Consider the following 54,553-nt stretch of genomic DNA (forward strand, 5'->3'; position numbering starts at 1 on the left):
CCTATCAGAAGATAAAATAAAAAGGTCTCCGTCAATTTATTTGACAGAGACTTTTCTACTTTTAGATTTTTATGAAAGACTTGCCCACGGTATTTCTTATTGATTTTGTCCTTCATCGGCTTTATGAAGGTCACTTCTACCTTATTTCTTATCGGTTTTGTCTTTCATCGGCTTTATGAAGGACACTTTCCACGTATTTCTTATCGGTTTTGTCTTTCATCGGCTTTATGAGAGGCACTTCCCCCCGTATTTCTTATCGATTTTGTCTTTCATCAGTTATATGAATTGTATGTAGCTTATTTAACGCTTCTCGTCTCTAGCTCTAGTACATCCTTCACTAAGCCCTTTAATATAAAGGACTTTACTGCTAGCAAATAACAATTTCGGAACGAATCCTCAGTTAGTTGTATATTGGTGGCATGTGTTGTTGTTCATTTTTTAGGGAAACGTGAAGTTCTTGGTCATCATTAATGGAAGCGAAGAAGACTCGATTTACTTGTGCAACCTGTCTTTTATGCAATTCAGCAATTAACCATTGTCGGTTTAAGCCTAAATAGGTTAAGATATCTTCGTAAATTTTTCCTTCTACAATTAAGGGATAAGACAAACTTTTACTTTTCTTTTCTACATTTATATCCTCAATGGTGACTCCCAATTTATTTTCTTTTTTTAATACACTTATTTGCCCATTTGCTTCGATAATAGCAATTTTCACCTCACTTATATCAAAAATATTTTTTTGTCGTAACATTTGTAACACGTTATCGATGGTATATCTAATCCTTTTTAAATTTTCCACTAAGAGCTTCCCATCTTGTATGACTAACGTAGGTTCAAACGTTATTTTTTTCCCTATTTTCCGATGCGTAATGGATAAGTGGGCCGTTAATCTTTGTATCAATGGAATAACGATAATAGCTAAATAAGTATAAACATGATTTACATTTGGATCTGCAATGTCAGCTCCCACCACATTGGCTAATGTCATAATAATGAGAAAATCAAAAATAGGCATTTCTCCAATGGAACGTTTGCCCATATACTGTGTTATTAATAAAAATAACGGAAAGATCGTAATAATTCTAGCTAATATAATAGCTGATTCTTTTAAAATCTCCATATGATTCACCTATTCCTTTTTTGGAGTGGATTAGCAGAATAAGATTTGCTGCATGAGTTCATGATAGTTATCTCCATTAGAACTTACAGTTATTACTTTTGCCTTCTTATATTACCAATTGCGTTTAATAAACCAGCTAAATTAGTCATACATTTTATCTGTCAAATAAGAAAAGACGATCACCCAGAAAAGTGATCGTCTATGCAATGTTTATTCATTCCATTTATGTTGTATTGGACACCAAAAAATCATTAAAATGATAACCTTTATTCAAATAAACCCGTTACTCTAACTATACTCCTTCACCTATTAAATCAGCTATTTTATATTTTTTATACGCTAAGGGGGTCATGTTCATTGACTGTCGAAATCGATCAATGAAATAACTTGTACTATTAAAACCAACTTGATAAGCAACCTCAGTAACATTGGATTCTGATTGTTGGAGTAAAAATAGGCTTTTTTGAATTCGATAATCCGTTACGTAATGTAAGGGTGTTTTCTTTAAAATTCGTTTGAAGTATCGACAGCATTCCGAGCGGCTTAACTCGCCAGCTCGTGCAATATCGTCTAACAGAATCTTCTCCGCATAATGTGTGTGTATCCAATTTAACATTTGTTTCATTCGTTGATTCTTTATCATTTCCTTTTGTTCATATTCTAGTTGGACACCATTCATAATTAGGTTCTTCCACATTAATGTTAGATGTACGCTGATGTCGATTTCATAGTATGGTTGATTTTCTTTTGTTAATTGATAAATTTTCATCAGAGAGTCTAAAATATTTTTTGCCCAAAGTTCTTTCGGAACCAAGTGTAAATAAGGTAGATTAGTCGCCTGAATATACGGGGTTACAAAGGTTGTATAAAGTTCTTGAGATAAGATGAAACTTGGAGAAACATTTAAACAAATATAAACACAGCCTGAATCAATCTGATCTTTCGCCATATGAAGACAACCACTATTTATGAATAGCCCTTCCTCTTCCCGAACAGTCAGTTTCTCTTCATTTACTTGGAAAGACGCTTCCCCTTTTCTAACGAGAATAAACTGTAATTCATCATGCCAATGTAGGGGTATATGTTCATTTATATTTTTGTTAATCGTTGTTTCGTAACATGCAAAAGGCAACATAACAGTACGGTGTTCTGTTAATTCCTTTAGATTTTGGTCAATCATAAAATCTTTTATTTGCATATTACCACCTCAATATCCTTATACTTTTTTACTCAATTCCGATATTATTTAAACGGTCATTCACTTATCATATGAAGTATTGTAACACTATTTTTATATTTAAGGTGGATCAAATATGAGTAGACAAAAAGGCATATTTCTTGTTATCACAGGGGCATTATTTTGGGGAATTGGAGGTACTGTTTCAAAAAAGCTTTTTCAAGATTTTGAAGTTAGTGTTGATTGGCTTGTGACAAGCAGGTTACTCATCGCTGGGTTATTACTCTTAACAGTGCAGTTTTTTCGAAAAGACCGATCTCAAATATTGGATGTTTGGAAAAATAGAAGGACAGCTATTCAATTAATAATCTTCGGGTTACTCGGCATGCTGGCAGTTCAATACACATATATGGCTTCCATTCATCATGGCAACGCTGCAGTTGCAACGTTATTACAATACTTAGCACCTGTTATGATTATCATTTATTTGATTTTCCGCAAACAAGCTGTCCTAACACGAAGAGATTTGGTAACCGTTTCTCTCGCATTAGTTGGGTGCTTTTTCTTATTAACAAACGGCTCACTCACGCAATTATCCGTACCAACCCCCGCCATCATTTGGGGTGTGTTATCAGGAGTCGCATTAGCCTTTTATACTTTATATGCCATCCCTTTATTAAAAGAATACGATTCCCTAGTCATTGTTGGTTGGGCCATGATTATCGGTAGTTTCGCGCTAAGCTTTGTTCATCCACCTTGGCAAATGGACTTTGCATCTTTGCCAGTAGAAGCGTATTTATACTTACTTTTCGTTATCATTTTTGGCACAATGATCGCATTTTGGTTTTATATAGAAAGTTTGCAAAGTTTACAAGCTAAAGAATCCAGTCTTCTTGGAAGCACTGAGCCATTAGCGGCTGTTTTCACAACCGTCTTTTGGTTAAAAGACCCCTTTGGCACGTTTCAATGGTTGGGTACCACTTGTATCATTTTAATGATTTTATTAGTAGCTTTGAGTAAAGATTCCTCTTCAAAGACTTGCAAAATATCTAAAAATGAAAAGCCCCTTAAAATTAGCTAGACTTGAGAGGGGCTTTATTATATTAAAACTAACTCCGTATCGTACTTGAAAAATTCCCCAATTGCTTATAAAGATCTTCGTCTCTATTGATCGATAAGTGCGAGATATGATCATTTTCACTAACATAAATATCAAAGTTACGATCGTTTCCAACAAAGTAAATCTTTCCACCTTGACCATTCGTTAAATGAAAGGCTTGCATGCAGTGGGTTGGATTATCATCAGTTGGGAATTTATGTCTGCAAAGTCCACTTTTACTTGTATGATGAAAACCACGCTCTCTGAAAAAACTGAATATTTCATCAATAAATGAATCTTTCACAATAAAGTAATGATCTTCTACAGGATGATTAAAGAAATTAATATCTAACTCCGTTTGAATGTGAATTCTTTGCTCTTTGAACGTAATAGGCGCATAATAAGGCAAAACAAACGAAAACGGAATCAGCTTTTCTTCATTTGGTTGAATCACTACAGGATCTGTGATTTTGATTTCTAAAATAGGTTCTGTAATATGACGGAATTCTGTCATATCCACGTCCTCTTTATTGAATTCTGTATCGATATGAATATATATTTCTGTAATCGTTTGTTCCGCTTTGCCACCAAAAATGTGAACCTCACCTTTTACTTCTTTGCCTCGTTCAACTATATTATCAAATAATATCGTATTTACTTTCGAAGATCCAATTCCGATTGATGAAAATAGTTTTTCAAACATAAACTTAGCTCCCTTCATAAGCAGTGTCTCGTTTTTTATCATCATGTGAAAATATGAAAAATCTATGTTAGTAAATCTATTATATTGAAAGTAATCGATATGGACTACTTATTTTTTTGTGAAATTTGAAACAATGATTTATCATTTTATCAAGTATCCCTTAGCCCTTTAGACGATTAAATGCTTGTAACATAATATGGAATGTCTAGATAAGAGTGTCTGTCCACAATTGTATCTTGGACTAGGTTTATACTATTGTTACATTAATTCTTCACAATAGTCTTCCAAAATGGAAGCCACCACTTGCATCGTAATGGTGATATACGAAGAAGAGACAATCACACGATAAACGTAATTGTCTCCTTATTCTTTCAAGTATTATTTAACCTTTTCTGGTAAATCATGCTACTTTCTCATTATTAAGCAAGATCCTTTTGCGCCCATTTTTTATCATTGGTGAATGAGACAGTGAGCCATTTTTTATATACTAAATCTCTTGTATGCTGAATAATTTGTTCCCGTATCTTATCTTGATCAGCAATTGTTACCATTTTTGATTGAGGACCAAGGATGAAATCTATATCTATAAATAATTTATTTCCGACTTTAGCAATACGTAATATTGACTCACTAATTTGGTACTTCTTTTCAATGGGAGTTATTACTTTCTTAAATTTTGCCTCAATGCTTTGGTCTGGCGACATCTCAAGCACTTCCCTAAATGCCTTGGTCATTTCAACAATTGGAGTTTTGAGGAAGTAACCAATAACAATTAAGACCATTACTGGGTCAACATAAGGAACTAAATATTCATAAGGTGTATAAGAAATGAGAACTGCTGAAATGAACCCGAAAAGAACGGCACCACTTATTAATGAATCCATTTTCCACTGATTCGCCTCAGCCTTAATAAATCCTGATTTATCTTTATTTTTATTTAGTAAAATAAACACCGCAACGCAACCAATTGTATTAACGAAGGCAAAAATAAGAGCCGGCCCTACCCTTGTATCTTGACCTCCAGATAAAAGGGATACGATAGCTGTTATAAGGGTGATGATACAAAGAAGGAAAATGACTCCATATTTAATAATAATGACAACTGGCTCTAACATTTCTTTTCCGTATGGGAACCTCATTCTGTCATTTTTTTTTATAAATTGCGCTACAAGGAGAGATAGGAGTGACAACATAACACTTACTAAGGAATACAATCCATCAAAAAAGATTATCTGAGAAGAAACCAAACTCCCCCAAACGACCCCAAATATTGCAAAGAAAAGCGCAACAAATACGGATATCTTCAACAAATTTTTCTCTCCAGCAAATGATTTAAACATATAGCACCTCAAAAAAATTAATTATGAATGATAGTCAGTCAGTGAACTTTTTATAAACATTACAACTTGGTCCTTGTTTATAGCGGTTGCCTTGTTACCCTGATTAGAAAGATAAAAAGCTTCTGCAGAGGTTTCAATCACATTTATAATCATTCTTGCTAAAGGTCCCAACTCAACTTTGGACGTACATAATCCAGCTTCCTTTGCACTCTTTAATTGACATTCAAGCCAACTATAATAGGGTTGGTAAATTTCCTCCCAAGTTTCAAGTGAGTGATAATACGCCAACCCAGAATAACAGAATAAAATTAACTCTCTGTACTCTCTTGTTATCTTAAAAGTTATATCGACAACCGCATCTATCGTATCAAAAATATTAGTATCCTGATGATGAACTTCCTTTACCTGTGTAAAAAGAGTATTTAGTATTCGTTTTGCAATAGCTGGTACTACAGCACTTTTGGAATCAAAGTATAGATAAAAGGTCCCTTGAGCAACCCCTGCTTCCTTCACGATTTGTGAAACGGATGCTTTTTCAAACCCTTTTTCTTTCATCACTTTTATTGATGCATTTACAATCATTTCATACTTATTATCTATCCCCACTTATCATTCCTCCTTAAAATCAAAATGACTGACTGTCATTCTACTCATTTTATAATAACATGGTGACACTACTACTTCAATTAAACTCTGATTCAACGCTCTTACTTCGCAATCTCAGCGATTTTAACACCAAAAAAATACAATGATCTAAAGTAGGTGTATTCTCTGTTCCTATTACACAGAGAAGCCCTCAAATACCTTCAAGGGCTATCTTATTTTTCTATTTTCTCCAAAAAGTAGTACAGTTCGCCTTGTCCCAAATATTAAACTCAATCATTTTCTCAAGTAGTGAATAATCAACCGAACCGTTCCAAGGAATACGTATCAATTCCTTTGTGTAGTCATATCCGGCCTTCACGATATCATCCTCTACATGAGTGATCGTCACACTTTCAGGGGCGACAGCTAAGTGCTTCTTAGAGACACTAAAGCCAATAATAAATGTACCATGATCGGTATACATCGGTTGCTTCCATTTAATTTCCTTGTTCAAATTTGGATAGCTATTTGTTATCCAAGTAAACACTTCTTCCATTCTATCTCGTTGAAACGGCTCTTCAATCCCCTTTAAATACTCTGAAAAAACTTCCATGTTGTTCCCTCCAATATAATTTATGTTGTATAGAAGAGTTCCTTTAGCCTATTAAAAGCAATGTTGATTGCCAAGATATAGCTTAAGTTCTATATGTAAATAAATAACACAAAACCTTCTAATCGTCTAATTGAAAGGCAATTGGGTATCTCAAGTTTAGTATAACATCTCTAATTTAACATTGTTTTGAAAATAATTTATCGAGACATTAGATTCCATCTCCGCGCATCCTTCTCCTTCGATAGTTGCATCAACGCCTAACTTCCTTTCCATCTTTCACATCATAACTTTCCCTCAAAAGCTAAAAGGTTTGACTGAGTAATATTTTATTATTATAATATTAAGCTGTTTAACATTCGAACTATTAGGGTATTTAATGGGTATTTATAGTTAAATAAATATATAGAATGGTAGGTGAAATTATCTTAGACGACTATTATAGGTGTATACCGTTTAGAAAAAGAGCAAGTGGCCCTTTCGTTCCGTAATCTTTTTCTCCAGACATCACGGATAATCAATAAAAGAGTAGAATAACGTTCTCACTTCGTTATACTTTATAGGAGGAAAAGAATGAATACGATTAAGAATTTGAAAACGGACTGGACTACATTTGCTGTTAGTGGAGGTTTTTTACTCCTCTTTGTTATTTTTTCACTCATTGACATTGATATGGTTGAAGGTTGGGTAACGGAATCCTTCAATTGGTCAGTCACATTTTTTGGTGCTTATTGGCAATTATTATTACTAGGGAATTTTGTAATCGGGATGATTTTAGCTTTTTCTAAATATGGAAATGTGAAGTTAGGAAAAATGGAGAAACCTGAAAATAGTTATTTTCGTTGGATTTCTATGATTCTATGTACGCTTCTAGCTAGTGGGGGTGTTTTTTGGGCTGCATCAGAACCAATCTATCATTTTGTTACAACTCCACCGTTGTTTGCCAATGATGAAATGACACCACTTGAGGCCATCATACCGGCTTTATCCCAAAGCTTTGTCCACTGGGGCTTCCTAGCTTGGGCGTGTTTAGGTACGTTAACCACCATTGTCCTCATGAATGCACATTATCATAAAGGATATCCACTTAAACCACGTGCCATTTTATATCCGATTTTCGGAGAAAAAATATTTAATAAAAGTATTATTGGTTCAACTGCCGATATCGTTTCTATTATTGCAGTTGCTGCAGGTACAATGGGTCCTATCGGATTTTTAGGCCTGCAAATAGGATATGGTCTTCATTTTTTATTTGATATTCCAAATACGTTGACTACGAATATAATCATTGTTGGAGCATTAATCGTAATTGCTGCTATATCTGTAGCAAGTGGCGTTGACAAAGGAATTCAATTCTTAAGTCGTTTAAATGTTATATTTGTTGTTTTATTAACAGCAATCATTCTCATCATTGGCCCAACCATGTTTTTAATAGATTCTTTTATTAGTGCTCAAGCTTTTCAATTACAGCATTTTTTCGCCATGAATTTATATCGCGCGGATCAAGCTTGGCTTGGTTATTGGACGATCTTTTTCTGGGGCTGGTTCCTAGGGTATGCACCCATGATGGCTATTTTCATTAGTAAAATATCGCGTGGTCGCACGATCAGAGAGCTTATTGTAGCAGTATCTATTATTGCTCCACTCGTTAGTAATTTCTGGTTCGCCGTTGTTGGTGGTACTGGATTATCTCAAGAACTGAATAATCCTGGTTCCATTTCAAACCCATTAAATGATGGCGGAATGCCCGCGACCGTAATGGCCATTATGGACCAGCTACCCTTGGGATTATGGTTGGCTATTGGGTTCTTAATCGTTAGTATTGTGTTTGTATCGACTACCGTTGATTCCATATCATATACAGTAGCAGTAACCTTACAAGGTACAGATCATCCACAAAAATGGATGAGAGTCTTTTGGGTGATTTTGTTCGGTATATTATCTGTCGTACTACTAACCATTGGAGAAGGAAGTATACAGGCATTACAAAATTTTATAGTTGTAACAGCCGTACCAGTATCCATATTGCTACTTCCACCACTATGGAGTGCACCAAAGATTGCAAAGCAGATGGCTATCGAACAAAAAATAGGACCTTCTGTTGAATCTACGAAAGAAGCGAAGGCTGGGTAGTAATAAGAACACTATTAAAAGCCTAAACTTCTAGCAAAGATGATCTCTGTTATACGATAAACAGGGATCTTCTTTTTTCGTTCCATTGATAACTTTAGTGGATAGAATAGGACTTGTATTACAAAAATTTTTCCGAAATGTTGTATTTGCATTCCAACTTCTTTTAAATCTTTTTTATCCCAAGTTAAAACAGACGATTTACTATTAGATTTTGCTCGATAGTAGCACATCTAAAGGTCATTTATTAGATTAATAACTGTTCAACGGTCCCGAAAGTTTATTAAAGCAGCTACCTCCAACAAATATAATTCACATTAGAGTTATGAAGGACTTTTGGCCCGTATTTCTCATCAGTTTTGTCCGTCACCGGCTTGATGAAGGACACTTACCCCGCTTTTCTATTCGGGTTTGTCTTTCATCCGCTTTATGAAGGAGTTTCCCCCTGCATTCCTCACTGCTTTTGTCTTTCATTTGCTTTATGAAAGACACTTCCCCTACATTTCTCACTGCTTTTGTCTTTCATTAACTCAGATCAATACATGTTTTTCCCTCAATAGGGAACCTTATTAAAGCAAATAAAGATAAGGAAGGATGAAGCGTGATGGAAGATACAAAACAATTTATCGACAAACTACACGACAAGCAACAAAAGGATGAACAAAATAGACAACGTCAAGGCAAAGGGCATCCAGAGAAGAAATTACCGAATAAACAACATTAAGCAACTAGGTACAGAAAAAATAAAGGATTTGTCCAGGACAAATCCTTTATAAAAGAATAACTCGTGAAAGTACAAGGATTATTGTTCAATCAAAGCAATTTAATGTGATTGTATCATTCTAAAGATACCAACCCAATCCGAAAAACTTACCCTCTGAACTAAACAAATTCTCCGATACTACAAAAGTCTATAAAAAAATTAGTTCCGTCCCTCTATTTTTCACAATATAAAATACTATTTCTAAGCTCGGCGCTCCATCAGGTTGATTCCAATCCCCATGCAAACCACGCCAAATAATAACATAATTGATATGGGCTGTAACAGTTCAGGGAATCCTAGGTTATAGATGGAAGCCCCTTTTAAGGCATCTAGTCCGTAATAAATTGGCATCCCTTTCGCTAAAGCAATCATGATGTTATTTGTCACAATCTCGATTGGCCAGTACGCACCACCTAGCATAGCCATCGCCGTAGCGAGAATGGGTATGACTGCCTGCATTTGCTGAGATCTCTTCACTAGCCCCATGACCAGCATCCCTAGACTCACAATTGCAAACGTGTAGCAAGCGATGACAAGCAAAAGAGTACCATACCGCTGTCCCAAATCAAATCCAAATATAACTTTGAAAAATAGGAAAGCAACGAGAATTTGAACATATCCAATCACAAAGCAGTAAAGCAACTGTCCCAAATAAATCTGCCATTTGTGCAGTGGTGATACGATGAGACGGTCCCAGGTCCCGACTCTTTTTTCCTCCGCCACATTCATTAAACTAAACATAATCGTGTATATGGAGAAGAATAAAGTCATCCCAAACAACACGTGAAGTTGGTCATCATAGATAAATGAGCTCTCTTCCCCACTTAAGGAGTCAGTTACCACCTTTATGCTAGGTTCATTCAGAGACCGTTTTAGTTCAGTACGGAATTCATCTGCGTCTACCTGCGATGCTATTTCCTGTAACCTCAACTCCTCCAAATATACCTGATACACATAGGTTTCCACTGTTACACTTGATGGCTCCTGTACTGCGATGAAAATTCGATAGTCATCGTTCATTAACTTCAGCGCAAGTCCAGCATCCCCACTAGAAACCGCTTCGTGAGCTTCTGATTCTTCTACCCAGCGAAAGGTCATATTCTCCGCTTCATTTAATCGATCTAGCCACTCCACTCTTTTGTCTTCTTCCAAGGAAGGGTCTCCGTAGGTGTAAATCGTAATTTTGCCGTTCGGTCCACCAAATCCTGCTAGAAAAGATACGAACAAAATGGTCAATCCGAGGAATGAGAGAACGAGTATAGGAGAACGGCGTAATCGTTGCCACTGTAATAAAAATACGGATTTCATCTACAACGACCTCCTTTTTGAGAAGATAAGAATACTGCTTATTATTAACATGGCGGCCAACGCTGCGATTCGATATAAATAAGGGAGAATCGTCGTCATATCAAGCTCCTGCATCCACTTTAAAAATGCAGTCAATGCCGCGCCATTTGGTGTCCAATTCCCTATAATTCCGATCATTGTGGGCATTTCAGATGTTGGGAAGAAGCTTCCTCCAGCAAAGGCAAGTAACGTCACAATTCCACCAGAAAAAATATGATTAAGGGCATCATTTTCATATTTCACCGTTAGCGCTGTTAATAATGAAGCAAACCCACCCACACAGATTGCGAGAATGATGGCAATGATAGCCATCCCTCCCCAAAATGCAGGTTCATCAAGGGGAAATGTTCGAAAGGCCAAGGTTGATACAAGAAAAAGAATGATCAGTTGGCAAAACGAAATGACAGTTGCCGAAATTATTTTTCCGCCTAAATAAACAATCGGATGATGGTTCGCAAGTATGATTCTATTAAACACATGCTGCTTTTTTTCCATATAAGCTTTGCTTGCAATCGTCGATCCAACAAATAATACAAACATCACCGCCATACTGATTGTATAGTATTGGAAAGATGTGATCGGCTCACGAGCAGAAATGGATTCTACCCCTCCAAACTCCTGAGCCTCCATCACCTCTCTATTAGTTCGATCTGACAAAACATCCCCATGGCCCAATTCTAGTAACGTTTGAGTTATTGCCCTTTCAAAATTCACTGTATGAACATATCGATTCACAATGGTTAGAAATACATCTGTTCGAATCGAACTATAGTCCTTCACAGTCATTTTCAGTTCACTGCCATCCCCTTCATTTAATAACATTTTTTGAAGGGAACGGTACGTGAAATCTTCAGGGATCAATAAAATTGCGGTAACATCTTCGTAAAGCGGGCTAATCCGTTATCCGAAAACCTCTGTAAAAAGGTTCCTACTCTTCATGAATGAAGGATAGGAACCTTTCTAACAATTGAGCATATACTCAAAAAGGTCTTAAACTTTTTCTATTTACTACAAAACTTCATGTTTACGACTCTTTCCCACTTTCGATCGGCGATCTTTAACAAGGGATAAATAAGTTAGGAATGATGCCAACGCACCAATAAGAGCTAACATACTACCTGAATAATACGCTGCTTGTGGACTATAAAAATCATAAATCCAACCTCCTACTGAACTTCCAATAATACCTGCGACACCCCCAAATATAGCTGCAAACATAGTTTGACCTGTGGCTCTTAGTTCATCTGGGATAATGCGTACTAGATACGTAATCGCTGAAACAAACACTACCGGGAATGTTAAACTATGCATAATTTGAAAGATAATTAATGTAATTGGCTCTGTCGCAAAGCTATATAAAATCCATCTTAGTGAATACATAAATCCAGCAATAACAAATAATGCAAATTCATTAAAGCGCCGAATGAGATAGGCCATTCCAGTTAAAACAGGAACGGTGCATAATGTTGCAACAGTCCAAGCTCTACCAATATGAGACTCTTTCGCCCCTAAATCAGCTAAATATATCGCTAATAAACTATCATTCATTCTGTGAGGAATAGCAATCAGTAACACCAAAAATAGAAACCAGATTACTTTTGTATTTGTAAACAAATGTAATACTTTTTCCTTTGTCACAGGTTCTACTTTATTTTCAACATCTGATACTAGAGATGTTAAGCCAAGTAAAATAAAAACGAGAGTGACATAAATAAATCCTAAATATCTGATCCCTATCGTTTCAATTAATAAACCCACGCAAAGTGCAGAAACAGCAACCCCTATCTCTCCCCAAGAACGAATAGAGCCAAAGTTTTTCCTTTTAATCTGGGCATATCTGTAAGTTAGACTATCGGTTAGTGGGACCGCCGCAGATAAAAAAAACATAAAAATAAACATTAGTATCAATATTAAGAGGAAGTTATTTGCAAGAAAAAGTGGAATGCTGATGATTGCAGCAGAGAAAAAGATAAGCAGAAGGATTCGTTTAACCGTTTTTTTTCGATCACTTATAATTCCCCAAAACGGCTGCGCAAAGATCGATACTAGAGCTCCAGTAGCCATAACGAGTCCGACTTCTACTGTCATTAACCCTTTTGCTCGAAGATAAAGAGGCAGAAAAAAGATAATAATGGAATAGACCGCGTAAAAAAGAAAATTAAAGGATGTTAAAACGAACATCGCATTCCCTTCTTCCTTCATTTCACCTTGATATGCCTTTCATTTACATCTAACTAACTTCATAGTATTTCAATCAAGGTTCGTAAATATAACTCATCATAAAACTAGTTTTGTACATACCCAACCTTCTTTTGTAGAAAGCTGGCTTAAAATAATTGGCCTGCCTAATCGCTTTGCAACAAACAGATTCTTGTGTTTACGAAAGCTAATCAGACAGACCCTATTAAAATCTTATTTTTGAACTAACTAGTTATATTGTCAAAGTTTGACCTGTTCCAGTTTCTGTTTTAAATCAACAATGGTCTTAGTTTCCCTTGATTCTAATGCCGCCAAAATGACCGCTAGCGATTTAAACCCTTCTTCTCCAGAAACAGGTGATGGTGTATCGTTAACTATGCAATCAATAAAGTTGTCAATTACATGAGTCTTTGTTTGTCCTCCCTCTTCATTTGACTGAATCTTTGCTAATTCGTACTTTACTGTTTCTCCATTTTTTTTCTGGAGGATAAGCGAATAGTCTGGGTCATCTTCTAATCGAATAATTCCTTCTTCGCCATAAATAATGGTCGAGTTATCTGACTGAGGGGAATATGCCCAACTTGCTGTCAGTGTTCCGATAATCCCATCCTCTAGCTTCAAAATGCACACAGCATTATCATCCACTGATGAATCTTCTTTTGCATTTGTTTCAACCATTGCGCCCACTTCTACTACTTCTTTGCCAAGAATATAGCGGATTAAATCTGACTTATGAACGCCAAGGTCTCCCATTGCTCCAATAAAAGCTTCCTCTTTTCTGAAGAACCAGCTTTCTTTCCCATCAATGCTCCAACCTTCTGGACCACCATGGCCAAAGGTTGTGCGGAAACTATACACTTTTCCGATTTCGCCTGATTCTATTAGCTTCTTTGCTTTTTCATGTGAAGAAACAAAGCGTTGATTATGAGCAATCATTAACTTCTTTCCATTGTCACGGGCAGCAGCAATCATCGCTTCCGCTCCTTCTTTAGAAGTAGCCATCGGTTTTTCACACAACACATGCTTCCCGCTATTTAATGCGGCAATTGATACTTCAGCATGAAGATAGTTTGGTAAACAAACACTGATAGCTTCTATTTCTTTATTAACTAATAGTTCTTTGTAATCAGTGTAAGCTCTCACACCATACTGTGCAGCAACATCTATTGCGCGCTGCTCATTTATATCACACACCGCTATAATTTCTACCAAATCATTTCCTGCATATTCCAAAAGATGACGTTTTTGAGCAATACTCCCGCAACCAATTACTCCTACTCTAATTTTTTCCAAGTAGATTCCTCCTAATGGATTATATGAATTTACTAACATTTATAGTTCTTCCCAAGGTTAACCCTTCACCGCGCCTCCTGTAAGCCCTTTCACTACTCGTTCTTGTGCGAGTATAAATAAAAGCAATACAGGTAAACTTGCAAGGGTTAATGCTGCCATCAAGCCAGGAACATTAATCGCAAATTCGCCATAGAAGTTCTGTAAACCTAGAGGCAATGTCATATTACCTGGACTCGTAATTAAAATTAAGGCAAAGATAAATTCTGTCCAAAGGAAAACGAAATTGTAGATGACAATTGTAGAAATGGCAGGAACAATGTTCGGGAAGATCACCTTCCAAAAAATTTTCCAGTGATTGGCTCCATCAATTTGTGCCGCTTCTTCTAGTTCCTTTGGAATCTCTTGCATAAATTGCGTTAATATAAAAATCGAAATAGGCAAGCTAAATGCTACATACGGACCTAGTAAAGCAAACAATGTATCGTAAATCCCCATTCCTTGTGTCAACACAAAGATTGGAATTAACGTTGCATGAATAGGAAGCATCATTCCAGCAACGAAAAGTAGAAATAATGGACGATTTAAGCGGAATTTCATCCGACTTAACGGATAACTTGCAAGTGATGCGATCATTACCGTAATAATGACAGCTGATACCGTGATGATAATACTGTTAAGAAAATAATTCGTTAATCCCATCCCGAAAACGGAAAAATAATGTTCAATCGTAAATGTACTAGGGAAAATCGAGAAAGGATTGCTGAAAAATTCATTCATACTTTTAAAGGATGTACCAATCATATACATAAACGGATAAAACGTAAAAATTAAAAGGGAGATCGCTAGCACATATAATAGAACTCTCTTACTTAGCTGTAATGGATTCATGTAAATAACCCCCGCTTCTTTCGTTGGTGCTCAATGATCTGAATAATCACGACACAAACAAATGCAATTAGGAACATGACTGCTGCAATCGTACTGGCATACCCCATACTAAAATGAATGAATCCTTGTTTATACATGTAGGTCCCGAGTATCTCCGTCGCGCCTCCCGGACCACCGCCGGTCATTATGTAGAAAATATCAAATGCTTTTAAAGACCCTACAATAGCTAGAATAGAGGAAGTAACAACCGTAGGAATAAGAGCCGGCAACGTAATATAATAGAATTTTTGCGTCCCATTTGCACCATCTATGCTAGCAGCTTCATATAGCTCATCAGGGATCCCAACCATTGCAGCTTTAAAAAGAATCATATAAAAAGGAGAAAACTGCCAAACAACGACAATTAATATAGCAATCATAGCTGTATTTTTATCAGCTAACCAAGGGACTGAATTAAATCCAAACATTTGTACAAGCTGATTGACTGGACCATTGATTGGATCATACATAAAAATCCAAAGTAAACCAATGGCAACCGTTGACATTAAATACGGTAAAAAGAAAATCACATTTAAAAACTTTTTTCCCATAACCGGACTAAAAAGAACCAATGCCATAACTAGGCCTAAAGGAATTTGAATAAAGACAGAGACTAAAACGAGAAGCATGTTGTTTTTCAATGCTTGCCAAAATGTAGCATCTGCAAAAAGCGAGGCATAATTAGCAAGTCCGATAAACTCTTTATGCGCTTGTACCCCATTCCAGTCATACATACTATAATTAAACGTCGCGATGATCGGATAGAGAATAAAAACGGAGTAAACTAATAGCGCAGGCAATACAAATAATAGAATCGTTTTTGCCTTTTTTCGTTTATCCTTATTTACAACAGGACTGATGACGGTATCTTGGTTAAGAGCTGTTTTCACTGCATTCACTCCTTTTTAAGGGAGAGGGGTAGCCCCCCTCTCTTCTTCCGTTTTATTACTCAAGGACTTCTTTTGCTTTTTGTTCCATTTTTTCAGCAGCTTCTTCTGGTGTCATTGTTTTACCTAATAGCTCTTGTGTTGTGTCTTTATGGAGTTCAGCAAGGGCTGGTGGAAGTGTTTGGTCATAAGGCATATGAATGTCGTTTGCATTTGCAGCTACCTCAGCAAACTTCTGAACAAATACGTCGTCAGTTTCAATGTTTTTAAGTCCTGAAGTAGCTCCTGTACGATTCTCATACTCTGTAGCTGTTTCGACACTACCTAACTCTTTTAGCAATTCAATCACTAATTCTGGATGCTCGGTTTGAGAGTACGCAGACCAAACCGGTGATGTAGCTCCACCAAGGTTTGTAGGATCTCCGTTTCCATCTGGTAAAGTAGGGAATGGGAAGAAGTCGACTTTTTCCTCAAAATCAGGTGCTTCTTGACGAATATTATTGATAAAGGCAGTTGACATAAGCATCATCGCTGATTGACCAGAATACATCAATTGTCTGCCTTGTCCTGCATCATATGGAACTCCATTAAAACCAGGGTTGAACGCGTTTCGATCAACTAACTCTTGAATATATTCTCCAGCTCTTACGTATGCAGCGTCATCGAAACCTTTGCCCTCACGGTTATAAGCACTTAAGAATAATTCTTCTCCACCAAGACGGTCAGCAAAGTACATTAAGTAATATGCACCCGGCCATTTTGTTTGGTTCGCTAATGTAATCGGTATAATGTTATTTTCATTTAATACATCAATCACGTGCAGTAACTCTTCATATGTTTCTGGAGCTTCTAATCCGTGCTCTGCAAATAGTTCTTTGTTATACCAGAAAAGCGTTTGACTTATGCCTAATGGCAATCCGTAGATTTTCTCATCAAAAGTGGCATTGTTAAGTGCCGTCTCTAAATATAAGTCAAAATCGATATCTGTGTCATTTAATTCTAGAACTTGACCAGCATCTGCAAATTCCTGCAACCAACTGCCTCCCCAAGAGACGAAAGCATCAGGGGGATTTCCACCAGACATGGCAACCACCATTCGCTGCTTGTAATCATCGTTTGGAATTCTCAATGAGTTAACCGTTACTCCAGGATTGTTCTCTTCAAATCGTGCAACAGCTTCAAGGTATACCTGTTCTTTTTCACCCGGATCAATATACCAGAAATCCAATTCTACATTTGAACCATTCCCGCTCGAATTAGTGTTGCTATCATCGTTAGTTGGTTCAGAGGACGATTCTTGACCAGATCCACCCCCGCAAGCGGTCAGAAAGATTGAAAGAATAAGCGTAAATAAGATTAATATTGGAAATTTCCTTTTCATATTAGAGTCCCCTTTTTTCTTTGAATTTTTTTCAACGATTCATAGAGTGACGTGAATAAAGAATAGAACCAGTTTTATGTAACCGGTTACAAATTAGGCGCTGAAGGTTGTTTCTTTAAATAATTCAAACTTATTGTTGCACTTTCAAACGGATCTCTTTTCGTTTGATCTTGTTCAACAATAAACCATTCCACGCCAGCCTGAACTCCTGCACGGATTGAACTTTCAAGGTCGACCCCACCTGTTCCTAACTCTGCGAAAAATTGTTCTCCATCAGTGGTCATATCTTTCAAATGCAAAAGCGGCGTTCTACCTTTATACTTTTCGATCCATTCTACAGGGTTTTCTCCAGCCTTTGTAAGCCAGTAAATATCTAACTCCGCGTTTACTACTTCTGGGCTCGACTCATCTAACAAGATATTCAATGGCTGCTTTCCACCAAGATCCTCTAATTCGAATGCGTGGTTATGATAGCTAAATTTCATACCATTCTCAGCACATTTTTCCCCAAATTTAGTTAACAGCTTAGCCAATTGTGAATATTCTTCTATCCCCCCGCGACGATCTTCGGGTAAGTTTGGACAAGTAATGTACTGACAATTAATTTGCTTTTGATACTCAATTACTTCATCAAGGTCATTTTCAAGCATATGAAGCGGTACGTGACTCCCAGCAGCTTGGAGACCCATTTCCTCAAGTAGAGCCTTTAATTCTCTTGCCTCTAAGCCACCCCAATTACCAGCAAACTCAACTCCATCATATCCTAGTTGAGCAACTTTCTTTAACGTCCCAACAAAATCTTCCTTGCACGAATCTCTCAGAGTAAACAATTGAATTGCCACTTTCATCCTCATAACCCCCATTGTTTTCAAAATTAAGCGAAAATATTATTTAGGTTCATCCCCCCTTTCTAAGTACTTCATTCTTCTACATGAATTTCGAATAATTAACTTACTATTTAATTCAACATGCATTTGTTCTAAAAGCTGATGGTCTAGTATTGTTAATAACATGTCTGCAGCTTTTTCACCAATTTGAACAGACGGCTGTTCAATAGTTGTTAACGCAGGTGTAAGATATTCCGATACAGCAATATTGTCAAAACCGACGATTGATATATCCTCTGGAATTCTTACTCCCTGTTCACTTAGAGCACTTATCGCACCAATCGCCAAATTATCTGAAGCTGCAAAAATGGCTGTTGGCAGCTTTTTTTGGAATAGCATTTGATTGGCTAAATGATAACCTGACTCCAATGACCATTCTCCTTCAAAAATGAGTGATTCATCTACTTTTAAACCATGTTGGTGTAATCCATTTTTATAACCTTCCAACCGTTCCCTAGCCCCTATGGAATCGGATCGACTACCTAAAAAAGCAATACATCTGTGTCCAAGATTAGCTAAATAGTGGACCGCTTTTTCAGCTGCTAAAACATTATCAATACTAACTGACGGTGTCGATTGAATCCTTTCTCTGAGATTATCGGTTGCTAATACAACAGGGAGACCTTTAAACTTCTCAGCGAATTCTTCTTCTGACATCATAGCTGATAATAATATCGCTCCCTCAACCGTTCTATCTCTAATTAACTCAGGGACGGAACTGTCTCGCCGATTGAACGTTTCTATTAAAATTACTTGGTATCCTTTTTCATTTACAACATTTTGAATACCGTGATAAATACTTGAGAAAACAGCGTTTGACACTCTTGGTACAACAACTAAGATCTTCTTAGACTGCATGTTACTTAAATTTCTAGCTAACGTGTTCGGTACATAATTTAGTTCTTCAACAGCCTTTAAGACTTTTTCCTTTGTTAGCTGTCTAACATTGTCGTCTCCTTTTAACACACGTGACACAGTAGCAACTGATACTCCTGCATATTTTGCTACATCTCTCATTTTCATATAGTTCACCTTCTGAATGTAACCGGTTACATTTGTTAGTTACTATATTAGTTGTTCTTGGTTAAATTGTCAATATTTTTTAAATTTTACTTTTCTTCTGAATTCGACAGATTTTTCCTGATGAAATCAAACAAAAAAGCAAGAGATCCATCCCCCTTGCTTCTCAAATCTATTTTTGCATTTTTATATAGCTTCCCCACTCAATTAAAACGCTTTTCGATGGTAAATGATAGAGGTAACTCCCCCAGAAACAGCATAAAGTGTCAAGATCACAACTGCTGCTCCAAATATAAAGCCGGGATAGACAAATTCACAATAAAATTTGTAAGTGCTGTTACGTTATCATTCATAAACTTTATAAATAGTAACACTTCCGTAAAGAAACTTCTGCCATTTGACATAAAAAGGCTCCCTTCCAAGTAGCACAGATTTACTTTCAATCTGTCTACCTAGAAGGGAGCCTTCAAACCGTCCTCTTCTCACAGCATTACCTATCCGCAGCCTAATGACCAGTATTCTGCACATATTTCCACCTCTAACGTGGATCCCTTTCCTCCCCGGATTTTATATCAATAACTTTAATTGGATTTTGCGGTGAGTCTACAGTCATACTGTTTGGAGCTTCTTCTTTGTTCTCCACCCAATTAACAAGTAGATCAAAAGCTTGATGGGTATATGGCAATAAGGGTTGAAGCTCTCTGTCCGGATCTGTTACTTGATTCCAGACCAGGCTGTCCACATGAGTGCCTTTTTCGATCATGTATAGACGGTGCAAATGTTCTTTTCCTGCTTTTTTCACAAGTTTGCTGTATCCCTCTGCATGAATCGTAGGAAAAATGAGACAATCCAATGAACCGGTTATGCTGATTAAAGGCACATCAATATCACCGGTATTTGCTACCTCTTTAATGTTTTCTTTTATACTTTTTGGACGTGATGCGTATTTATAATCTTCAAATATATGATCATAGCGGCGGTCCCTAACCCCATTCACAAAATTCATATAATTTTTCCAGTTAATTCTAGCTGGTGCGTCTGGATCAAAGTGATCGCGGTATATATTTAGAGTTACAAACCAATATACCTGGTCATGAAAGGCCCACAATTTTTCGGATCCATGCGGAAGACCTGCTTTGTACATTTCCTTAACTGCTTTGTCCCGTGCTTTCCCGCTGCCAAAAATGGCTTCATCGGCATGATTGACTACAGTTGTTAAAGAACTAATTAAGTTCGGAAACTCATCTGTCCATAACACCCCTTCCCAATCAACTCCGCCGTCAAAAAGTCGTGGCTCTCCTGTTTTTTCCGGTCCATCATTTTCAAGCGCATAACGGACAACATAGCCCCCATTTGATATTCCCAGAGCGTATGTAGGCACTTTATGATCTTCTTTAATTAAACGACTTGCTCGGTTTGCTGGATCATTCGGTCGAATCAGCTTATCAGGGTAACGCTTGCTTAAATAGCTTTGAGCCGCTTTTGTCACTTGGCGATAGCATAGATGCCATTTTGCTACACTATCATCCGCGTTGATTAGTGCATTTTTCACCTTTGCAAGCGGATCAATGGGATCGCTTTCCCCCTGTGTCCCTTTATCAATTGCCGCAAATGCAAACCCTCTTTCTAACACAAAATCACTAAATAGCAGATCTGTCGAAGTTTCATTCCGAGTAGCAGGTATACCAGAGACGACCAGTTTTCCATTCCAGTTCACCGGTACGCGAATAACGAATTGCGCATCGTCAAACAATCCAGTAATCTGTGTCCCCTTAATTTCTGAAGGCTTATACATTTGATACCAACCAGTACCTTCGCTCGAATTCCCCCAATGATAAGGAGCCAAACCGAGGTTATCATAAACAACAGCTTTTTGATATTGCTGCGGATTTTTCGTAGTCAGCCAGTTTCCATTTCCCCCATCAAAATAACTCTCAGACACTTCACGTGCCCTCGGTATTAACTCATCCATTTCTGAAGAATATGTTTCCCCCATCATTTTTCCTCCTAATATAAAATGTAGATAGTAAAGACAAAGATAAAACAAGCACTAAGGTTTCCCTTCCAATAAATCGACGCTGCCATAAGGACTTCAAAAAGATCGTTGAATCTGATTAATTCTTATTCATAAGTTCCATTGTAAAAGACTTTTCCCTTTAAAATAGACTTCACCAATATTTGTTACTCTCAGTTTACCGTCTCGAACTAACATCAAGCTTAAAGGGGGATCGGTCGATCTTAAAAACCTCCGCTATAGTTTAAGAAATAATCTAATTTTGGAACTAGATTAATCATTATATTTTCCGTTTAACAAAACAAAAGAAGCAAGAGCTGTGTCCCTTACTTCTCCAAAAAATCACATATATATTTCTAATTAAGAAAAGAGCTATCACGTAAAAAACAGGATTACTTCTAACTGTCAATTTCTTTAAGAACTTTTGCCGGTACACCGCCAACAATAACGTTAGGCGGTACATGCTTGGTAACAACAGCACCAGCCGCGACAATCGCACCATCACCAATGGTCACACCAGGAACGACTGTCGCGTTTGCTCCAACCCATACATTATCACCTATTATAATGGGCGCAGGATGGATCGAGCTGCGTTTGTTGGGATTCATGTCGTGATTGAGCGTAGCCAAAACAACATTGTGTCCGATGAGCACTCCATCTCCAATGGTAATGCCGCCCTGATCTTGAAAACGACATCCTGAATTGATAAAGACATTCTTTCCCACATTGATATTTTTACCACAGTCCGTATAAAAAGGAGGAAACATGGCAAATGTCTCATCCACGCGACTGCCTATTAAGTCAGAAAACAAGCTTCGAATTTCTTCCGGAGGATGATAACTTCCGTTGATCTGCGCAGTTAGTTTTAGTGCCTCCTGAGCAAGTTCATGCATCATTTGATGTATTTCTGAACCACCCTCAACTGTCTCACCACGGTTCAAGTGTGCTAAAAAGTCACGAATTTCCATCTGCATTCTCCTTATCGATATGAGTTTCCTATCGCTAAAATCTCCAACTTCTATGCATTTCATTCTGAAAGCGAAATTCGATACAGCTTATCGTCCTTCTCCTTTGGTGTAGCTCGACCATCAGACCTACTAAGTCCTTTCAGACCTAAGTAGGTCGATAAATAAAACCAACAGACTCTTTAAAAAAGATGCCCCAATAACAAAGCTATTAGGACACCTTAAATCCGGTAAACCAATCAAATTGTACTAGTGTCAATCACAAAACGATACTTCACATCTGAAGCTAATACGCGTTTGTATGCTTCGTCAATTTGATCAGCCGAGATTACTTCAATTTTTGGTAAAATATTATGTTCCGAACAGAAATGTAACATCTCCTGAGTCTCCCTAATGCCCCCAATCATTGACCCTGCAAATGAACGACGATGAGGGATGAGGGAGAACACATTAACTGACAAGGGTTCTGCAGGCGCACCAACGTTTACTAGCGTTCCATCTAGCGCTAATAGAGAGAAATAAGCATTAATATCGATTTGCGCACTTACCGTGTTAATGATCAGGTCAAAAGTTCCTGCAAGTTTAGTAAATGTCTCAGGATCACTTGTGGCATAGTAGTGATCGGCACCAAACTCTAGACCATCTTCTTTTTTCTTCAATGATTGTGAGAGAACGGTAACGTCTGCCCCCATTGCATGTGCAATTTTTACAGCCATATGACCAAGACCACCCATACCAACAACCGCTACTTTCTTTCCTGAATCAGCACCCCAATGGGCAAGTGGCGAATATGTCGTAATACCGGCACAAAGTAATGGTGCAGCTGCATCAAGCGGGATGTTATCCGGAATCCTAACTACAAACTCTTCGGTTACAACTATATGGGTAGAATAACCTCCTTGTGTAGGTTCACCGTATTTGTCAACACCCGCGTAGGTAGGAATATTTCCTTTTAGACAGTATTGTTCCTCTCCTTTATGGCAGTTCTCACATTCACCGCAAGAGTCAACCATACAACCTACCCCAATTCGGTCACCTATTTTATATTTTGACACGTTAGGTCCTACAGCTGTAACCACCCCTGCAATTTCATGTCCAGGTACGAGTGATAGTTCACTTCCCCCCATTCACCGTGTGCCGTGTGGATATCAGAATGGCATATGCCTGCAAATTTAATTTCAATTAAAACATCAGTCGTATCAAGATCGCGTCGTTTAATTTCAGCTGCTCGAAAAGGTTTGTCTGGACCGTCGACAGCTCGTGCTTTTGCAGTGATCATAGTAAAACCTCCAAATAATTATATTTTTCAAAGAGCAAGAGAATGCGTTTGGACCTAGCAAAAGTGAAGAACTCATGTTACATTCCCCTTCCTTCATTAATCTCTATCCATACTCTTGCAAAACTATGATAATCCTTATAGTTAACTCTAGGTCAAGCGATTCGTTTAAATTCTTATAGATAATATTTGTTTAAAGTCGCTATGAGGTGCTTTGACATTCAGTAAGTACCATAGTAATATACCCTCATAATCTAGAGTTCACTCGAAGTCTATCATTTTAAGAAGCGGAGGAAAATAAGTTGAAGACATATACGATTAGCGAAGTTGCCAAAGAATTGAATCTAACAGCATATACCCTGCGTTACTACGACAAGGAGGGACTGATGCCCTTTGTAGAACGAACAGCAAGTGGAATAAGATCGTTTAAAGAATCCGATATCAGCGCGTTAAAAGTCATAGAATGTCTGAAATCTACCGGGATGCCTATTAAGGAGATTAAAAATTTCATTGATTGGTGTTCGGACGGGGATATCACGTTGCAAAAAAGATATGACATGTTTATGGAGCGAAAAGCCATTGTAGAAGCACAAATGGAAGAATTAAAAAAAACAATGGAACTGATCGAACACAAATGCTCTTATTATAAGACCGCTTTAGCTGCCGGGACGGAAGATATTCATAAAGAAGATAAAATAGAAATTATTACGTGAAGAAAACCACCTGTATTCCAAATGGTACTTGAAATACAGGTGGTTTGTTTCCTACTACCACTTCAACAGATTCATCTATTAATTTACAGAGCAGTTCACTCTCCTTTAGTCCACCATTCCAAAAATAGGATAGGTGCTAGCTAGTCTCTCGCGCATCTGATCCACTTTTACTTGCGCTTGTTTTAGTATTTCCTCTTCGTCTACAAAAGTGCACTTACCGTTTCGAACAACAACACGCCCATTTACTAAAACGTGAGAAACATCATTCCCATTTGCATTGTACACGATAGCGGAGGAGCAGCGATGGACTGGACTTATGTGAGCTTTTAGTAAATCAATGATGACTATATCGGCTTTTTTCCCCACTTCTAGGCTTCCTAAATCTTGTTCACGCCCCACTGCTTTCGCACCGTTTTTTGTTCCCATCTCTATTACTTGCATGGGCGGAAGCAGAGTAGAATCCAATTGATTTACTTTGTGCAAACAAGCTGTAATTTTTAGGACCTCTAAATTATCCTGACAATTGTTGCTCCCAGGTCCATCTGTACCGAGTGCAACATTAATGCCTTTTTCCAACATCTCTGGCACACGTGCCACACCTGAAGCCAAATACATATTTGACACCGGGCAATGTACGACGGTTGCTTGATTTCTAGCAATGGAATCAAGCTCTCCATCGTCTAGCCAAACCCCATGAACCACTTGTGTTGTCGGTCCTAGCATTCCCACTGCTTCAACTAACTCTAAGTTTCTTAACCCATACCGTGCCATCGTGTGGTTAATTTGATCTTTCGTTTCAGCTACATGGACATGAGTAATAAGATTACGTGTATCACTAAACTTTGCTGCTCGTTCTAAAAACTCACGGGAGCACCCATATAAATTTAATGGTCCCATTGCTACACCCACCCGGCCATGCCCTGCTCCACTCCAGCGATCCAAAAGCGTATCGGTTCGGGAAAAGATTTCATCTTGAGTTTCATTCAGTCTGCTTTCTTTTCCCATATCAATTCCACCACGGGCCATTACCCCACGGATCCCCGATTCCTCTATCGCTCGCAACACTTCCTCATCATTCTGAGGAGATGTATGAATGTAATGATGATCCATAATAAAAGTGGCACCAGATTTCAGATTTTCTATGCAACCAATCATGGCTGCTAAATAAAAATCCTCTTCCGTCATGGCGAGTGAACCTGGCCAAATAACTTGCTGTAACCAATCCAATAGCACCAAATCATCAGACACACCCCGTAGATATGTTTGAAAAAGATGTGTATGACAATTGATTAAACCAGGGATGATTGCCTTCCCGTCTGCGTTTATTACCTCATCGACTTCTTTAAGCAAATAATCTTTTGACCCATCTGCTGGCCACTGTCCTATTTCTTCAATCACGTCATTCTTTGTTAGAATATATCCATTTTTAAACGTTTGTTTCTCTTGATTCATCGTTAAGATCGTACCATTTTTGATCAGGATTTTCCCCATTTCATTCTCCTTCTTACTAAAAAAGGGGATTGCTCCCCTTTTTCAAACTAGTTTCATAGAATAAAACCTTTCTATTTTAAATAACTCGTTGTAAAGATAGAGCTAACCTCTTCTTTCTCATCAATTACACCAAGCTCATACATCTGGTCACGTAACGTTTCCCATCGTTCGGCTGTCATATACCCGACTCCATGATCTAATGCATCACCTGTAAAGATTAAATCCACTTCGGATTCAGCTGCAAAATTAAGTTCTTCCATTGTTTTATCTGGGTTATCTTCTAAAATGAATGGATTGATTTCTTCTGCATGATCTTTGTAGTAGGTATAGCCTTCCATCGTTGCTTTCACATGCGCTCTAACTAGTTCTGGATTCTCCTCTAAAAACTTTTCAGTCGTAAACATGACGACTCCGTATGGGTTAAAGCCTGATTCAGATACCATTAAATAATCAACTTCAATGCCTTCTTGAGCTAATGAATAAGTTTCAGATCCAACAAACCCTTGAATAAGGGATGTTTCCTCAGCAATAAAATTAGCAAGCTGACCACTGTACACCATCTCATCGACTTCATCTAATTCATAGGCTGCCTTAATATAATCCCACCAAGGGGCACCAGGAGCCGTCGTTACCGTTCTTCCATCTAAATCCGAAAAACTCGTAATGCCTTGTCCCTCATGGAATAATACAGCTTGAGGGTAATCTTGGAAAACGGCAGCTAAAGCAACAATTGGTATCCCTTCATTTCTAGCTACTAAAATATCTGTTGCATGGGCCATTCCTATTTCTGCTTCCCCTGCCGCTACGATTTGAACCCCGCTAACTCCAGGACCACCATTTTGAATGGTCACATCTAGTCCAGCCTCTTCATACATTCCTTGATATTTTGCAGCATACACCCCACCGAATGACGGTTGAGCAAACCAAGTCGTTACTTGTGTGATAGGAGTTAATTCTTGTGCTTCTTCTACAATGGGTTCCTCTGTTGATTCACCTGCGCTTGATTCACTTTCACTTGTACTGCTATTTGAGTTCGCCGAACAGCCAACTGCTAGAATCAGCAGCATCACTAACATCAATATAAAAGATAATTTACGCATACATCCCCACTCCTATCATTTTCCCATTTTATAATGTGCTACTATTGAACTTTACTTACGTTGTTCCAATGGTCACCCCTAACTCTTTCAACCAACGACGATAAGCAACGGATAAGATATCAACTTTATGATTTAATTCAGCTTGTAAATCTAACGGCAAAAGCTCAGGCTTTTGCGTCTCAATAATCCATGCATCCTGCTCAAATACGGTATCTTGAAATTGAATAAATTGTTCATCTGGAACATCAAATCCATAATTTCTCGAAACGGCCATATAAACCGTACATTCTTTATCATTAATTGGCAACACACTTAAAAGAATGAAGAGTGTTTCTCCCGTGTCCGCATCCTTTTTTGATAATCTTCCTACTAAAGGTCGAAACACCTCCTTAACATACACATATGTTGTGCCCTCTTTAGCATCAGAACCAGAATGCGCCACCGGCTGAAAAATAGGAACTTCACCCGTATAAATTCGGTCTTCTTCTTTAAAAATTTGAAAATCTGGTAATTCTGCATAATCAGGATGCCCGAGCAATCCACCATGAACATACATTAAATGAGCAAAGTCCGTGAAATTTTCAACGACTCTTGTTCCTGCCGCTTTCACTTCATACGGTCCACAAACTAATGGTCGATAAGAAGCGTCCTCAAACTCAGGAATATCAGGCAATTCACTTCGTGGTTCTCCTAAGCAAACCCAAACAATTCCATATTTTTCAATGCAGTGATAAGCTTCAGCCTTTGCTCGAACAGGAATTTTTTTATCTTTGCCTTGTGCAGGAATACAGACGCAGTTCCCTTTGTCATCATATTGCCAACCATGATATGGACAAACCAAAGTATCATTCTTGATATAACCTTTAGATAACATGGCTCCACGATGAATACACAAATCTCGAAAAGCATTCACACCATTTTTTGAACGAAATAAAGCCACTCGCTCTCCCATTACAATCACGCCAACGGGTTTGTCTTTTAATTCACTCGCTTTGTACACTGGATGCCACTCATTCTCTAGAACTGAATCTTGCAAACGATCATTTACTGTAGTACTCATGTTTGACCACTCCTCATTCATTTTAATAATTGGACACTTTTTCAAGCTAGGTCTCTCGGTTGACCTCGTGCTTTCATTAAAAGTCGCATAAGCTAACAACCTCCAACATAAAACATTCAGTCCTTTTACTTTTAGATAGTATATATTATAATCAAATTACAATTCGTAATCTTTGTAACAACAATACTAACTATTTGTCGCGATCTAGTCACAGATCTTGTTATAATTTATAACATCATTTTTTGAAGAAACGATATAAGAGAGCTGACTTCACCCTATAAATCCTATAAACAACAAAGATGACAGAGCTTGTAGATTATGGTAAAAAAAAGAGAGGAAATCGAAGAAAAGTATGTAGGGTTAATTTCCAATTCACTTGAAATGATTGAGCGCGCGCGATACATTAAAGGAAATCGCAACATTATGCATTGGCACAGGAGAGGATATTATGTCAACGAAACACCCCGTTCATACATTACCAGTCGTACAACTTGATGAGATTGATCGTCAAATTATAAACATTTTAAAAGTAGATGGACGAATGTCTTATACCGACCTTGCCAAGGAAGTCGGTCTATCACGAGTAGCTGTTCAATCTCGGGTAAACACACTAATAGAAAATGGGGTTATCGATCGTTTTACAGCTATTATCAATCCAGAAAGAATCGGAATTAACGTATCAGCTTTCTTTAATGTGGAAGTAGAACCTAAGCACTTGGATGAAGTCGCAACTATTCTATCAGAAGACCCCTTGGTTACTAGCCTTTATCATATGACAGGACCAAGCAAACTCCACATGCACGGCCTTTTTAAAAACAATCAAGAAATGGAAGTTTTTCTAAAAGAAAAATTATATACCTTGCCCGGAATTACAAGCGTTGATTGCCAAGTGCTGATTAATCGATATAGAAGTACGATGGGGTTAAGATTGTAATAAAAGAATGGAAGATATCTATAAAGAAGTTAAAATAGAAATTAATACGTAACAGCAAACCACCTAATTACAGGTGGTTTGTTTAGTCCCTAAAAACACAAAAAAAGTCCTTCAACACTAACAAAGAGTTGAAGGACTATCTACTAATTTATTTATTCAACATAGTTAGTTGAATTGGTTCATCATTTCCTCATACCACAATTTCGTTTCGTGGCTGTCGCTAGAGTTTATGAATATATAGTCATCTCCTTTTTCAATATAAATAAAATGAGGAGAATTACGATAGATGAATAATCTGCCTTTCCCTAACTCTTCAAGGCGAAAATGGCCCTTTAATCGATTAGCAAAAGAAAAACCATTTGTTCTTACTTGGATTTTTGGGATTGTATCGACTAATTCGATATTCGTAATTTCGTCCAATGGCCACTCTACTCCATAAAACCCACTAATCTGCAAGCGATTATCCGAAATAGATAGCTCATTCGGTTGTAAACCCATATAGGAAGCCCATCCTAAAATCCCAAAAGTAAAAACGATTGTCATTTTTAAAATGAGTGAATTACGCTTCCTATGTTTGGTGTTGTCTAGTTTACCAATATAGAGTAAATGGACAAATAGATAAATGATCATGACAAGCCAAGAAAGCTCGATCATATATGGAATTTCAAATAAAGATAACCCTAACCCAACAAGTAAAATAAAGCTTGAATTCATTAAGACTCTTCCTGCCGCTTGTGGATAGCCATTTTTGATAAGTATCTGTTGATCTTCCTCCGTTTTTGCAGAAAATCCAGATAAAAGGAAATATGCTTGTTTTTTTACAATGAGGTATCCTAGTAGAAACAACAGTAGAAACATAAAAAGTTGGATCATAATGAGTGATATCAAATTATTCTCCCCCTATCGTTTTACAGACTTTGACTCTAAAGAACTCCTGTGTAATTTGCTTTCCAAATCTTCTACTCGTTTTTCCAGTTTCTTTATTTTAGATTTGAATTCAAAATAGAAAAATACAGCTAGTACTAGCAATGCTGAACTAATTATTTCCAAACCCTTACTCCCCCTTTTCCATCATGTACACCCCTATATCCTATTGTCCTAAAAAATCAACTTTTAATCTCCTCATATACCTCCATCGTAAATTCTTTGAAAGGTGTTGAAGGTAATAGGTTGAAATTAGCATAAGCCTGTTCGATTGATTGAACTGCGGTCTGTTTATCTCCCACCTTGCGATGACATAGGGCTTTATATGTATCCATTACATAAAATATCGATAAATCAAAAGGGTGATGTACGTCCGGAATTTCAACCTTATCTAATAAACGTAATGCTTCTTCATAACGACCTAAATAATAACACGCCTTTCCCTTTTCCAAGGTAAACCATGGATCATAAAAAACAAGAGTATCCGAATCAGAAAGCAACTGGTCAATCTCTTCTATTGCCTTTTCATATTCCTTTTTTTCTGAGATCCTAGCCATGATATGTAAAAGCTTATAGAAATAGATAGAATATTTATTGTCCGCGAACTCCCCGTATTGCTTTAGCTTTTCTAAATAAAAGGCTTTCTTCTTTTCATCCTTAGACAACATTCCCTCGCAAGCAGCAAGTCGATATAGATCATCTATACGATAAAAAACCTTTTTCTCCCTTGAAAACTGGATCGCATTTTCCATAATCCTTATGGCTGATTGAGAATGACCCACAGCAAAATGCAATATGGCTTCATGATAATCAAGATCAAGCCTTGTTAAAGGATCAATATAAGCAAAAGTGGTTTCAATGGTCTTTCGTTCTTGTAAAAAGATCGTTAAAGATTCATCGTATTTGTGTTCAAGAAATTTTTGATTGACCCAAAAAATAGCAATGGCAGCCCGGTTTGAAGAGATATTCAATTGTTCAAACATGTTTGCTGCAGATTTGGAAACCTCTAACCAGTTTGCCTCCTTCTCTTCCCAAAGAGAATAGCCATATATTTCTAATAGACGAGCTGCCTCGTAACCTTGGGGAATAACCTCCCATAAAGGCTCGACTAACTCGATGAGCTGTTTATATTTATCAGGTGTTTTTTCATCTGCATCATTGTATATTTTTTCCGCTTTTTCTAGAATTCCTCGAAGTTCCTCTGAGCTGACAGTATCTAATAAATCAGCAACATCTACATCCAGTTGTTTGGCTATATAAGTTAAGCTTTCCATTGACGGATTTGCTTTGTTATTTTCAATTAAGCTGAGCATGCCTTTGGATAATTCTTTGCCAGCCAATGCTTCAAGTGTTAGCTTTTTTTGCTTTCGTAATTTCTTAATTCGCTCTCCAAGCATAATCATCCCCCATTCGCCCATTTGTTTAATTATATTAAACTTTTTCTTGAAAGAAAAGAAATGTGCATGGTATGATTTGTTTAATTAAATTAAACTTTTAAAGAGAAGGTGCAAAAATGGACGATAAATGGAAAGTGAAAAAGGCGACCTATCACCTGTATACGTTTATGATCAGTAAGCTTATTTCTACATTTGGCGCTCAAATTTATACATTCGCAATCAGTTTTTACATCTTACAAATGACAGGTTCTGCAGCAAGCTTTGCAACGAACTTAATCTGTAATATTCTTCCGAGGGCCATTCTTGCCCCATTTGCTGGAGCGATAACCGATCGATACTCGAAAAAAACAATTGTTATTTGCTCACAAATTGCCACCACCCTCACCATTGTTGGGCTTCTCCTTGTCACTTTAACTACTGGGCTGTCTTTGCTTTCCATTTATGTCACGACGTGTATATTGTCGGTAACCTCGACGTTTTCAGGAATAGCCTTTACTTCGTCTATAACTGGTTTAATCGATAAGGAACGAATTCAAAAAGCCATGTCTCTCAATCAAATGTCAATCTCCTTTGCAGCAGTTGGGAGCCCTGCAATTGGTGGATTATTATACGGAACGGTACAGATACCAGTATTTCTTTTGGTCTATATGACCGCATCTATCCTTGCTCTTATTCTAGAGTCAACAATGAACTTCCGACTTTTCAGTCAACAGAAAGAAGAGAAGGAAGGCAAACAGAAAGACTCTATCTTAGAGAGCATCAAGCTAGGTATTGCCTATTTGAAATTGCAACCTGTGATTGTTCTTATGCTTTGGATCGGGTTAATGGTAAACTTTTTGTTCGGAGCCTTTGAGGTAGGGTATTCTTATATTCTTATAGAAAAGCTAAAAATGGAACCACAGCATTTCGGCTTGACACAAGGAGCTTTTTCCGTGGGGATGGTAGTAATGTCACTCTATTTTTCGATTAGAAAAGAGGTGAAATTCCCACTTCTTGTTTCCAAACGGGGAATTCTAGCTTTGGGTGTGATTATGGGCGCCATTTCCTTCCCGTTGATGAGCAACTTAACATATAATTTCGTATTCGCTTACTATTTGATAATCATGTTCTGTTTCGGCTCCATCATTATGGTCATTAATACACCATTACAAGTGATGTTGCAAAAGACAATCGATGACGATTATAAAGGCCGTGTATTTTCAATTATTGAAACCATGTCCATGGCTCTGATTCCACTTGGAATGGTTATGTATGGAATTCTGTACGATCTCTTTCCAGGTCAATGGGTCCTTCTTCTGTCTGCTGCTTTCTTAATACTTGTTGTGCTTGTGCTTGCAAGGCCTTCGGTGCTTCGCAAAGCTCATCCAGAGCTTGCTGAAAACCATTTAGAGATTGCCGTGAAAGAAAGAGAGATGAAGCTGAAAATATAAGGGAGATTTTAAGTTCAAAAAGGATATGGTGGTCATAGCGACCGCCATATCCTCCCTTGAAATCATTAATAATTACTCATAATCCACTTATGCAACGTTTACTTTAACACCTCACATATTTACGTTTAAAACAAATATCATAGACAAGAACCTTTACATTACTACTCCGAATACTTACAGCTTTTACAATTTGCAGGGCCGCAAAAAAATAATTTAATAGAAGAAATAACTTTTTCATAAACAATTTTCATCTTAATCAAGCTGATATGCTAAGACAAATATAAAAAAATTCAAATCTGATAATCCAATGCGCTTACAACATATTCTTCTGGCTTCTCGATACGAATCCCTTTTACTTTCAATAATTGTTCTAGTGGCAAATGATTTTTCTGTCCTTTGTACTTTTGATCCCAATTCACTTTAGTAACTGTATCACGAATTGAGCCTTTCATACTCGCAAACAATGTAGTAATCCCTTTGCCTTGATAGAAATCAATCATTTCTTCTAACATATCAACTGAAATTGTGTCAACATCATTCACACCAGACATATCAAGGATCAACCATTTCGTTCCTTTTTTATCTTTAAGAACCTCTTTTACTTTCTCTTCCACATAAGATATATTGGCAAAATGGAGGTTTGAATCAATTCGAAGGATAACAGCATCTTCAGAAGTCACTGCGTCTTTATAACGTTTAATATTGCGAAACGTTTTTTCCCTCTTTACATACCCCATCTCTACAATCGATGGCTTTGAACTCCGATTTAACAATAACACTAACGTGAAGATCGCCCCAATTATAATTCCCCATTGGATCCCTACAAATAGCGTAACTATAAATGTAATAACCCAAACCCATCCTTCAAACGGTTTCACCTCAAATAAGTGCTTCATTTCCTTGATATCTATTAACTTATAAACTGCGACTAAAATAATAGATGCGAGCACGGCATTGGGTAAATAATAAAAGAAAGAAGTAAAAAACAGTAAGGTGATGATAATAAATACTCCTGTTATGACAGATGTCATTTGTGTCGCTCCGCCTGATTGATGATTGACCGCCGTTCTAGAAAAACTCCCATTTACCGGAAAGGATTGAAAGCAAGCACCAATCATATTTGACAACCCTAAAGCCTTCAATTCTTTATTTGGATTAATTTTATATTTCTCTTTCTTCGCAATTGCTTTACCGATAGCTAAAGACTCCATAAAACCGAGAAGAGCAATAGTGAGTGCCATTGGAATGAGGAGCTGAACCGTCTCTACAGTAAATGTAGGTACCACCAACTGCGGAAAGCCTTGAGGAACATTCCCTACAATCTGAACACCATTTTTTTCTAAGTTAAATAAAAATACAAAAAGGATTGATAAAACAACAACCAATAATGCACCTGGAACACGCGGAGCCATTTTTTTCAATACTATCAAAAGGATTATACTAGTGATTCCGATCAAGACTGTAGTTAGGTTAATCTCCATTACTTTTTCTATCACACCAATAAAGATGTAGTGAACCTGTAAGTGATTCCCTAAATTAATTCCTAATACATGTTTAATTTGACTAAGCCCAATCACAATTGCAGCAGCAGATGTATATCCGTTCATCACTGAATGAGGGATAAATTTCACAATAAAACCTAGTTTACTAACGCCCAACAAAAGCTGTATAGCCCCCACCATCACTGCCAACAGTAAAGCAAATGAGATAAACTCCTCGGAACCTGGTTCAGCTAAAATGGAGACACCCGAAAAAACTAATAGAGATGTGATCGCTACTGGGCCTATCGACAAATGTTTAGAAGAAGCAAATAGTGCGTAAATAAACAAGGGAATCGTAGCTGCATACAATCCCATAACTGGTGGCAGCCCTGCCAACATCGCATAGGCCATCCCTTGAGGAATAAGCATAACAAAAAGTGTGATTCCAGCTAGTAAATCCCTTGTAAACAGTTGTTGATTATAGTAGGTGAATACTCTCTTTCCTCTTAACAATAGACATTCCTCCTTCTTAAACGGTGTGAAGGCTATCCACCTTTTGTAGTTTTATTACAGTGAACTCTCTTTGCTAACTATTACATAAATGTCCCATGAATATAAAAAGTGAATGTTGTTATCACGCTAAATCAGAAATAGGATCATTCCTTAGTCTGATTTAATGTACAATATCATTCAATAACCTCACTTTCACGCTAAATAGATTACAGGTTTGCTGGATTGTGACGCTCAATTAGAATTCACCATTTATAGATGCAGCTATCAACAATATGCGGCTACCCCAAAGCTATATCGCTTTAGGGCAGCCATTCATTAATATAAAAGTTTACGAGGTGTTCTAAGTTATTACTACATTTCTTTCACACCCAAATTCTGTACCGAGACAAATTTTCTAACCTTCAATTCATAAAATATTGTAGCTACAATAATGGCAAACCCTACAATATCAAATATTACTCCGACATTAATTAATAACACCGCTCCTATAAATAATATGAATCTTGAAATTAGTAAGACCGGTTGTTTTAGATACCCTTCTAAAGAAACAGCTAATGCATAAATCCCTATTAATGCCGTAACCGAGGCTAGTAAGATCGTAACGACAGTCCCTTGGAATATAAGTGCCGGTCCATATACAAACATAAACGGAACAATAAAAGCAACGGCTGCTAATCTAACAGCTGTAATGGATGTCGACATGGGGTTGGTTTTTGCTATTCCACTTGCGGCATACGCTGCAATCGCTACAGGAGGTGTAATTCCCGAAAGTACTCCATAATAAAAGATAAACATATGTGCGGCCATACTAGGTACACCTAATTGTGTGATTGCTGGTGCGGCCAAAACTGCTAAAATAATATATGATGCTACTGGTGGCAAACCCATCCCCATAATAATGGAGGCAATCATTGTTAATAGTAGCAATAAAAACAAATGCCCCCCGGAAAGTTCAATCAAGATTCCAGAGAATCTTAATCCCATACCTGTCATGTTAATGACACCAATAACGATACCTGCACACGCACAGGCTGCAGCAACAACTAACGAAAGCTTCATTCCTTGAACAATGGCCTCTTTCATATCAGAAAAGCTCATTCTTGTTTCTTTTCGTAAAAGACAAACAAGAGGAACACTTACGATCCCCCAAAATGCTGCCTCAGGTGGCGGCATTTGTGGACCAATTAATAGAAAAACTAAGACAACAAGTGGTAGAATTAAATGCCCTTTTGTGACAATCATCTCTTTTAAATTTGGAACTTTGTAATGATTTTCTTGATTACTTTCTCCCATACGGGCAGCTCGTAAGTCTACCATGATAAAAATGGCAATAAAGTAAAGCAATGCAGGTATTAAAGCCGCTAACGCAACTTGAATGTATTCTACTTGTAAAAAATCAGCCATTAAAAAGGCCACAGCCCCCATGACAGGTGGCAGAAGCATCCCTCCTGTGGAAGCCACAGATTCAACTGCTCCTGCATACTTCGCTTTATATCCACCACGCTTCATCAACGGAATGGTTAAGATTCCCGTTGTTGCTACATTTCCGACTTGACTACCGCTAATCGATCCAAATAAAGCACTTGATACGATCGACACTTTCGCGGCTCCTCCTCTGAATCGTCCTACTAGAGAGAAAGCTAAATCAATAAAAAATTTCCCTGCTCCTGATTTTTCTAGAAATGACCCAAACAAGACAAACAACACTACATATGTCGCCGATACTCCAAGTGGAATACCGAATACTCCTTCATTAGATAGACCAACTTGAGTAATAATTCGCTGCAAGCTGTAACCAGAATGAGCAAATAACAAAGGTAACTTCTCACCAAAGAAAGCGTATACAAGAAATAGTGAAGCTAATATAGGCAATGCCCAACCTATAATTCTTCTTGCTGCTTCTAATGTGAGAATAATACTTAACACACCAACGACTAACATCGTTATGGTAGGTGAACTAAATGCCATCGATAGATCAATGAAATAGATATAAATATATACTCCAAGAAAAATAGAAGTCCCAGCTAAAAGAATATCCGATGTCCAAGCGATTTTCCCTCTCTTAGCTAGCGTCTCAGTGTCTGCCTTTTTAATAAAAGGATAAAGCAGAAAGATTAAAGCAAGGGCAAAGCCAAGATGAACTCCTCTCTGCTGCATAGAAGGAAATATTTGAATTCCTCCAGCATAAAGGTGAAAAAATGCCAAGAAAAATGCGAGAATTACTACGGCCCTTGTAATTATTTTCTGTAACATGGTCGAATACACTCCTCACTCTCATTGCAGAAGTTGGTAAGGTACGTTAGAGAATTCCTGCTCTTGGCACCTATCAAAACTGTATACGTTCCTAAATTTTTATTATTGAACCTCTATCCCATGATCTTCAAAGTATTGCAACGCACCTGGGTGATACGGAATGGTTATACCATCTGCCACTGTTTCAGGGACAATGTCAAAAGTCGGATGAATGTCTTTTAGTCCATCTGTATTGTTCATGATTGTTTCTAAAAATTTATAATCCATCTCATCGTCTGTTTGCTCATGAGTAATATAAATTGAATAAAACGCTCCAATCGTAATATCTTCCTCTTGCCCTGGGTACGTACCACTTGGTATGTCAACCGATGAGTAATAAGGATGCTCTGTTACAAAAGATTCCATAATAGTAGGGTTAACAGGTATAATTCTCACGTCTTCTGTTTGAGTAAGCTCTCTAACAGTCGGAGCTGGGATTGCCCCCATTAAGTAACCTGCATCCACACTTCCATTTGCTACCGCTTCTTGAATTTCAGTAAAACTACTAAGTGGTAATGGTTGATAATCATCTTTGCTCACTCCATGAGCTTCCATAAGGTCTTCTAGTAATTCAGTAGGAGGAGTACCAATAGCGGCAACACCGATTCGTTTTCCTGCTAAATCTTCAAATGATTAATTCGGAGAATTCTCGCGTACAACTAGATGTAGTGCGTTATAACTTAAGTACCCAATCCCTCTTAAGTAGTCGTGTTCTCCTGGAACTGGTTCTAACACACTATTAAACGCTTGATCAGCACCTAAGGCGCCAATTCCACCAAATGCAGGTAGCCCTTGTTGATGACGTTCAGACATATATTGAACAATTTCAGACGTACCATTTGTTGCTTCTGTTGCAAAAGAAGCTCCTGGTAGGACTTTTTCATTATTTATGATATTAGCTAATCCTGCACTTATAATATAGTTAATTCCACCTGATCCTGGTGTGTAGACCGGAACAATTCCTGAGAAACCCCCTTCACTTTCATCGCCATTGTTAGCCGGTTGACTCGATTCGCCCCCACCACAGGCCACTAAGATTAGGGACATTACGAAAAGGAAAAAGATACTGATTATAGCACGTTTCATTCAATCATCTCCTTTAGTTGATTAATAGAATTCAATTTTTATCCTACTTTTATAATTTGTAAGTCCTCCGGGACAATGACTTCTCCAGAAAATTCGGCAGATGCCTCTTCAAAAGCAATGCGTCCATCAGCTTCAGGTAAAAAGTGAGTAAGAACTACTTTTTTAACATTCGCTCTTTTCGCTATAACACCTGCCTGAGTCGGACTACAGTGTTCTTTCTGAAGCTGATCCCAAATTTTTTCAAGTGCTTCGCTCTTCTCACCTGTTGTCAAGCCCGCATTCTGTACTAATAGATCCGCCCCCTTTGCAAGATGGACGATTTCTTCATTCGGCGATGTATCACTTGAGATGACAATCACCTTTTCATCAATTTCAAATCGAAAAGCAAATGTAGGAACATTGTGAATCATACGCGCTGTCGTTACTTTAAAAGGTAACGGGTTTACCGGCAACTCACCAGGTTCATCAAACTCAATTACTTTAACATCCCGTATCCCAGCTGCTGAACGTCCCAGCGAACAACGATAATCAATATCGTAAGAATACATCTGCAAAATATTTTCATGAAAGTCCCTTGTTCCTTTTGGACCAATAATGGTCAACTCTGATCTACCTTGCCCCCATCCGCCAAGAAGGAATTGAGCATACCCCATTGTGTGATCTGAATGTAAATGAGTGAAGATAAGGTACTTGATGGACTGGGGATTAATCCGAGCTTTCATTAACTGAGCTGTTGTTCCTTCTCCACAGTCAATAAGAATTGTTTGATCTTTAACAACAAGTGCTTGTGCAGGCTGCGATCGGTTTAAGTTTGGACGAGGACTTCCCGTTCCAAGCATAACTACAGAAATATTTGACATGATCTCATCTCCATTTTTCTAAATCCTACTTTATTACTAACAAGTAGGTAAGGTCTTATTATCTTTTTTTCATTTTGGATAAAAGTATTTATAAAAACGCTTACATTTATTTCCGGAGACCCCCTTTACTCCATTTCGGATAAAAGTTCCCGTGGATTCATAATACATGATTTATTCAAAAAAATAAATATAAATTTTAGAATTTTTTAAAAACATATCTTCATTCCTTTTCTTCCCTATCAAACAATGATGAAAAAGTCGAAACAGCCGCTCCAATAGAGGCATTCGATTGCATTGAATTTTCCTGAATAATTTTCACCTTTTTGTTTAAGGTGATATGTTGTAATGCGACTTCTTTTACCCTATTAAAGTACCCATCGTAAAGTTGAATTAAAGGCCCCGACAATACAGCAACTTCTGTTTCAAGAAGATTAATAATATTAGAAAGCCCCACACCATAATAATAAGCAGAACGCAGGACAGCTTGCTTTGTTATTTCTCGATCTTGATTTAACTGTTTAATTAAATCATTGGTGTTTTCTCTACACCAATTCAGGTCTTTTTCTGGAGATAGATAGTTTGTACCTAAATCTTTTAAGATAGCATAAAGTGACGTATAGGCTTGCAAACACCCTCTTTTTCCACATTCACATAGCTCACCATTAATATCAATAACCATATGTCCATACAATCCAACATTTCCGTTATGCGCTCTTACCACTTCTCCATTTGAGATAATTCCACACCCTATCCCCCAACTATTAATAGAGCATAGAATATTTTTATATGCTGATCGTTCACCTTCATATTCTCCCAAAGCAGCAAGCGTAGCACCATTCTCTAGAGTAATCTTTACTGGAAAATGCTTCTTTAATTCATTGACAATAGGTACATTTTTCCATCCTGGAGCAGCAAATGGTTCCGGCTCTAAAATTACCCCACGTTCTCGATCAAGTGGTCCAATTGCCCCTACTCCAATACCTAGTAATTCACCTATGGTAAATTGATGCGTTTTCATGAAAGTATGAATACTTCTAATTATCTCATCTATAATAACTTCCGGCGTATGCTTCTTCGTCATTGAGATCGTAACTTGATCTAGCAATTCAAAATGAAGATTAAATAAAGACACTCTCGTAAACATCCTGTTTATATGTAATGAAACAATATAACCTAAACGTGCATTAATACTATACAAAATCGGCGGACGCCCTCCATTTGATTCCCCGTAGCCTGACTCCACAATTAACCCATCTTTTTCTAAGCGCTCAATAATACGAAACAATGTTGTTTGTTTCAAATTTGTCTTTTCTAAGAGATCTGTTTTTGTGATTGGCCCATGATCATGGATTAATAAATACACCGTTTTAAGTATTTGCTGCTTCGGAAGCTCATTTTCTATAAAGGATTTCAGCATGCTCAAACACCAACTTTAGCAAAGTAAATTTGTTTTTATATTTTATCATTTTCAAATTTCCAATGTCTACATGTTCTTTCTACCTACACATGAAGGTCACTAAGTTTCGATAGTAACTTTCATCTCTTTTTCAATATAAATAAAACAAACTCAAAAACGTTTACACACATTTTTGAGTTTATTACCTTACTAAGGCGCTCAAGATAACTTTTTTATATAAGTAAGTAATACTCTCTTACTTAAAATCCCCTTACGTTCACTTTAACACCTCACATATTTACGTTTAAAACCAATTCTCCCTCTATCAATATCTTTTTGAATGCTTTCGTACGCGTTAAGGAAACTGCTTTTTTTGTTGTCACGTTTAATTTCTACTATCCCTACTTCCTTTGCGGTCTCTAGTGCTTCTTCATGTAGAGGCAAATACGAAACTCCAACGGTGTATAGAAAGTTATTCATAGATGATTTCGTACGTTCAGGCGAATCATGAATGGATTTTTTTGCACTCTCTAACATACGAGAAATCTTGCTTTCAGAGAATTCATGATCCTTGCGATTGCCTAAGAGCCAGCAATAACAACTCCAGCCGGCAGACATTTTCAGCTCTTCCCCACTTGAGATCCATTTATCAGCAACTTCTTGTGCAATATCTGCCTCCGCTAACGTTACTGCAACCACATAATCAGACAACATATAAAAATAGGCTGAGTCCATCCAACGATCAAAATCCGACTCCGTCATGGCTTTTGGATCTGCAATAATGCCTGCAAAATACATGGCATCGTAATTCCCTGTGGCATAAAGCTCTTCAGCTAAAGATTGGTCGATTTTTATTTTCTTAGCTATTGGTTTCATCGCACCTGTTGCCACGCCAAAAAGTGGTTCTTCTGCCCCATTGGATATGTACATTTTTTTCGTTCGTTCCTTACCGAGGGCTTCAAGTTCTTGCATAACTGTTTCAAAATCCATAATGTTGTACTTCCTTTCTTTGTATTCATATTTTATAGGTTGCAATCAACAACTTTATCATTTTCAGTAATTCCCACTCCATTTTACCATATTCAAGTGTTCTCCCCGTTTCTTCAATAATTGAGATTTCCATTCATTCTTAACATTGGAGTCTTACCAAGTCGTCAGTAAGATTGAAAGAAGTTAAATAAATAGAAAAAACCTTCTAGACTAAAGAAGGTTCTTAGGTTATTTTTAAGCATTTTTATAGTTTGAAATTCTACGCACATCTTTATTTAAACACAATATTTTGTACTTCATTATCTTCAATTCTTCCATATAAAGTCACCAGTTTACTAGTTAAATTAAATCAAACCATTTCTTTTAAAACTATGATAAATACCGTTGTAATCATGTGAATCCGTGATTTCATCCGCGACAGCCTTTAGCTCTTCTTTCGCATTCCCCATTGCCACACCATGTTGTACATATTCGAGCATTTCTAGATCGTTCATTCCGTCTCCATATGCAATAGTGTTCCTTTTATCCATTTTCAAATGTTGAAGTAGTGCCTCAATGGCGGTTGCTTTATGGATACCTGGTACCGATAGTTCACCGCTATTCTCACCAAAAACAGGGACCGTGCTAGAAACAACCGTAAACGATGTTCCAAACTCTTTCCTGATTGTATCAATTGGGAGTTCTGATCCTAAGAAAGAAATTTTATTTATATCTTCTCTAAGCAAATCCTCGCCATCAATCAAACTATCTAGAAATGGTTTTATTCCTTTTTCAACTTCCTCTTTTGCTTCAGGCTTTTCCACTATCAATTGATCAACTATTATCTGTACATGTTTTTTGCAATTCTTACTTGCAAACAATCCACCATTTGACTCTAAATAAAAATCAATCTCATGCCTGTTAAAAAACTCCACTATTTGCTCAATGTTTTCTTGCTTTACTCGTTCGTGTAACACTACCTTCCCATTAACTTCAATGTATCCTCCGGCAGCCCCAATGATTCCATCAAATCCAACGTCCATGATTTCCTTAAACAATTCCGCTTTCGATCTACCCGTACATATAAAAATCAAATGACCATTTTTTCTAGCTTTTTGAATCGCTTCTTAGCCGTTTCAGGAATAATACCATGATCATTAACGAGCGTTCCATCAACGTCCATAAAAATAACTTTTTGCATGTTTTTTCCCTCTCAATAAAAAAACTAGCTAGCTTTAAAGTAAAAAGGTAGCTAGATTTCTTTTACTTGTATTATCTCTTAATTTTAATAAATTTACGCTTTCCAACTTGTATAACTACATCATTTAGTATTGCAATCTGTACGTTAGGGTCCTCTACCCGGTTTCCATTCACTTTCACTCCTCTATTACTAATCATTTTTCTCGCTTCACTTTTTGAGTTTAATAAGTTCAACTCAACTAGTAGATCAACTATTGATTTTTCATTATCACCTTGCCACTCAATTACAGGGACTTCGTCAGGCATATCCCCTTTTTGAAAGACTGAAATAAAATGTTGTTCAGCTTTCTCCGCTTCGTCCGTTCCATGGTACATTCGTACGATCGTTTTTCCAAGAAGCATTTTTGCATCTCTAGGATGCAGTTTCCCTGAATCAAGTTGTGTTTTAATGATGTTTATTTTTTCAGGAGAGAAGTCTGTAATCAATTTGAAGTATTTCTTCATTAATTCATCTGGAATCGACATCGCTTTTCCGTACATTTCTTGTGGACTTTCATCAATCCCGATATAGTTTTTCTTTGATTTAGACATTTTTTCTACACCATCAAGCCCTTCTAGTAACGGCATAAGGATGGCAACTTGTTTATCTTTGCCGAACTTTTCTTGAAAATGCCTTCCCATCAGCACGTTAAAATGCTGATCTGTTCCACCAAGTTCAATGTCACACTCTAACACGACAGAATCGTACCCTTGCATCAATGGGTAGAAAAATTCATGTAAGGAAATAGGTTTACCAAGAGCAATTCGTTCTTCAAAGTCATCCCTTTCCATTAATCTCGCCACTGTGATTTTGCCAGCTAATTGAATAACATCTTCAAAATTTAGTTTAGATAACCATTTCGAATTGTAATGAAGTTCCACTTTTTCCATATCAACGACTTTTCCAAATTGTTCGAAGTATGTTTTGGCATTGTACTTTACTTCTTCATCTGTTAATGGTTTTCTCGCGACCGATTTTCCTGTTGGATCTCCAATCTTTCCTGTGAAGTCCCCAATCAGTAGTTGGATAATATGCCCGTTTTCCTGAAACTGTTTCATCTTCTTTAGTACAACAGTATGACCTAGGTGTACATCAGGAGCTGAAGGATCTAATCCTAATTTGATTTTAAGCGGTCGGTTTTCCATTACCGCTTTTGCTACTTTTCCCTCTAACTCTTCCACAGGAATAATGTCTTGCACCCCTTGTGTGTACATTCCCATTTGTCTTTTCACTTCAGCTATCTGTTCTATTGTTAATTGTTGTTTCATTACCTCATTCATGTTCTGTTCCTCCAAATTAAAATGTTAAAAAACCACATCCCATACAAATGAAGGGACGTGGTTTTGCACGCGGTACCACCCTTGTTGAAGAAATACTTTCTTCCACTTAACGAATAACGGCTCGTCCGTCTTTGCCACCATGACAAAGAAAGCTCAGGGAATGTATTTCGTGTTATCTTTGTGTCGATTCGCAGCAACCACCGACTCTCTGAAACAGGGAGATAACTACTACTTGGTTTCCCGTCTACGCTTATAGAATAGATAATTTGTTAAAATTGATTTTTTTTTATGACTCTTCTTACTAAGGCTGACATGTTCTTTTGCTCATTTACAGAAAGACTAGAAACAATTTCTACTTCCCCTTTATGAAATTTCGGATATAGCTCTTCCATAATTCTTCTGCCTTTTTCCGTAATAGTAACGTACGTTATTCTTCTATCTCGAATGTCTACTTTTCGATAACAGAACTCTTTTTTCTCTAGGGTTTTCGTAATATTGCTAATGGTTGCCTTGGAAACTCCAGCTGATTCAGCCAATATTTTCGTTTCAACCGACTGACCAATCCATAGATCATATAGCATGGAAAATGACGTCCACGATAGACCATACTCAGCTAGTACTTCTCTTTCCATTTTATTCCTTAACCCTTGAGCCATTCGATAGATGTTTGTTACCACCGCTATAGCATCCAAATCGAGCGAATCAATTGGTAATTTCGTTAAGAGGTTTATCGTATCTTTCTCTTCAGGAAGTAACTCTCCCTCTTCATTAAAAGAATGTATTGTAAATCCCTCCTTTTAAAAATTCATAATCGTTAGCTATGAAACGATAGTAACAAAAAAATTTTCAAGTTGCAATATAAAAATAGATATCTCTAAATAAGTGTAGATCCCTTTGAATCTCAAAGGGATCTACACACTCCACACCTATCTTAAATCGCACCCGTAATCCAAGCCACAATCGCCATTACAATCGTCGTTCCAAATGCCCACTTAAAAATAAACTTCTGATGATCTCCGAGCTCTACTCTCGCTAACCCAATTAATAGGAACGTTGCTGCGGTTAACGGACTTAGCGGAAATCCTGTTGTCATTTGTCCTAAAATAGAAGCGCGCGCCATTTCAATCGACGCCACCCCATACATTTCAGCGGATTGACTTAAGACTGGCAATACTCCGAAATAATATGCATCTGGTGTAAAGAGTAGACTAATTGGCATACTGATCACAGCTACTAGAAGAGCCATCGATCCGCCTACCCCTTCTGGAATAATGTTCACCATCGCTAAGGCCATTGCTTCAATCATTCCTGTTCCACCTAAGATCCCTGTGAAAATTCCTGCTGCAAAGATAATTGAAACAACCGTTACCATACCAAGCGCCTGACTTTTGACTTGTTCTTGTTGATCTTCTGGTTTTGGATAGTTGATGAGCAAGGCAACAGCAAATGCCACCATAAAGACAATTGGCAGTGGCAGCCATACTTTTATTAAAGCAACAATAGCTAAAATCGTAATCGCCAAGTTAACGAGAAATAATTTTGGTCTGCGCATTTTGCGATCTTCATCAGAAAGTTCTTGTTGATAGTTATACTCAAAATCTTGCACACCTAAGCGTTTTCTTTCTCGTTTTCCAAGAATATAGGAAACAAATAATACCCAAATAATTCCTGCAATCATCGCTGGAATAAGAGGTGAGAAAATGGCGCTAGGGTCTAATCCTAATGCACTTCCTGCTCGGGCAGCTGGACCTCCCCATGGCATCATGTTCATAATGCCAGCCCCTAGTGCAACGACGCCTGCTAAAACCAAACGGCTCATTTTCAATTTTTCATATAATGGCAAGAGAGCTGGAATGGTAATTAAGAATGTTGATGCCCCTGACCCATCCAAATGGGTAACCATAGCAATCACGGCGGTTCCCACCACAATTTTTAACGGATCTCCTTTTACCATTTTTAACACTCTAGAGATAATGGGGTCAAATAAGCCTGCATTGTTCATAACACCGAAAAATAAAATTGCAAATCCTAGCATAATACCTGTTGGGGCTACACTTTGAATTCCATCAAGCATCAGAGTGCCGATTTCTGCACCGAAGCCCCCTAGTAACGCAAATACTAAAGGAACTATAATTAAGGCGACAATGACTGAAACCTTTTTCGTTAAAATTAAAAATAAGAACACCGCAATCGTTAAAAAACCCAATGTCGCTAACATATGATTCCTCCTTACAAAGATGTTTTGAAGCGCTTACATTTTATAGGTAACCTACCTTGAAATTACGATGGTAGATTAATTTCCATTTCTAATAACGCGCTGCTTAAGCTCTTTCCATGAGTATCTAACGCAAGCGATGTCGTAACTCCCCCTAGCAAACTATTTTTGCAAACAAAGTTATATGCTTTTATCGATGACACATCATAGCGAATAACTTCTCCGTCGATAATATCTTTTAAGTGTTCTTTCACTTTTTCTGCCGTTACGACTTCCCCGAGCCATTCGTAATCTTTTTCATTATATGGGATGAGTGATAGGTTAGAAGTGTTTCCTTTATCCCCTGCCCTGCTATGAGCGACTTCATATAGTTTGATTGAATTACTGTTCATATCGAAACACCTCCACACTTACCTGGTTATCAACGACATTTCTATCTACTAACGTAGATACAACTCCTACACACTCAGAAACTTTCTTCCTAGCGCCTCCGCCTCCATAAGGACCATTCGTATACAGAGCTTCCACTTCATTTCCTAATCGTTTGGCCACATCCTGATTTTCACATAACGCTGCAGCACGGAGTCTTACCTCATACGGTTGATGTGAACCAAAACTCGTTCGGTGCACCGACGTACATCCAATCAGATCGATACGCATATCAGGAATTTCTTTAGAGAGACGCCTTCTTAAAATCGTTTCAGCCATCTTCCCTCTTTCAACAGCCGTTGTTCCTGCATAAGAGATTTCTCCCTCACTTAAATAACCTGCATGATATCCAATGGATACCTTATAGCTAGTTGGTTTCTCTTTCCCAGTACCTCCAGAAACCTTCACTTCGTTCTCGCCAACTTCAATAAGTTTCACATTGGAAAAGTCAGCTGTTACGTCTGGTGTCAAATAATGGGTAGGATCGTGTACTTCATATAATAATTGTTCTTTGACAGTCATTAGATTCACCACTCCACCAGAATGAGGGGTCTTTGAAATGATCGCTGTGCCATCTTCTTGAATGGTGGCATATGGAAATCCTAATTCAGCTACGTTTGGTACTTCCTTCATTCCTGAGTCAGCAAAATAGCCCCCAGTAATTTGCCCTGCGCATTCTAGTAAGTGACCAACAACGGTTCCTTGACCTATCCTCTCATAATCATCCATCGACCAACCGTAATGATCGATCATCGGTGCAAGAAAGAGCGATGGATCTGCCACTCGACCTGTAATAATGATATCGGCATCCGTTGCTAAAGCCGGGAGCAGGGCATCGACTCCTAAGTAGGCATTCGCAGAAATCGTTTGATAGTCTTTTACAGTGTAATTGTTTTCTAAAATCTCTTGGTCCGTGTCGAGTTCCTTTACAACGTCATCACCGGTTACAACGGCAATCTTGCATGAGATGCCTTGTTCTTTTGCAATTTCAATTGTCATTTTTGCTGCTGCTATTGGGTTTGCAGCCCCCATATTCGTAATGATTCGAAACCGTTTTTCATTCAGTACTGGTAGCAATGCATGCATTCGATCACTCAGTAATGGATCATATCCTTTTGTTGGATCCTTCTTCTTTTCTTTTTGGGCAATCGCAATGGTTCGTTCCGCTAAGCATTCTAACACTAAATAATCTAAATCAACTTTTTGTGCTAATTCTACGGCTGGTTCCAGGCGATCCCCTGAAAACCCAGCTCCACTCCCTATTTTCAACATGACATTCACCTCATTAACCTTGACTCAATCTGTTATATTCTGCTTACCTCTAACAAAAACCGATTCCCCTCACCTATCCCCCTTGTCGCCATTGCTTAGTAAACTAAATGCAACAACTGTGCCAAAATAAAAAACGCTTTTTGTAAGCGTTTTTCTTTCGTGAGTTTCTAATTTGTTAGAAATCGAATTTTGTTAGGACGTCATTTTCTTAGCTTAAACCTTTGGCCGGATCTAGGTTTCTAAAAAGTTAGAAATTTCAAACTGAAATTCTAATTCTTTAGAAATCGGCAATCGTATACTTTTTCATTTTGTTATAAAGAGTGGCTAATGAGACTCCTAATGCTTCCGCTGCTCTTTTTTTCCCTTCAAGTCCTGATCCGTATTGTGATAGAGCGCCTGTGATCATTCTTCGTTCTGTCTCGTCAACGGCTTCTTTTAACGAATACCTATTCGTCCTATAGTTAGAGACCGTTACTTCCGAATTATGAAATGTACTTGGCAAATGTTCAGGAAAAATCTCGCCCCCATCCGTCATACAAATCGCGTAATCAATTGTATTTTTCAATTCTCTCACATTTCCAACCCAGTCATAGGCTTGTAGAATAGCTAACGTTGATTCATCTAACCGGTAGAAGGGTTCATTACCTGACTGACTGTCATGCTTATTCAATATAAAATCAACGATCTTAGGAATATCTTGCTTTCGTTCCCTGAGTGGAAGAATCTCAAGATGCAACACATTCAAACGGTAGAATAAATCCTCGCGAAATAGACTTTTTTCAATGAGTTGGTGAAGATCACGATTCGTTGCTGCAATGACCCGGACATCGATTTGTCTTTCTCTCGCTTCCCCTACTCTTCGAATCGTATTTTCCTGTAAGACACGCAACAGCTTTGCCTGCAGCTCGTAAGATAATTCTCCGATCTCGTCTAGAAAAATCGTCCCCGAGTTAGCTATTTCAAATAGTCCTAGTTTGCCACCCTTTTTCGCACTCGTAAAAGTCCCCTCTGTATAGCCAAATAACTCACTTTCGATTAGTGATGCCGGAATCGTAGCACAGTTCACTGGAATAAACGGCTGATCAGCACGAGAGCTCGCATTATGAATCGCTTGAGCAAACAGTTCTTTTCCCGTTCCACTTTCCCCGATAATTAACACCGGCAAATGAGATTCCGCAGCTTTTTTTCCTAAGTAAGCTACTTCTTTTAATCCACCTTCCGCACCAATAATCTGATCAAACGTGTATTTAGCTTGATACAAAGATCCCATCTGCTCTTTTAGTTGTGAAAGTTTTTGCTTGTTTTTCTCTAGTTCTTTTGAAAGCTTATGTACTTCCGTTAACCCTTTACAAATGGAAACAGCCCCGATGATTTCTCCGTTTAAAACAATCGGAGCCATATCGACAACATATTCAACATTGCCTTCTTGTCGATACACACCAATCCGTTCCTTCCCGTCTTTTAACGTCTCAACAAGCTGAGCTTTCGGTCGAACAGACCGAAGTGGTTTTCCAATAATGTCTTCAGGTAGGACTCCGGTAATACGGGTATATTCCGGGTTAATTAATCTCACAATTTCACCTGAGTCGATTACAAGTACCCCGTCGTGTATCGAATGGATGGCGGCTTTGAACCATTCTAATTGGTCTTCTATCGAAAGGTCTTTTAAGTTTTCGTAAGGCATTTTTTACCTCCTTGCGAACCTATTTTATCCACGTCAGTAGAAAAAATTTTTTTCTAGTGTCTAACACTTATTTTAACAGGGAAATTCTTGTTTTTTCACTCGATCTTTTAAAAAGTTGTCTATTGACAGAGTAAAATTCCTCGTACTACACTATGTAAACGCTAACAGGTAATTCTAGTTTATGGGAAATCCAAAAAAAGAGGAGGACTATATACTTAGTATTTTTAATATTCCAAAAACTATTTACCTTACTTTTTCTTTGGTATGTCTTTAACGTTTTCAACTTATCAAAACTAACTTGGAGGAGATGTTATGAAAAATAGCAGATTGAGATTCTTGATAGGAAGTTCGTTACTATGCGTATCTCTTTTCTTGCTCTTTACTATGCCGGCTTTGGCCAGCAATAACAAAAATAACGGGAACGTAATCTCACCTATTGCCTCTCATGAAACAGGACAATACTACAAAGAGCAGGTTGTAACGTTAGAAACTCCTACACCTGGTACACAAATCTACTTTACAACAGACGGTAGTACCCCAACGAACAATAGCACTTTATATACTGATCCGATTGTAGTAAGTGAAGATGTAACCCTTAAAACAATTGCTGTACAGGGCAATGGGAACGGCAAAGCGCTTAACAAAAGCAACGGAAACACTCACAGTGAAGTAGTTACATTCACATATGAATTTTTGAGTAGAGAGAAAATTGCTGATCAATTTCTAGAATTTGAATATAATAAGATGCCGTACCGTCTATATGTTCCAGAAAACTACGACCCTTCCGTTTCGTACCCTCTCGTTTTATTCCTACACGGTGGTGGAGAACGTGGAACAGACAATAATAGGCAACTAACTGCCAATGATGGTGCGGTAATCTGGGCAGCCCCTGAAAACCAAGCGAAAAATCCCGCTTTTGTCCTTGCTCCACAGGCAAGAAACCAACATGACGGCGGATTCGGCATTACAAGAAATTATGATAACATTGTAGATCTAGCTAGAGTCTTTGAATTTTCAGAAGACCTAGGAACAGCTTACGAGATCCTTCAAAAAGTAATAGGAGAATACAACATTGATACAAATCGTCTTTACTCAACAGGACTCTCCCAAGGTGGATATGGAACGTTCAACTTAAATATTAAGTATCCAGATTTATTTGCAGCAATGGTCCCGATTGCCGGGGGAGGAAATCCAGAAACTGCACATATTCTTAAAGACAAACCTATTTGGGCATTTCATGCTGAAGACGATGGTATTATTCCTGTTTCACATACAAGAGATGCGATTGAGGCTATAAGAGAGGCTGGAGGGAATCCGATTTATACTGAATATCCTAAAGAATTAGGATATAACCATGGTTCATGGGTTCCAGCTTATGATAACCAAGAGATGATTAATTGGATGTTTGACCAGATTAAGCGTTAAAGATTCGAATGACATAAAAGGGTAGAGGGGGTATATCCCCTCACCCCTCTCATTACTCAACCACACCTTCCCCTGAATTCTCCCTTTGTGTCTTCTTAACGATCATCCCAAAATACAAATTCGTTAAAATCATGAACATCCCTCAGTACCCCACTACTTTAAACATTCATTCTATCAAATTCCGCCGATTGCTCGTACTGTCTTTTTGAGGGTTGAAAAGTAAAACAACATAATATAACAGCAATCAATAACATAAGGAAAGCACCTGCAATAACGACAGCTTGAATAGAAATCAATTGTGCCACGATCCCCATGATCACCGTTGTTAGTAAAACAAGAATGGATTGAACTAGCCCGTATAAACTGATGATTCTTCCCATCGTTTTAATAGGAATGGTATTCTGATAAAAAGTGTGAAAACCCGTGTTTGCAAATGCTAGGAAAAAAGCCAGGATAAAAAAGCCTAAAGCCGCCATAGGAAACGCACCTGAATATGCATAAATGATATAACCAATGGAAACAAAGACACAACCTACTCCCATTAAAGTGGAAGTAGCTATTTTTTTTACAACAAGGGTATTCAATATGGCTCCTATAATAATACCGGCACCTGCAATACTAACTAAAAAACCATAGTCACTATCAGAAAGATTCAAGACTTCCTTAGCAAATGCTGCTTCTAAAGAATCAACAGCTGCCGTCATGACGATAACGGAACTAAATAAAAAATAAATAAGCATAATGTAAACATTGTTACGACTAAACGTCATAACAGTATGAAAATCTCTTATTACTAGCTGCCACGACCATTTCTCCTCTGTTCTTATAGCTGACGACTTTTCTAGATTAGGAATAAGTAGGGTTATAATCCCTGATAGAAATAGCGCTACTGCATTTATGAATATAGAAAAAAACGGTGTTCCTATGATAAATAGAATTCCTGCAATAGCTGGTCCTATTAGAAAGGCACCTGAATCTATTAAGCTACGAAGTGAGTTAAACCTCTTTCTTTGTTCAAGTGGGATTAATTTTGTTATATAGGACATCGAGGTGGGACTAAACATAGCGGTAGCCATATTAATTAAAAAGACCATAATATAAAGCAACCAAATCGATGCATCTAGTAACCACGGTAAGGCAAATATACAAACCGCTCGAAACAAATCTAGGACAATCATTAAGGTTCGTTTATTTAATCGGTCAATTAAACTACCTGACCATATATTGGTTACGATCGTAGCTAAAGGAATCAATATATAAAGTCCCGCAACGGCTAGAGGAGATCCCGTCAGGTCAAATACAACCAAATTTAATGCAAGTAAATAAATCCAAGCCCCTACATTAGATATGCCAATTCCAACTAACAAAATGGATGGATACTTCCACGATTTCACTATCTTGTTTATGTCCATTTCGTACACTCCTAATTAGATTATGTTCTTCAATAACACAAAAAATCCCACCCCCAAGACTTTGAGTCTTGGGGACGAGATTTCCAATCGTGGTGCCACCCCAGTTCATTAATATGTTTCCATATTAATCTTATTAGGTACGACATGAATATGCTTATACCTTAACTCTATAACGTGAGCCCCCGTTACACCATCCCCAGTGAGGTTCCGATGTACTGCTCAGAGTCTTGATTCAACAAAACGGTTCTTACTCCATTTCAGCTAGCGGAGCTCTCTGTAAAGACACGTTCTATTTACTCTTCTCTTCACCGCATTTTGTAAATAGTTTCCAACATTATAACACTAGTATTCATTTGTTGCACTAGGAATTAATGATAACTGCTACATCTCTTCATCCCAAAATAATTCATCTAGCGTTTTATTTAAAGCTTTGCAAATGGCAATACATAAATTTAAGGTTGGGTTGTATTTCCCCAATTCGATTAAGCCAATAGTTTGCCTTGTGACCCCTACTTTTTTAGCTAATTCTTCTTGGGATAGATCGTATTCCATACGAGCCATCTTCAAACGAAATGAAGGAAAATAGGTGCTTACTCTAACTCTTTGTGTCCTTCATCAGCTTGATGAAGGACATTTCTTTTGCTCTTCGATTTCTTTTGTCTTTCATCAGCTTGATGAAAGACATTTCTTTTGCTTCTCCGACTTCTTTTGTCTTTCATCTGCTTGATGAAAGACATTTCTTTTGCTTCTCGGACTTCTTGTGTCCTTCATCGGCTTGATGAAAGACATTTCTTTTGCTTCTCCGACTTCTTTTGTTCTTCATCGGCTTGATGAAGGACACTCCATCTGTTTTCTCACTTCTTTTGTCCTTCATCCGTTTACTGAAAGACATTCCCCGGTTTTTCCCGCTTCTTTTGTTTTTCATCCTTCTCCATCAATTTTTCTTCTTTTCTACCTAGCCTGTCACTCCAATTCAATATGGTCTTTTTCACTTCCCTTACCCTAGCAATTAAAAAAGGGTGTCTCAAAAGGAACAAACCCTTTGAGACCCCCTACACATTAATTACTCTTCACTTGCAAGCATGTGCGCGGCTGTTTCATGCATCTCTTTTAAACCTGAAACTTGAGCGTATTCTGCTACAGTGATGCCACTTGTTGTTAGAAGCTCAATAACATGCTCGTCCATTCTGGACCACGTTCTTCCCCCGGCATTGTCATAAGCATCGATTAACTTTTTAAGTCCATCTTTACCAAAGAGTAGATAATGAGACATGAAATCAACTGATACATCAGCTATCCCTACTTCTGTCCAATCAATTATGCCTGTTACATGATTGGACTGATCGATAAGCGTATGGCCTGGGTGTAGGTCCCCATGTTTAACCCCTACATGAGTTGGCCAAAGCGAGTCTTCAGCTAGCCATGCTTGCCAGCGGTCCCATAAATGTGAATTTACTTCGTATTGTTCTTTCACACGTTCCATTCGCTGTTTCATAGAAACTCTTACCTCACTAGCATCATTAATGCTAACACCGCTTTGTTTAAATACATGATGAGGCAATGAGTGTAAATTCGCTAGAACGATTCCAAGTGAGCAATCATATTCAGGTGGTACATTGGTATTATCAAAACTCCATACATAATCTTGTTTTTCGACGTCAATAGTAGCGGCAGGAACTCCCTTTAATTGCTTATAAGCAATTAAGTCTGCTGAAAAGATAGTCCAATTGGGCACTTGGAAGTTTGCATGGCTATGAATGATATCTAACGCCTTTTTCTCTTGTACAGCATGTCTCATAGATTCTGATCTGCGCGGCACCCTTAGTATCCATTTATCACCGTTTCGATCTTTCGCATGCGCCACTTGAAAGTCGACACCAGATTCATTTATTTTTATCGTTTCTTCTAAGATTTCTAATCCGTTATGATTTACTAATTGTTTTAATTTACGTGTATTCATTTTTAATTCCTCCAAATTTTATTATTTGCTAATACAAAGGATGTAATCACAAAAAACCACAGACAGGCCTGTCTGTGGTTAGGAGTAAACGAAGCTATAACAATCAAAACCACCAGTGTGAACTGGTGGTTTGCTCTGCGGCTGAAAGCCTCTCTTACCGGCCTTGGCCTAAAAGGCCCACTGAAGGGGTTTCCCGCCTGCACCACATTCACTCACTAATTCTAAAGAATTTCTTTATTTCTTCTTATTTTTCTCACCGGTAAATGG

Annotated in this window: 47 protein-coding genes, 3 pseudogenes and 2 other annotated features; of the genes and pseudogenes, 7 read left to right on the top strand and 43 right to left on the bottom strand. The window is 37.7% G+C overall.

Annotated elements, in window-relative coordinates; translation table 11 throughout:
• Positions 1-400 precede the first annotated feature (400 nt).
• A complete protein-coding gene (locus tag N0O92_RS11115) occupies positions 401-1,120 on the bottom strand; it encodes a DUF421 domain-containing protein (RefSeq protein WP_315614727.1) in 720 nt (239 codons plus the stop codon).
• A 292-nt stretch (positions 1,121-1,412) separates the two neighbouring features.
• Positions 1,413-2,318 carry an AraC family transcriptional regulator gene (locus N0O92_RS11120; protein ID WP_315614728.1) on the bottom strand — a complete coding sequence of 302 codons (906 nt, stop codon included), beginning with the start codon at positions 2,316-2,318 and terminating at the stop codon, positions 1,413-1,415.
• 115 nt (positions 2,319-2,433) lie between these two features.
• Here N0O92_RS11120 and N0O92_RS11125 point away from each other — a divergent pair, with 115 nt between their 5' ends.
• Positions 2,434-3,378, top strand: coding sequence for a DMT family transporter (locus tag N0O92_RS11125; protein WP_315614729.1), 945 nt, complete (start codon positions 2,434-2,436; stop codon positions 3,376-3,378).
• Between the two features lie 28 nt (positions 3,379-3,406).
• On the opposite strand, the gene N0O92_RS11130 is transcribed toward N0O92_RS11125, so the two are convergent.
• The 4 genes from N0O92_RS11130 to N0O92_RS11145 form a co-directional block, all read right to left on the bottom strand.
• Positions 3,407-4,099 (bottom strand): sporulation protein, encoded by a 693-nt coding sequence (locus tag N0O92_RS11130; RefSeq protein ID WP_315614730.1) that lies wholly within the window; start codon positions 4,097-4,099, stop codon positions 3,407-3,409.
• Between the two features lie 419 nt (positions 4,100-4,518).
• The gene (locus N0O92_RS11135) at positions 4,519-5,439 is read right to left on the bottom strand and encodes a cation diffusion facilitator family transporter (protein WP_315614731.1); all 921 of its coding nucleotides are present in this window, start codon (positions 5,437-5,439) and stop codon (positions 4,519-4,521) included.
• 21 nt (positions 5,440-5,460) lie between these two features.
• On the bottom strand, positions 5,461-6,045 hold the full coding sequence (locus N0O92_RS11140) for a TetR/AcrR family transcriptional regulator (protein ID WP_315614732.1): 585 nt from the start codon (positions 6,043-6,045) through the stop codon (positions 5,461-5,463).
• Between the two features lie 220 nt (positions 6,046-6,265).
• A complete protein-coding gene (locus N0O92_RS11145) occupies positions 6,266-6,637 on the bottom strand; it encodes an iron chaperone (protein WP_315614733.1) in 372 nt (123 codons plus the stop codon).
• A 570-nt stretch (positions 6,638-7,207) separates the two neighbouring features.
• Between N0O92_RS11145 and N0O92_RS11150 the strand changes: the two genes are divergently transcribed.
• Positions 7,208-8,767: a BCCT family transporter gene (locus N0O92_RS11150; protein ID WP_315614734.1), complete on the top strand. Its 1,560-nt coding sequence runs from the start codon at positions 7,208-7,210 to the stop codon at positions 8,765-8,767.
• Positions 8,768-9,368: 601 nt separating this feature from the next.
• On the top strand, positions 9,369-9,488 hold the full coding sequence (locus N0O92_RS11155) for a DUF4023 domain-containing protein (protein WP_315614735.1): 120 nt from the start codon (positions 9,369-9,371) through the stop codon (positions 9,486-9,488).
• Positions 9,489-9,728: 240 nt separating this feature from the next.
• Here the strand turns inward: N0O92_RS11155 and N0O92_RS11160 are convergent, their stop codons facing one another.
• From N0O92_RS11160 to N0O92_RS11220, 13 genes and pseudogenes are all read right to left on the bottom strand, one after another.
• Entirely contained in the window at positions 9,729-10,835 is a 1,107-nt protein-coding gene (locus tag N0O92_RS11160) for an ABC transporter permease (RefSeq protein ID WP_315614736.1), read from the bottom strand.
• Positions 10,836-11,771, bottom strand: coding sequence for an ABC transporter permease (locus tag N0O92_RS11165; protein ID WP_315614775.1), 936 nt, complete (start codon positions 11,769-11,771; stop codon positions 10,836-10,838).
• A gap of 111 nt (positions 11,772-11,882) precedes the next feature.
• Positions 11,883-13,055 (bottom strand): MFS transporter, encoded by a 1,173-nt coding sequence (locus N0O92_RS11170; RefSeq protein WP_315614737.1) that lies wholly within the window; start codon positions 13,053-13,055, stop codon positions 11,883-11,885.
• Positions 13,056-13,313: 258 nt separating this feature from the next.
• Positions 13,314-14,366: a Gfo/Idh/MocA family protein gene (locus N0O92_RS11175; RefSeq protein WP_315614738.1), complete on the bottom strand. Its 1,053-nt coding sequence runs from the start codon at positions 14,364-14,366 to the stop codon at positions 13,314-13,316.
• A gap of 57 nt (positions 14,367-14,423) precedes the next feature.
• Positions 14,424-15,254, bottom strand: coding sequence for a carbohydrate ABC transporter permease (locus N0O92_RS11180; protein ID WP_315614739.1), 831 nt, complete (start codon positions 15,252-15,254; stop codon positions 14,424-14,426).
• Complete coding sequence (locus N0O92_RS11185) at positions 15,251-16,183, bottom strand: carbohydrate ABC transporter permease (protein WP_315614740.1); 933 nt, start codon at positions 16,181-16,183, stop codon at positions 15,251-15,253. The genes N0O92_RS11180 and N0O92_RS11185 overlap by 4 nt, the downstream gene beginning before the upstream one ends.
• A gap of 55 nt (positions 16,184-16,238) precedes the next feature.
• The gene (locus tag N0O92_RS11190; protein ID WP_315614741.1) at positions 16,239-17,561 is read right to left on the bottom strand and encodes an ABC transporter substrate-binding protein; all 1,323 of its coding nucleotides are present in this window, start codon (positions 17,559-17,561) and stop codon (positions 16,239-16,241) included.
• Between the two features lie 86 nt (positions 17,562-17,647).
• Positions 17,648-18,415: a sugar phosphate isomerase/epimerase family protein gene (locus N0O92_RS11195; RefSeq protein WP_396334494.1), complete on the bottom strand. Its 768-nt coding sequence runs from the start codon at positions 18,413-18,415 to the stop codon at positions 17,648-17,650.
• Between the two features lie 33 nt (positions 18,416-18,448).
• Positions 18,449-19,471, bottom strand: a complete 1,023-nt coding sequence (locus tag N0O92_RS11200; protein ID WP_315614743.1) for a LacI family DNA-binding transcriptional regulator — start codon at positions 19,469-19,471, stop codon at positions 18,449-18,451.
• A gap of 269 nt (positions 19,472-19,740) precedes the next feature.
• Positions 19,741-19,872: a hypothetical protein gene (locus N0O92_RS11205; RefSeq protein ID WP_315614744.1), complete on the bottom strand. Its 132-nt coding sequence runs from the start codon at positions 19,870-19,872 to the stop codon at positions 19,741-19,743.
• A 134-nt stretch (positions 19,873-20,006) separates the two neighbouring features.
• Positions 20,007-21,464 (bottom strand): alpha/beta hydrolase, encoded by a 1,458-nt coding sequence (locus N0O92_RS11210; protein ID WP_315614745.1) that lies wholly within the window; start codon positions 21,462-21,464, stop codon positions 20,007-20,009.
• A gap of 416 nt (positions 21,465-21,880) precedes the next feature.
• Complete coding sequence (locus N0O92_RS11215; protein WP_315614746.1) at positions 21,881-22,450, bottom strand: DapH/DapD/GlmU-related protein; 570 nt, start codon at positions 22,448-22,450, stop codon at positions 21,881-21,883.
• A 236-nt stretch (positions 22,451-22,686) separates the two neighbouring features.
• A pseudogene (locus N0O92_RS11220) lies at positions 22,687-23,726 on the bottom strand (NAD(P)-dependent alcohol dehydrogenase).
• Between the two features lie 299 nt (positions 23,727-24,025).
• Here N0O92_RS11220 and N0O92_RS11225 point away from each other — a divergent pair.
• Positions 24,026-24,436, top strand: a complete 411-nt coding sequence (locus tag N0O92_RS11225) for a MerR family transcriptional regulator (RefSeq protein ID WP_315614747.1) — start codon at positions 24,026-24,028, stop codon at positions 24,434-24,436.
• A gap of 105 nt (positions 24,437-24,541) precedes the next feature.
• Here N0O92_RS11225 and N0O92_RS11230 read toward each other — a convergent pair whose 3' ends face one another.
• The 3 genes from N0O92_RS11230 to N0O92_RS11240 all read right to left on the bottom strand — a co-directional run bounded on the left by N0O92_RS11230 (position 24,542) and on the right by N0O92_RS11240 (position 28,087).
• A complete protein-coding gene (locus N0O92_RS11230; protein WP_315614748.1) occupies positions 24,542-25,927 on the bottom strand; it encodes an amidohydrolase family protein in 1,386 nt (461 codons plus the stop codon).
• Between the two features lie 71 nt (positions 25,928-25,998).
• The gene (locus tag N0O92_RS11235) at positions 25,999-27,027 is read right to left on the bottom strand and encodes an ABC transporter substrate-binding protein (protein ID WP_315614749.1); all 1,029 of its coding nucleotides are present in this window, start codon (positions 27,025-27,027) and stop codon (positions 25,999-26,001) included.
• Positions 27,028-27,082: 55 nt separating this feature from the next.
• Complete coding sequence (locus N0O92_RS11240; protein ID WP_315614750.1) at positions 27,083-28,087, bottom strand: aromatic ring-hydroxylating dioxygenase subunit alpha; 1,005 nt, start codon at positions 28,085-28,087, stop codon at positions 27,083-27,085.
• Between the two features lie 448 nt (positions 28,088-28,535).
• Here N0O92_RS11240 and chrS point away from each other — a divergent pair, with 448 nt between their 5' ends.
• Positions 28,536-29,021, top strand: coding sequence for a chromate efflux transcriptional regulator ChrS (gene chrS, locus N0O92_RS11245; RefSeq protein ID WP_315614751.1), 486 nt, complete (start codon positions 28,536-28,538; stop codon positions 29,019-29,021).
• Positions 29,022-29,186: 165 nt separating this feature from the next.
• Here the strand turns inward: chrS and N0O92_RS11250 are convergent, their stop codons facing one another.
• Genes N0O92_RS11250 through N0O92_RS11260 form a run of 3 tightly spaced genes read right to left on the bottom strand, consistent with a single transcriptional unit; the run spans position 29,187 to position 31,342 of the window.
• The gene (locus N0O92_RS11250; RefSeq protein ID WP_315614752.1) at positions 29,187-29,909 is read right to left on the bottom strand and encodes a DUF3784 domain-containing protein; all 723 of its coding nucleotides are present in this window, start codon (positions 29,907-29,909) and stop codon (positions 29,187-29,189) included.
• A gap of 12 nt (positions 29,910-29,921) precedes the next feature.
• Positions 29,922-30,071, bottom strand: a complete 150-nt coding sequence (locus tag N0O92_RS11255; protein ID WP_315614753.1) for a hypothetical protein — start codon at positions 30,069-30,071, stop codon at positions 29,922-29,924.
• A gap of 56 nt (positions 30,072-30,127) precedes the next feature.
• Entirely contained in the window at positions 30,128-31,342 is a 1,215-nt protein-coding gene (locus N0O92_RS11260; RefSeq protein ID WP_315614754.1) for a helix-turn-helix domain-containing protein, read from the bottom strand.
• Between the two features lie 116 nt (positions 31,343-31,458).
• Between N0O92_RS11260 and N0O92_RS11265 the strand changes: the two genes are divergently transcribed.
• Complete coding sequence (locus N0O92_RS11265) at positions 31,459-32,772, top strand: MFS transporter (protein ID WP_315614755.1); 1,314 nt, start codon at positions 31,459-31,461, stop codon at positions 32,770-32,772.
• A 290-nt stretch (positions 32,773-33,062) separates the two neighbouring features.
• Here the strand turns inward: N0O92_RS11265 and N0O92_RS11270 are convergent, their stop codons facing one another.
• The 14 genes and pseudogenes from N0O92_RS11270 to N0O92_RS11335 form a co-directional block, all read right to left on the bottom strand.
• Entirely contained in the window at positions 33,063-34,766 is a 1,704-nt protein-coding gene (locus N0O92_RS11270) for a SulP family inorganic anion transporter (protein ID WP_315614756.1), read from the bottom strand.
• A gap of 351 nt (positions 34,767-35,117) precedes the next feature.
• Positions 35,118-37,019 carry a TRAP transporter permease gene (locus tag N0O92_RS11275; protein ID WP_315614757.1) on the bottom strand — a complete coding sequence of 634 codons (1,902 nt, stop codon included), beginning with the start codon at positions 37,017-37,019 and terminating at the stop codon, positions 35,118-35,120.
• Between the two features lie 102 nt (positions 37,020-37,121).
• Positions 37,122-37,679, bottom strand: a pseudogene (locus N0O92_RS11280) (TAXI family TRAP transporter solute-binding subunit); the annotation flags it as partial.
• Between the two features lie 12 nt (positions 37,680-37,691).
• Complete coding sequence (locus N0O92_RS11285) at positions 37,692-38,144, bottom strand: TAXI family TRAP transporter solute-binding subunit (protein WP_315614758.1); 453 nt, start codon at positions 38,142-38,144, stop codon at positions 37,692-37,694.
• A 38-nt stretch (positions 38,145-38,182) separates the two neighbouring features.
• The gene (locus N0O92_RS11290; protein WP_315614759.1) at positions 38,183-39,004 is read right to left on the bottom strand and encodes an MBL fold metallo-hydrolase; all 822 of its coding nucleotides are present in this window, start codon (positions 39,002-39,004) and stop codon (positions 38,183-38,185) included.
• A 220-nt stretch (positions 39,005-39,224) separates the two neighbouring features.
• A complete protein-coding gene (locus N0O92_RS11295) occupies positions 39,225-40,421 on the bottom strand; it encodes an ROK family transcriptional regulator (RefSeq protein WP_315614760.1) in 1,197 nt (398 codons plus the stop codon).
• A 261-nt stretch (positions 40,422-40,682) separates the two neighbouring features.
• Positions 40,683-41,390, bottom strand: a complete 708-nt coding sequence (locus N0O92_RS11300; protein ID WP_315614761.1) for a DNA alkylation repair protein — start codon at positions 41,388-41,390, stop codon at positions 40,683-40,685.
• 344 nt (positions 41,391-41,734) lie between these two features.
• Positions 41,735-42,570 (bottom strand): annotated as a pseudogene (locus N0O92_RS11305) (Cof-type HAD-IIB family hydrolase).
• Between the two features lie 71 nt (positions 42,571-42,641).
• Entirely contained in the window at positions 42,642-43,889 is a 1,248-nt protein-coding gene (gene tyrS / locus N0O92_RS11310) for a tyrosine--tRNA ligase (RefSeq protein ID WP_396334495.1), read from the bottom strand.
• A 48-nt stretch (positions 43,890-43,937) separates the two neighbouring features.
• Positions 43,938-44,145 (bottom strand) — a binding site (T-box leader).
• 13 nt (positions 44,146-44,158) lie between these two features.
• Positions 44,159-44,566 (bottom strand): MarR family winged helix-turn-helix transcriptional regulator, encoded by a 408-nt coding sequence (locus N0O92_RS11315; protein ID WP_315614762.1) that lies wholly within the window; start codon positions 44,564-44,566, stop codon positions 44,159-44,161.
• Between the two features lie 254 nt (positions 44,567-44,820).
• Positions 44,821-46,107: a CitMHS family transporter gene (locus N0O92_RS11320; protein ID WP_315614763.1), complete on the bottom strand. Its 1,287-nt coding sequence runs from the start codon at positions 46,105-46,107 to the stop codon at positions 44,821-44,823.
• A gap of 62 nt (positions 46,108-46,169) precedes the next feature.
• Positions 46,170-46,496: an AtuA-related protein gene (locus N0O92_RS11325; RefSeq protein ID WP_315614764.1), complete on the bottom strand. Its 327-nt coding sequence runs from the start codon at positions 46,494-46,496 to the stop codon at positions 46,170-46,172.
• The gene (locus tag N0O92_RS11330; RefSeq protein WP_315614765.1) at positions 46,486-47,805 is read right to left on the bottom strand and encodes an acyclic terpene utilization AtuA family protein; all 1,320 of its coding nucleotides are present in this window, start codon (positions 47,803-47,805) and stop codon (positions 46,486-46,488) included. The genes N0O92_RS11325 and N0O92_RS11330 overlap by 11 nt, the downstream gene beginning before the upstream one ends.
• Before the next feature lie 277 nt (positions 47,806-48,082).
• Positions 48,083-49,489, bottom strand: a complete 1,407-nt coding sequence (locus tag N0O92_RS11335; protein WP_315614766.1) for a sigma-54 interaction domain-containing protein — start codon at positions 49,487-49,489, stop codon at positions 48,083-48,085.
• Positions 49,490-49,801: 312 nt separating this feature from the next.
• On the opposite strand from N0O92_RS11335, the gene N0O92_RS11340 reads away from it, so the two are divergent.
• Complete coding sequence (locus N0O92_RS11340) at positions 49,802-50,914, top strand: chitobiase/beta-hexosaminidase C-terminal domain-containing protein (RefSeq protein ID WP_315614767.1); 1,113 nt, start codon at positions 49,802-49,804, stop codon at positions 50,912-50,914.
• Positions 50,915-51,072: 158 nt separating this feature from the next.
• Here the strand turns inward: N0O92_RS11340 and N0O92_RS11345 are convergent, their stop codons facing one another.
• The 4 genes from N0O92_RS11345 to N0O92_RS11360 all read right to left on the bottom strand — a co-directional run bounded on the left by N0O92_RS11345 (position 51,073) and on the right by N0O92_RS11360 (position 54,286).
• Positions 51,073-52,320 (bottom strand): MFS transporter, encoded by a 1,248-nt coding sequence (locus N0O92_RS11345; RefSeq protein WP_315614777.1) that lies wholly within the window; start codon positions 52,318-52,320, stop codon positions 51,073-51,075.
• Between the two features lie 73 nt (positions 52,321-52,393).
• Positions 52,394-52,644, bottom strand: a binding site (T-box leader).
• A gap of 63 nt (positions 52,645-52,707) precedes the next feature.
• Positions 52,708-52,887: a helix-turn-helix transcriptional regulator gene (locus N0O92_RS11350; RefSeq protein WP_315614768.1), complete on the bottom strand. Its 180-nt coding sequence runs from the start codon at positions 52,885-52,887 to the stop codon at positions 52,708-52,710.
• A gap of 29 nt (positions 52,888-52,916) precedes the next feature.
• Positions 52,917-53,063, bottom strand: a complete 147-nt coding sequence (locus tag N0O92_RS11355; protein ID WP_315614769.1) for a hypothetical protein — start codon at positions 53,061-53,063, stop codon at positions 52,917-52,919.
• A 326-nt stretch (positions 53,064-53,389) separates the two neighbouring features.
• Complete coding sequence (locus N0O92_RS11360) at positions 53,390-54,286, bottom strand: macrolide 2'-phosphotransferase (RefSeq protein WP_315614770.1); 897 nt, start codon at positions 54,284-54,286, stop codon at positions 53,390-53,392.
• Between the last annotated feature and the right edge of the window lie 267 nt (positions 54,287-54,553).

The sequence above is a fragment of the Alkalihalobacillus sp. MEB130 genome (genome assembly GCF_032335535.1).
Classification (GTDB): domain Bacteria; phylum Bacillota; class Bacilli; order Bacillales; family Bacillaceae_D; genus Halalkalibacter.

Excerpts from the sequence above, each read along its gene's own strand:
- N0O92_RS11135 (WP_315614731.1), bottom strand. The coding sequence starts at position 5,439 with ATGTTTAAATCATTTGCTGGAGAGAAAAATTTGTTGAAGATATCCGTA.
- N0O92_RS11260 (WP_315614754.1), bottom strand. The coding sequence starts at position 31,342 with ATGCTTGGAGAGCGAATTAAGAAATTACGAAAGCAAAAAAAGCTAACA.
- N0O92_RS11290 (WP_315614759.1), bottom strand. The coding sequence starts at position 39,004 with ATGTCAAATATTTCTGTAGTTATGCTTGGAACGGGAAGTCCTCGTCCA.
- N0O92_RS11320 (WP_315614763.1), bottom strand. The coding sequence starts at position 46,107 with ATGTTAGCGACATTGGGTTTTTTAACGATTGCGGTGTTCTTATTTTTA.
- N0O92_RS11360 (WP_315614770.1), bottom strand. The coding sequence starts at position 54,286 with ATGAATACACGTAAATTAAAACAATTAGTAAATCATAACGGATTAGAA.
- N0O92_RS11275 (WP_315614757.1), bottom strand. The coding sequence starts at position 37,019 with ATGTTACAGAAAATAATTACAAGGGCCGTAGTAATTCTCGCATTTTTC.
- N0O92_RS11205 (WP_315614744.1), bottom strand. The coding sequence starts at position 19,872 with ATGTCAAATGGCAGAAGTTTCTTTACGGAAGTGTTACTATTTATAAAG.
- N0O92_RS11300 (WP_315614761.1), bottom strand. The coding sequence starts at position 41,390 with ATGGATTTTGAAACAGTTATGCAAGAACTTGAAGCCCTCGGTAAGGAA.
- N0O92_RS11200 (WP_315614743.1), bottom strand. The coding sequence starts at position 19,471 with ATGAAAATGAGAGATGTAGCAAAATATGCAGGAGTATCAGTTGCTACT.
- N0O92_RS11235 (WP_315614749.1), bottom strand. The coding sequence starts at position 27,027 with ATGCGTAAATTATCTTTTATATTGATGTTAGTGATGCTGCTGATTCTA.
- N0O92_RS11180 (WP_315614739.1), bottom strand. The coding sequence starts at position 15,254 with ATGAATCCATTACAGCTAAGTAAGAGAGTTCTATTATATGTGCTAGCG.
- N0O92_RS11350 (WP_315614768.1), bottom strand. The coding sequence starts at position 52,887 with ATGGCTCGTATGGAATACGATCTATCCCAAGAAGAATTAGCTAAAAAA.
- N0O92_RS11340 (WP_315614767.1), top strand. The coding sequence starts at position 49,802 with ATGAAAAATAGCAGATTGAGATTCTTGATAGGAAGTTCGTTACTATGC.
- N0O92_RS11115 (WP_315614727.1), bottom strand. The coding sequence starts at position 1,120 with ATGGAGATTTTAAAAGAATCAGCTATTATATTAGCTAGAATTATTACG.
- tyrS (WP_396334495.1), bottom strand. The coding sequence starts at position 43,889 with ATGAATGAGGTAATGAAACAACAATTAACAATAGAACAGATAGCTGAA.
- N0O92_RS11195 (WP_396334494.1), bottom strand. The coding sequence starts at position 18,415 with ATGAGGATGAAAGTGGCAATTCAATTGTTTACTCTGAGAGATTCGTGC.
- N0O92_RS11335 (WP_315614766.1), bottom strand. The coding sequence starts at position 49,489 with ATGCCTTACGAAAACTTAAAAGACCTTTCGATAGAAGACCAATTAGAA.
- N0O92_RS11145 (WP_315614733.1), bottom strand. The coding sequence starts at position 6,637 with ATGGAAGTTTTTTCAGAGTATTTAAAGGGGATTGAAGAGCCGTTTCAA.
- N0O92_RS11230 (WP_315614748.1), bottom strand. The coding sequence starts at position 25,927 with ATGGGGAAAATCCTGATCAAAAATGGTACGATCTTAACGATGAATCAA.
- N0O92_RS11155 (WP_315614735.1), top strand. The coding sequence starts at position 9,369 with ATGGAAGATACAAAACAATTTATCGACAAACTACACGACAAGCAACAA.
- N0O92_RS11170 (WP_315614737.1), bottom strand. The coding sequence starts at position 13,055 with ATGTTCGTTTTAACATCCTTTAATTTTCTTTTTTACGCGGTCTATTCC.
- N0O92_RS11190 (WP_315614741.1), bottom strand. The coding sequence starts at position 17,561 with ATGAAAAGGAAATTTCCAATATTAATCTTATTTACGCTTATTCTTTCA.
- N0O92_RS11125 (WP_315614729.1), top strand. The coding sequence starts at position 2,434 with ATGAGTAGACAAAAAGGCATATTTCTTGTTATCACAGGGGCATTATTT.
- N0O92_RS11295 (WP_315614760.1), bottom strand. The coding sequence starts at position 40,421 with ATGCTGAAATCCTTTATAGAAAATGAGCTTCCGAAGCAGCAAATACTT.
- N0O92_RS11120 (WP_315614728.1), bottom strand. The coding sequence starts at position 2,318 with ATGCAAATAAAAGATTTTATGATTGACCAAAATCTAAAGGAATTAACA.
- N0O92_RS11285 (WP_315614758.1), bottom strand. The coding sequence starts at position 38,144 with ATGAAACGTGCTATAATCAGTATCTTTTTCCTTTTCGTAATGTCCCTA.
- chrS (WP_315614751.1), top strand. The coding sequence starts at position 28,536 with ATGTCAACGAAACACCCCGTTCATACATTACCAGTCGTACAACTTGAT.
- N0O92_RS11210 (WP_315614745.1), bottom strand. The coding sequence starts at position 21,464 with ATGGGGGAAACATATTCTTCAGAAATGGATGAGTTAATACCGAGGGCA.
- N0O92_RS11355 (WP_315614769.1), bottom strand. The coding sequence starts at position 53,063 with ATGTCTTTCATCAAGCAGATGAAAGACAAAAGAAGTCGGAGAAGCAAA.
- N0O92_RS11130 (WP_315614730.1), bottom strand. The coding sequence starts at position 4,099 with ATGTTTGAAAAACTATTTTCATCAATCGGAATTGGATCTTCGAAAGTA.
- N0O92_RS11150 (WP_315614734.1), top strand. The coding sequence starts at position 7,208 with ATGAATACGATTAAGAATTTGAAAACGGACTGGACTACATTTGCTGTT.
- N0O92_RS11325 (WP_315614764.1), bottom strand. The coding sequence starts at position 46,496 with ATGAACAGTAATTCAATCAAACTATATGAAGTCGCTCATAGCAGGGCA.
- N0O92_RS11215 (WP_315614746.1), bottom strand. The coding sequence starts at position 22,450 with ATGGAAATTCGTGACTTTTTAGCACACTTGAACCGTGGTGAGACAGTT.
- N0O92_RS11330 (WP_315614765.1), bottom strand. The coding sequence starts at position 47,805 with ATGTTGAAAATAGGGAGTGGAGCTGGGTTTTCAGGGGATCGCCTGGAA.
- N0O92_RS11240 (WP_315614750.1), bottom strand. The coding sequence starts at position 28,087 with ATGAGTACTACAGTAAATGATCGTTTGCAAGATTCAGTTCTAGAGAAT.
- N0O92_RS11160 (WP_315614736.1), bottom strand. The coding sequence starts at position 10,835 with ATGAAATCCGTATTTTTATTACAGTGGCAACGATTACGCCGTTCTCCT.
- N0O92_RS11265 (WP_315614755.1), top strand. The coding sequence starts at position 31,459 with ATGGACGATAAATGGAAAGTGAAAAAGGCGACCTATCACCTGTATACG.